Genomic DNA, 57671 nt, shown 5'->3' with positions numbered 1-57671 from the left:
ATTGAATGCCCAGCCACAGTTGCGGCATTGGTATTTTTATAAATGGTAAATTCGCGGTTTTGGAGGGCGAAAATATTTGCGATTCGGTTTTCACTTGGGTGTTTTTGCGGCTGGATTCTTTGGCGATGACTGCTATTATTAAAAATGGAAGTATCGGCAATGAATATTGATAGGCTAAGCTGCGTTGAAATGACAATTCAGAGAGGATATTGATAATTAGGGTAGGGATGGCAGGAATTAGGGCTGTTAAATATTTGAGGTTGTTTGGGCGGGGAAATGGCAGTAGCAGCCAAATCACGGGTAATATCAGGATGAATAAGTATTTTATTGTATCGATGGAAAGGATTCTTCCTAAGATTAATTGTGGTTTTAATAAAAGGTTGATGATTATTTCTATTACGGATTTGCCTAAATAGCTGTAGCGCCCGACTCCGGCGACTTCACTACCGCTAAAGTAGGGGATAATTTTCTGGGAAGCAATCAAAAACCATGCTACGCCTAGCAAAAGTGCGATCGCCCCCAACCGCTGCTTTCTTTCGCAAAAAAACAGCCACAATCCCATAGCAGCAACGGTTAGGGACAAAACTGCTTTGCAGCTCAAAACTAACAAAATTGTGGTACAAAACCACAGGATTTTATTTAAACGCGCTGCCAAAATTGCTGCTAAAATTGCAGGTAAAGCGATTACTTCCGGGTGAAAATCAAATAAATTGATGTTAAATACGACTGGGTAGAGCAAATAAATAATTGCGATCGCCCTAGATTGTTCTTGATTTAAACCGCCTAAACGCGCTAAACTCCAGCTAGGCAAAGCTCCCAAGGATAAAGCAACTGCTTGTACCAACAGCAGCCAATGCACGTCTGGGTAAATTTTGTAGAGCAAAGCTAGGGGATAATAGATTACCGCTGCGTGATCTCCCAAAATGTGCATCTCCATTAAAGAAGAAAAAGGTGTTTGGTTTTGGGAGATGGAGTAAATTGCTTGGTCAAAAATTCCTAAATCGAAAGCTGTTGATTGGAATAAAGCGTGCCGCAAACTGCTACAAAAAAAGAAAATTGCCGCAGCGGTGGCGATCGCCCAAACCAGACTCGACGGTGGCTGCGATCGACCTTCTTCTATATTTTCGGCGATCGAGACACTGATGTCCTCACTGTCATCAACAAAATTTTCCCTATTCTCCATGAAATCTGGCACTAGCTGATCGGTCAAAATATAATGTCATCGAATGTGCTTGCCACGCAATAGTTAACCGCTAATTTTAGTTCCCGCAATCGTAATATTAGAATAATCCACAAAACCTTAAAAAATTGTGAAAGCAATAACTCTTCTCGGCTCCACAGGCTCCATCGGCACTCAGACTCTGGATATTGTAGCTCAATACCCCGAACAATTTCGGATTGTCGGGTTAACAGCAGGACGAAATGTCAAGTTGCTGGCGCAGCAAATTCGCCAGTTTAAACCAGAAATTGTCGCGATTTGTGACGAAGATAAATTACAGGAATTGCAGGAGGCGATCGCAGATATCGACCCTCAACCTATTTTACTTGCTGGGGAGTCAGGCGTTGTCGAAGTTGCCAAATACGGCGACGCTGAAGCCGTAGTCACCGGCATAGTTGGCTGTGCGGGTTTGCTGCCAACAATTGCGGCTATAGAAGCAGGCAAAGATATCGCCTTAGCAAATAAAGAAACCTTAATCGCCGGCGGCCCCGTTGTCAACCCCTTAATCGAAAAATATGGTGTTAAAGTATTGCCGGCTGATTCGGAACATTCGGCAATTTTTCAGTGCTTGCAAGGCTTGCCGGCGGGAGGGTTGCGCCGGATTATTCTTACAGCTTCCGGCGGTTCTTTTCGAGATTTGCCGATCGACTTCTTAGCAGAAGTAACAGTCGCCGATGCCTTGAAACATCCGAATTGGTCGATGGGGCAGAAAATCACCATTGATTCTGCTACTTTGATGAACAAAGGATTAGAAGTAATTGAAGCTCATTACTTGTTCGGCATGGATTATGACGACATTGATATTGTCATCCATCCCCAGAGCATAATTCACTCGTTAATTGAACTGCAAGATACGTCGGTTTTGGCGCAATTAGGCTGGCCGGATATGCGGTTGCCGCTGCTTTACGCTTTGTCTTGGCCGGAGCGAATTCCTACAGATTGGCCGCGGCTGGATTTGGTAAAATCCGGGGATTTAACTTTCCGAGAACCCGACCACAAAAAGTATCCTTGTATGCAGTTAGCCTATGCAGCGGGACGTGCGGGCGGCTCCATGCCTGCGGTGCTGAATGCGGCTAACGAACAGGCGGTAGCGCTATTTTTGGACGAAAAGATTACATTTTTGGATATTCCGAAGTTGATTGAGCAGGTGTGCGACAAACACCAAGCTGATAACTGTGAAAGTCCTGGTTTAGAGGATATTTTGGCAGCGGATCAGTGGGCGCGGCTGGAAGTTTTGGCTGGAAGCGTCGAATTGGGCGATCGGATTCTTTCATTTCGCTAATTGTATCGGGCCGCTTGCAATTACCCACAACTCTGCCGGGAATTTATTCCCCGTCTCGTAGCTAAAGTAGGTTGAAGTTGAGATATTGCACCATTTTCAAGAACAGCCATCTTGCCCGTTTCACAAAGAGTGAATTTTATTGTGGGCAGTTGCTCCTAGCCCGCCCATAAAAGGCTTATTGATAATGGTGCAATATCTCAGTTGAAACACACTGCCAAACCTTAATAAATATTCAGTTTTGATTGAGAGGAGTTTAGCTGTGATACAGGGGTTTCCACCCCTGACTGACTATGCCAAAAAGTGCAAAACATCGGCAAAACCATAGGAAGTTTTGACCGGATTTTAGCCTTTGATATCGTTTCCGGTTGCATCGGAATAATAAAATCGAGCCGCCCGTCAACAGTCAACCATTCAGTTTTTAGAGCCGCCCGTCAACAGTCAACAGTCATGTTTGAGTGCAACCGGAATTGATATGACAGCCTAACTCCCAACTTTCGTCGCAAAATCAGCCGCACTCATTTTTTCGTACATTTCAAAAGGTTGATGAATCCAAGGATTGTCAGCCAAATAATCTACATAATAATCCGGCTTCGCCACAGAACAAGCCTTGTACCAAAGTACAGCAGTCCGAATTTCCTGAATATCTTCGCCGTAGCGGTTTTGCAGCCAAAGGATACCTCGATCTAAACTAATTCCCGAATCCACCAAATCGTCAACTAACAGGATGCGGCTGCCCAAATTATCGCCCACCATTGTCAAATTAGCCGCAAACTCGATCGCCCGCCGGACTTTTCCCTCCGCCCCACCGTAGGACGAGGCCGCTAAAATCGCCAGAGGTTTGTCGAAAATCCGCGACAGAATATCGCCCACCCGCAGCCCCCCCCTCGCGAGACACACAATGCGATCGAATTTCCACTGAGATTCATCAATTTTTACAGCCAAATCCTCAATTGTCCGATGATACTCAGACCAAGAAATGTAAAGGTCGCTCATGCCTAATATGATTGAAATATCAAAGATATTATTAAATATTTTGGGGGAAATGACATGAATGCAGACGAACTTCTCAGACGGTATGCAGCCGGAGAACGGGTTTTTCACAAAATAGACCTGAGCGGGGCGAATATGTCAAGGACAAATTTGCGCGATATTGACTTGAGTCAAGCTAATTTAAAAGGTATAAATGCGATCGGCATCATCCTTTACAGAGCCAATCTGTATCAAGCAAATATCAGCCAAGCAAATATCAGCCAAGCCAACCTCATGTCGGCTAATTTCGGCGAATGCGAGGCGGTGGGAGCCAACTTAAGCGGAGCCATCTTGCGGAGTGCGGTGCTAGGCGGGGCAGATTTAACCGGGGCGAGTCTCAGAGGTGCAGACATGAGAGAGGCCAACCTTCAGCGGGCAATCTTGATGCAAGTTTATGCAGTTAACGTTAACTTGCAAGGTGCCAACTTGACAGAAGTAAAACTTTGCCACATCAACCTCAGCAAAGCAAATTTAACCGACACCAACTTTACACAAGCTGATCTCAGCCATGCTAAGCTGACTCAAGCAAATTTGAGTTGGGCAAATTTGACCGAAGCCAATCTCGAAAAAGCGGATTTGAAGGGAGCTAATTTGAACGGAGCAAACTTGAGCTGTGCGAATCTTCATCTAGCTGATTTGAGCGGAGTTTCCCTTAAGGGAGCAAATCTCCGGGGAGCAAACCTGCATCAAGCTTGTTTGCGCGGGACAAATTTAAACGAGGCGAATCTGAGAGAAGCGATGATGCCTGATGGCAAAATTTCTGAGTAATTGACACTCCCCGACCTTAAGGTACGGGGATTCTTAAGACATTTCGATCTTAATATCCCGCGCAAGTGTGCGGGTTCTTGGGCGCAATCCTTTTGCCTAAAAAGGTGGGCTGCTATCCTTGTCTTGCAACAAGCTCCTCAAGCGTTTGGGGATTAAAAAAAATCCCTGGTTTCGCGGAGTCCCCGCGTACCATTTTTAAAGCTCTATCTCTGATTGTTTTTGCAGCACCTATATCGGCGTGTTCGTAATAGCCGCATTCAGTACAGATGAATTTTTCTCCATCTCTGCTAGACTTGTCAATATGACCGCACTTCCTGCATTCAATGCTCGAATATTTAGGATTAACTTTAATTACGACTTTTCCTTGCTTCGCAGCTAAATACTCAATCTTTAAAGTTAATTCAGACCAGCCTGCATCAGAAATCGAACGATTTAAACTTTTCTTTCTGGATTGTCCGTTTTTGAGAAATCTTCCCGTTTTTTTATCGATTTTTACGCGACATCGGCGCATCATTCCTGAAATATTCAAATTTTCTAAGGCAATTGCATCAATATTTCGATCGACTATTTCCCGAGCGATTTTCCATTGATATGCTTGACGCTTATCGCTAATCTTTTGATGAAACAGTCCGACTTTTTTAGCCGCTTTTTTGCGATTTTTACTACCTTTGACTTTACGACTAACCCGTCTCTGTCTAATCTTCAGGGTACGTTTAGCTTTTTTATTGGTCGCAATTTTAGGATTCTTAATCTGATGTCCGTCAGACAAATGAACTAATTTGGTAATCCCTAGGTCACAGCCAATTATTTTCACAACATCCACCAGAGATTTTGTCAGGTAGTCGGGAATAGACTTGTCCTCAATTCGGATAGATACATACCAGCCATTTTGCCGTTTTCTTACCGCACAAGCCTTAATGGTAAAACCATCGGGGATTGACCGCGAGTTGTAAAACCGCATCCAACCTAGTTTTGGTAAGTAAATTTTATTACCTTGTATTTTGACTCCCATTACGAAGGTGAAAGAAGTAAAGTTACTCCGATTTTTGAATTTCGGAAATCCTTTACCTTTAAAGAAGTTTTTGTAGGCAATGTCTAAGCGTTTAACATTCTGTTGTAAAACTGTTGAGTCAATGCCAATATACCAAGGTCTAGCTGTTTTTAAGTCAGGTAATGCTGTTATTTGAATGTCGCCGGCACTGCGACGGGGGTTCTTAGTCTTACCTGAAGCATCGGTTTTTGAGTCTTTCCAAGGATTTCCGGTTGCACCATTTTTACTGACATAGCAGGTTAATGGGGAAACTTCGCTTTGAGTTCTAATCTCGCAGTAATTTCCTTGGATGAATTGTTGGTGGTAGTGAGTAATTCTGTCGTTGAGACACCAATTGTAGTGGCTTCTTAACATATCTACCCAGCCAGACATTTTTGAGTCTTGTGTTTGATTTGGACGCAGTTTGTAAACGTAGTTTGCGAGCAAGATTGAGTTACCTCTTATTTGAAGAGTGAACTGATTTTATTCTAGTCTCAAAACTTACGTGAAGAAAGGGTTGTCCCAAGGATTGTCGCAATTCTGTATTTTTCAACAATTTAAATATTGACGCATTTACTTGACTTAAAGCCGTCCTAAAAGTACGGGGTTTTCAACCCATTTTTCTGATAAACGGGCAAAATAGAACTTTAAACCGCGGGGTGCTGGTGGCGCACCCTACCTTTAGTTTAAATCCTAATTGTATTGAGGGGATTTAATTCTGTTTTTAGGTGAATGCGTTTTTCAACTGATACCGTACCGCGTACCATCCTGACTGGAGAGGCAAAAATTTTAGATTACTGTTCAATCTCCAGATTCATCTGTTGACTAAATCTTAAATCTAAAATCTACTAAAATCGATTGACTGTGCATTTCCACAGAATCTGCAAAAAATTTTGTACTTGAGTTTAGTCTACGACTTTCAGCCAGCCCCGCCGAACGGCGTGGAGCAAGCGGTTGATGGCTGTTTGATCTTCTTCGGTAAGACGGTCATTTAACAGCGCTGTTTGGAGCTGGCGTCGGTGAGTGGGAGTCAACAAACCCGAGTGATATACCTGAAAGACTAGCTCTGCAATACTAAATTGAGGTAAAAGCGTTTGGGTCATCATTGTGTTTTTTTTGAACTGGCTTTTAGTAGTATTGACTAATTTTCCAAAGTTTTATGTGATTCAAATACGCGAGTTAATGTGATCCATTCGGCCTTGATTTGTGATTTGTGTCAGCCCAACTTGGGGATCGGTTCTTTCCTCATTGAGAGGGAAACTCGAAACACCAACCCCGTCTCGACCCCTCGCTTTTGGCAACTCCCAAATCTGTATTTTTCCTTAAGAGAGTGCGACAAATAAATTAATATTTATCTCATAATATTTTTTTTCAGTTAAATGAGATACACCAGATCGCGGTAATATGCCATAGGCCTAGGGCATAAGGCCTAGGGTATAGGGCACTACCAATTACCAATTACCAATTACCAATTACCAATTACCAATTACCAATTACCAATTACCAATTACATTTTTTCCGCTCGTACCTTATGTTGCCCCGAATTGCTATAAATAAATCGATCGACTTAATTAAAGGTAAAAGTTTTAAGGTGTTCAGAAACCAGGTTTTGGCTGCATTTACCGGGTGTCGCGGTGTGTTTTTTTTGTGGATGTACTGAATAAATGCTAACTGTTGACTGCTGACTGCAGATTCCTGACTGATTCACATCAAAAATCCCGGCTTGTTCAAGAAACCGGGTTCGATCGTTTCGATCGCAGCACATTTATTTTTTTTGAGACGGTTAATGAAGTGACCTGTTGGCGGAAATTTTGCTGCCAAAGTTTTACAGGAGACAAAGTAGAAGTGCCGAGCTCGACTTGCTGTCTGAAGAAACTAATCGGAAATCCCGATCCATCCGCGGCGGATGGCGTAAAGCAGGCGGTTGACTGCATCTCGGTCATCTTGGTTCAGAGCGCTTTGGCAGAACGAAAGCAGTTTGTGGCTTTGAGTGCGAGTCAGATTGCCTGAATAGGTTACTTGATAGAATAGTTCAGCGATCGCCCGATCGGATTGTAAAGTCAGAGCTTGCATGAAATTTCGTTTATCTTGACTGTTCTAATATGCAGTGTTTGAGATGACAGTAGGGTGATTGCCGTCAGCTAAGCTGTGCGATCGTTCTGAACTATACTTGCGATCGAAGTCTGGGAGTATAGGTGAGTTAAATCACCGAAGAACGAGATAGTCGATCGCCTTTGGGGTCATTTCCGGGCTGCTCTCAAAGTGTGACGAAACGTCAAAAACTCATGAGAGCAAGGCTTTGAGCGCCGCTGGCTGTCGCCAAAGTGCGTGTTGAAGGCGACATCTTGGGGCGTGGAGTCTGATATCTGTGAAAGTTTGGGCGATCGACAGTTGCAGGGTCGGGGAAAATTGGCGATCGGCAAACCGCACCCTGAGATATAATAATGATCAATAATTCGAGCCCATCTTATAGACTAAGAGGTAAAACAATGATCGTTATTGGCTACTTTGCGATTGCCTTAATCGTTTTTATTGTTTGGTTCAAAAGTTTTTGGAACGATAGTGCGACATCAAAAACTGACTTAATCTCTTGGATAGCCTTAGTAATCGGCCCTCTGATTTGGCCTGTTGTGCTGCCCCTATCCCTTTTGCAAATTACCAGCAAAAAGTCTGTCGTTGCAGTTAAATCCGAGTAATTGTTCTAATAAGTTGTAGAAGTAACTGACTCAAACGCTGTCGGGTGTTTCGTCATAACTTATCCCCCCTACATCGCTCGTGGCAGCGATCGCATCTTCATCATGTTTTTCCATAACCATGTGCATCTACAAGGTCAATATTTTTTGACCGCTCTCAAATTCTGCATTCTACTATTTTAATCTTGCTTTTTTGTCACCAGATTACTCTGACAAGCCTCATGCTGTCATGGCTGAGGTTCCTGACAGTATCAGGGAGCATCTCTGTCCGAATCCAAAAAGTATTTTTTACGACTTGCGAGCTGTAGCGCGATCGCACGGGCTTGGTTTATAGATGTGTAGGGAGGTAGCGTCTTCCCTCGCACGGGAGCGAGCGCGACAGCACTTAAACAAAAAAATGCTGTTTACTATAAAGCCGGAAATACTCAAGCTTGATATGCAATGTAACACGGTCTGTTGCTGGTCTGAGTATAACTTAAGACATATTTATTTGAGCGATCGCTCACTAACTGCATAGTTTTTCTGGCTTTCGGCCGCCGCACGCCATTGGTGGAATCTTGAAAAATTCGCGCAGGACAAAAACCGCTACAGTCTTTGCGCTGCAAGCTTTAGCAGCTATTTTTTTTTAAATGTAGCAGCTTTTCAGAGACAATTGTAGAGTTCTAGAACGCCCAAATCGTCGAAGTCTTACCGCAGTTAGATAGACAATGCAAGGGGGAGAGTGCAATATGAAATAGCAATAAAAACTGTTTGCCCAATAGGCAAAATTTGTTGTAGGCGATCGGACATCAGGATTTGAGTAGGCCAGCGTTCTGATTTTAGATCGGGTGCTGTATTGGCGGGAACTTCTCAAAAAAACGTGCCGTCACTGTAGCCAACTTTGCTATTTACACAAACCATAGGACTTAAAATGAAAGAAATGTCTGAAAAGCCAGTTTATCGAATTCTTAATCTAGTGTCGCTGCTAGCCCTGAGCTACTATGCAGCTACTTCGATAGGTTATATTTTAGAGAGCGACCCTCACATTTACAGCTACGACAACCAGAGCTATTCTAACGGCTCAACTCAGCAACTAGAAGCACACAAATCGTCTCAATAGTACAGCTTGTCTATGAATGCTCAATCAAATTCCCTCGAAATTTCTAATTGCGGGCGTACTCCTCGAAGTTAACAATTAGCCAGAATTTTATTACTTAATAATTAATTTGATTAATTTAAATTGTTAAATATAATTATCAGAAAAACTTATCTATCAATTGTCAACTGTCAACTGAATGCAGGAGGCTGAGGGTGTAGTTTCACTTTTAACAGTCCCATACTCCCCCTTTGCAGATAAATCTGTTTGGCATTGTGTCGCCAACCGAAGACAACTAATCCCATTGGCGATCGGCGATTGGTGGTGACTTCCTGTGCCAGCGGGTTGGGAACCTAGGCTCGATCGGTTGCATTTTTTGAGTGAAACTAATGTTAAGCTCGGCAGCAGATTATTCTCACCTTTGACTAAACGTCTTAACTCTAGTGTGCGGCCCTTAATCGCAACTCGATTGCCGAAATCACCGATTTTATTAGATAAAAACTGGGGTGATGAGCCACAAAAGTCCCTCAAGGACTGTGTTGGGGCGCAATTTTGACCAAAAGCGACCCCAAGCTTGGGCTGCCTGGGAATACTCGCTAAAAATTTTTTTGATTTTTTGGGAACTATTGGGGGAACTCAAAAGTCAGGTCAACGAGAGTATACTAAAACATTGCAACTCCTGTTCTGCCCGAACGGGCCCGAACAGGAGTTGCAGGGCGATCGACAGTTGCCAAGGACTGCGGTGCAAATTCTCAATCTTGAGAGCATACTCCCATTAAAAATGGTCAGCGTGTATTTGCAGACTAATGTTTTAAAAATGACTAGCCGCACCCGAGCTAGGTATGGTAAACTCACAAACGTTTAAGTGGAATATTTTCGTGTTAGAGGAGGGAGTTGTGGAGTGGAGAGTCCAAAGCAGGAAAAAACCGATATTTGCTGCTATACGAATAAAGGATTGTACTCGCGCTCCGGGGCTCCCTGCTGACAAATTAAATTACATGACAGCTTATAGCAGCCGGGTCAATTAGGGTCTCAACCGATGTCCGGTTTCATTTATTGAATCCCTTTGGAGGGAAAAGTGTATTGTAGAAAAATGATTCATCTTTTAGGAGGAGTGTAAATGACACAGGTAACTAATCCAACAACGCCAGTAACTTCTAACCCGACAAGTGGTGGTGGTTCTAACATTATCGGCGCTCAAACCGATAACAGGTTGAACGGCACCCCACAAGCCGATATCATTCTGACTTTTGGCGGCAATGATGTCGTTGCTGGTGGCGGTGGTGACGACATCATTATTTCCGGTGGCGGCAATGACAGTATCGGCGGCGGCAGTGGCAACGACGCTATCTTTACAGGCACCGGTAACGATGCGGTCGATGGCGGCACTGGCGACGACCGGATCTTTGGCGGTAAAGGAAATGACGCCGTTACCGGTGGCGACGGCAATGACTTGGTTTCTGGCGACCAAGGCAACGACACCGTACTCGGCGGAAGTGGCAACGATACAGTCTTTGGCGGCCAGGGCAGCGATATCGTTAGCGGTGGCGACGGCAGCGACAGCCTCTACGGCGGTAAAGGCAACGATACAGTAGATGGCGGTGCTGGGAATGACTTTATCTCTGGCGACAGAGGTAGCGATGTCTTGACTGGCGGTGCCGGCAGCGACACCTTCTACTTCGCTGGTTTTGGCGGCGACTTCGGCGTAGACACGATCACTGACTTTATTCCAGCCGAAGATAAGATCGTATTGAAGTCAGGCGGTGTGTTGGGTGCTTTGGGCACAGGCTTGGATTCCAGCGAGTTTATCGTGGTTTCTAACTTCAACGCCAACAGCCCTGGAACTGCGAACAAGTTGGTTTACGACCCGCAAAACGGTATGTTGTACTTCAACGGTACCGGTGGAGTGCTAAATATTGCTCAGTTGCAACCTGGTCTGACAATTACCTCGAACAACTTAGAACTGTTCTAAAACAACTGGCAGTTGTGGGGCAGCACTGGATAACATCTGGGGCTGTTCTTACAACTGCCGATCGTGTTTTAAAGGATTTTAACCTCACTCTGCTACCAGCGGGGTGAGGTTTCAATTCGGGCATTGAAGTAGGGACTGTTAAAAAAAATCGATCGCCAGTTATTGATGAAATTAATCGATCGCCCGATCGCCTAAAATATATACAAACTTTCAAATCATAATTTATAAGTTTTCCTGAAGCGGGGAAAAACCGCAACTGCCCAGAAGCAATGAGCACTGAAGCATACATCCGTCAAGCCCAAGTTTATTTGAAGCAGGGGAAGTTAACTGAGGCGATCGATATTTGCCATCAGGCGATCGAACTACAGCCATTTTCTGCGCTAGCTTACACCACTTTAGGCGAAATTCTCGAAGCGAGCGGAGACCCGACGGCGGCAAGAGATGCTTTTGTGCAAGCTTTGGAAATTTCGCCCCAGTTTGTTCTGGCTCATGCTTATTTGGGTCAACTTTACAACGAGTATTGCTGGTTGGATGAGGCGGCTTTTCATTACCGCAAAACTCTGGAGTTGAAGCCAGATTGGGCGGAAGTTCATTATAACTTGGGAAATATTTTTCACAAGCAGGGTAATTTGTTGGGCGCGATCGACTGTTACCGAAAGGCGATCGCCCTTCAACCCAATTATCTACTTGCTTACTACAATCTGGCTGTGGTTTTAGATGAAAATAATCAGATCGCTGCGGCCATTGATACCTACCGTCAGACGATTGCCAAACAGCCGGATTATGTGGAAGCTTACAGCAATTTGGGCGTGATTTTGCTGAAGGACGATCGCCCTGCTGAGGCGATCGAGATTTATCAACAAGCGATGCAGATTAAGCCGGATTGGGCGACGCTGCACAATAATTTGGGTCAAGCGTTGCAGGGCAAAAATCCCGATCGGGCGATCGCATCTTACCTCAAAGCTATTGAGTTGGAACCCGACATGGTTTTAGCCCACTACAATCTGGGGAAAGCTTGGCAATTGCAGGGGGAACATTCGGCGGCGGTTGCTTGTTTCGATCGGGTAATCGAACTAAATCCCCAACATATTTCGGGCTGTACGGATGCCGGATTTTCTTTGATGGTTTTGGGTAAAATTGCCGAAGCCATGCCTTATTTTCGGCAGGCGATAGCTCTGAAGCCTGATTTTGTTGAGGCTTACTGCCGTTTGGGAGAAATCCGGCAAACTGCTGCTGCAGAGGATGATGAGTTGTCAAGGGCGATCGCTGCGTGCGATCGATTTCTCGCAGCATTGATGGGAAGGAAGAAGGAAGAAGTCCGAGGGAAGAAGGAAGAAGTCCGAGGGAAGAAGGAAGAAGGAAGATTAATTACCGATTCCCGATTACCGATTCCCGATTCCCAATTACCAATTGCTGAAATTTGCGATAATTTAGCAGCAATTTACCTGCATTTGGGCAACGCTTTAACAGAGTACGGCGGCGCTGAATCTGCCGCCACTTATTATCAAAAAGCTTTGCAAATTAATCCGAAAAATCCAGAACTTTACTGGCGGCTGGGCAATTGCTTGGTACAGCAAAAACGGCTGAATGCGGCCATTGCAGTTTACCACATGGCTTTGACGGTTCAACCAGCTCTACCGCAGGTTTATGTAGAGTTGGCAAAAGTCCTGGAAAAACAGGGGCGATGGCAACGGGCGATCGACTATTATCAAAAAGTTTTAGAATTGCAAAGCTGCGGGTATACGCAACTATCGCAAACAGGGAACTCTCTGGCAATAGCAACAAATGCGATCGCACTTCCTCAAGGAATTTATCTATCGACTTGGGATTGGTTGGTTAATGCCAAATTGGATGCTGGGAATTATGTAGAAATAGTTTGGGAAGCCCAGACAGCAAACGCCGAAGATCTGGCTAATTCCCAATTACCAATTGTTCATTCCCAATTAGCAAATTCCGATTGTGGCGGTTTGACTTGCGGGCTGTGTCTGCAGCGAATTTCTAAGTGGTTCGATCCGGTGCATCTCGGTTGGGGAGTTTGCCGTTTGTCTAACTCGAAACCGATACCTGTAGATGCGCCAAAAACTTTTGTGGCACAGATTCCCCACGGGCGAGTTTGGATTGTGCCCCAGCAAAATTATTGGCTGATTTCCAAGGCGATCGCTGTCATTACTCCCGATAATTATTTGTTGGCTGATGTGTCGAGAGATTATCCTGATTTGTTGCCGGGATGCGACAAGCATGATGTTAGAAAACACAGCGTTTTTGACTTAGAATCTTTTCCGCATTTAAAACAAATCGATGGCAGCGTAGCGGTGCTTTCTGGTTTGTCAGGAAATGTCTATTTTCACTGGATGGTGGACGTTTTGCCGCGAATTGAATTGCTGCGGCAAAGCGGTAGGGATTTGGCAGAGATTGATTGGTTTTTGGTGAACAGTTGCCAGCACCAATTTCAGCGGGAAAGTCTCGAAATTCTGGGCATTCCCGAGGAAAAGGTTTTGGAGAGCGATCGCCTGCCTCACATTCAAGCAACAGAGTTAATTGTACCTTCTTTTGCGGGATATTTGGGTTGGCCTTCTGGGTGGGCAATGGATTTTTTGAGGCGGGAGTTTCTCACGAAAATTATCCCAGGTTCGAGTTATCCAAAACGCATTTATATCAGCCGCCACAAAGCAAGGTATCGCCGAGTTTTGAACGAGGAAAATGTGGTTGAGATTTTGGAACAATATGGCTTTGTTTCTATCTTCCCTGAATCGATGTCTTTGGTAGAACAAATTGCTCATTTTGAGGCTGCTGATGTGATAGTTGCCGCCCACGGTAGCGGCTTAACTAATACGATTTTTTGTCGGCAGGGAACTAAAGTAATTGAGTTGGTGTCGCCTCACTATATCAGCCATTATTACTGGGGAATTAGTCAACATTTGAAGTTAAATCATTATTACTTGGCTGGCGAGGCTTTTGAATGCTATCCTATTAGACAGTTAATGTATCAAAATTCGCTGACTGAAGATATTTTGGTGAACTTGAGTTCGCTCAAAAAGATGGTTGAAGTGGTTGGTTTGGGTTAGCTGGCATTTGGAGTAAGTTTAATTATGCCCTCGATTGAGAAGATGGAAAAAGCAGCGGTTGATTTGAATCGGCAAGCAGAAATTCATTTAGCTGAAGGAAGATTGAATGAGGCGATTGCTGCTTGCGAGTCGGCGCTGAAAATTGAACCGAATTTGGCTGTTGCTTGTCAAACGCTGGGAAAGGTGATGCAGGTGCGAGGTGAAATTGAACAAGCTAAGCAGTGGTATGAATCGGCGCTGGATCGCAATCCAAATTTGCCGGAAGTTTACGCTAATTTAGGCATTTTGTATTCTCAACAAAAACAGTGGCAAAAGGCGATCGCCAGTTGTGAAAAAGCGATCGCCCTAGCGCCCAATTTTGCTGCTGCTTACCGACAGTTGGCGAAAGTTTGGACGCAGTTGGAGAAGCGAGAAAAGGCGACTGAGTGTTGGTATCAAGCTTTTAAAATCGAGCCGAATTGGGCAACTGCTGACGAGTACGTCACCCTGGGAAATAGTTTAGTTGAATTGGGCAATTTTCCACAAGCGATCGAAAGTTATTCGCGGGCAATTGAGTTAAACCCGCAACTGGCAACAGCTTATCACAATTTGGGGGAAATGCTGGTAGGTCAGAAGCGGTGGGATGAGGCGATCGCCAATTACCGACAAGCCATTGCCATCAATCCAGATTCTTTTGAATCTTACCACAGTTTGGGTAAAACTTGGGCAGAGCGAGGAGAATGCGATCGGGCGATCGCCTGTTACCGCAAAAGCCTCGAAATCAATCCGAATTACGCCCGTGCTTACCTTGGTTTGGGCAATGTTTGGGCGCAGAAACGCGAGTTTGATGAAGCAATTAAATGTTACCGTCAGACTCTGGAAATTAATGATAATTTCTATTGGGCGCACAATTCTTTAGGCGAAGCTTTGGCTCAAAAACAACAGTGGGAAGAAGCTATTAGTTGTTACCGCCAAGCGATTGCTATCAATCCAGATATTCCTTGGTTTTACTGCAATTTGGGAATTGCTTTAACCTGCAAAAAATCCTGGGATGAAGCTGTTAGCGCTTACCTCCACGCCATTCAAATCGAACCCAATTTGACGGGAATTAATCAGAGATTGGGATATGTTTTGCGGCAGCGCAGCGAATCGGGTTTAGATAGCACAATCGCAGTTTACTGTCAAGATATTGAACAACTTGCTAGCGGGAAAATTTACCACAGATTGCTGGGAATTGAGTTAGATGGAGCGGAATTTTTTATAAATTTAGGCAACAGTTTAGCGAAACAGAAGCAGTTGGAAGGTGCGATCGTATTTTATAGCATGGCCATCAAAATCGATCCCAATGCTGCGGAAGTTGTCGCCAAACTTCAGGAAGTGCGGGCGAAACAACAGGAATTATACGCAGAAATCGCTGCTTACCGCCACCAAATCGCAATCGATCCGAGCAACTCTAAGGCTTACAATGATTTAGGCAATATTCTACCACAATTAGGGGAATTGGCCGAAGCAATTATTTGCCACCAAAAAGCCAGTGAATTGAGAGGTTGGCCGGAATGTGCGGCGAAAAATTATCAATTTACCCAAGATTGGTTTACCCACAATATTCCTATTTGGAAACGGCATTTGCAGCAATTTACCGGAATTGCAGATTTTCAAGTTGTGGAAATCGGCAGTTTTCAGGGAATGTCGGCTTGCTGGCTGCTGGATAATATTTTAACTGATCCGACGGCAAAAATTACTTGTATTGATTTGTATTTTCAGCAACATTTTAAGGGTAATATTGCTCAAACAGGAGTTGCCGAGAAAGTAATTGAATTAGAAGGTTACTCTCAAGATCTGTTAATTAATTTAACTTCGGAATTTTACGATATTGCTTATGTTGACGGCTGTCACAAACCCACCAGCGCTTTGCAAGATGCGATTTTATCTTGGAGGTTAGTGAAAGTTGGCGGATTGATGATTTTTGACGATTACGAGTTTACTTTTCCCGATAGCCCGGAGCAAGATACTAAAATTGGAATCGATGTTTTTTTGGAGATGTTTGCAACTCAGTTAGAAGTAGTACACAAAGGCTATCAACTGATGGTCAAAAAAACTGACAATCAAAAATTGGGCGAAGAGCAAACTCTGTTGTCTCTGGGTTGGGAAAAGTTGGGGGATATGGCGGCAAATGCGGGTTATTTGGATGAGGCGATCGCCCGCTATCAAACAGCTATCAAAATTAAGTCTGAGAATTACTTGACTCACCACAAGTTGGGTAAAGCTTTGCAAGCAAAAGATTTGTTTGAGGAAGCTGGGGCCGCTTACCGAAGGGCGATCGCGCTTAACCCTAATTTTACTTGGGCTTACCACTTTCTGGGGGAAACTTTACAGGCGATCGAGCAATACAGCGAAGCCGCTGCTGCTTACCACAAAGCGATTGAATTAAATCCCGATTTTTGTTGGAGTTACAATAATTTAGGCGATGCGCTGATGGAGCTTTCTGAGTGGGAAGACGCGGCGGCGGCTTACCACAAGTTAGTTGAACTGAATCCCGATTTTTGTTGGTCTTACGAGAGATTAGGTAAGGCTTTGGTGGCGCTGGAAAATTGGGAAGAGGCGACGGCGGCTTACCGCAAAGCTATTGAATTAAATCCCGATGATTGTTGGCTGTACAATAGTTTGGGCGAAGTTCTAGAAAAACAAGAAAATTGGCCGGAAGCAGCGGTGGCTTTTGGCCGTGCTGCTGAGCTAGAACCCAATGAGAGTTGGCTGTACAAAAAGTTGGGCGATGCGCTGCGGAATCAAGGGGAATTGGAAAGGGCGATCGCCATTTACGAAAAAGGCATAAATCTCGATCCAAAATCCTGTTGGTGTTACGAAGGATTGGGTTTGAGTTTAATGGCCAAACAGCAGTGGGAACCTGCAATCACTAATTTAGTTCAAGCCCTGCAAATTCAACCCGATTTGTTTGAAGCTTACGATAATATAGGGTATGCTCTGGAACAACAAGGAGAAGTCGATGAGAGCGATCGGGCAAAATGCAGGCATCAAATCTTACCATTAACTGTTCTGCAAAAATACTGTAATTTTACAGAGGATTTGATAGTCGCCGCAGAGTCAAATCCGAACATCACCTGCATTGACATCTATCCAGCCGCTCAAATCAATTTATCAGCTTCCAAAACAACCCACAATAATCACATATTCTCGCCCAATAAATTTTATATCAAAAAAGCTTTCGTTGCCATACTGCCAAACGGACGAGCTTGGGCCGATGTCATTAATAGTGTGGCAATTACTTCAGATAATAAACTTGTTGTCGATGTTTCAACTGGTTCTCCTGAATTAATAGTAACTTCCGACAAATTACCTCCTGCGGAACATATAGATGGAACTGTTGCTTTTTTGTCGGCTCGCTGGGGAGGAGCCGCTTATTTTCATTGGATGTTTGATGTCATTACCCGGTTTGAGCTTTTGCAGCGGAGCGGGTTAATAGAGAGTGTAGATAAATTTGTTGTGAATGCTGGCGATTATACTTATAAAACAGAAACTCTAAATACTTTAGGAATCCCTCAAGATAAAATTATAGAAAGTCACTGTTCCTTTCATGTAACAGCCGATAAGTTAATAGTTCCGTCAATTTGTGAAGATGGATCTGGAACCTCAAAATGGAAGTGTGAATATCTCAAACAGTCATTTTTAAACCCAAAAGTACCGCTAAAAACCGAATATTCAGAACGAATTTATATCAGTCGCGAACAAGCATCCTATCGACGAATTGTCAACGAAGAAGAAGTAGTTAATTACTTACAAAAATTGGGGTTTCGCAGTGTCAAGCTGGAAACGATGTCGGTAGCCGAACAAGCATCGTGTCTGGCTGCTGCTAAAGTAGTTGTCGCACCTCACGGAGCAGGATTGACTAATCTAGTTTTCTGCTCTCCGGGAACTAAGGTAATTGAGATATTTTCTCCAATTTATGTGCCAACTTGTTATTGGACTATTAGCAATTTGTGCGAGTTGGAACATTACTATTTAATTGGGGATTTGTTTGATGATGGAATAACTAAAAATCCCATACATCAAAATATGCAGTTGGATTTGAAATCGCTGGAAAAGTTAATGAATTTTGCAGGAGTTTTGCATGAATAATGAGTACCATAATTTGGGTAATTCCCTGCAAGAAAGCGGTCGGTTTGATGAGGCTGTTGCTGCTTACAAAAAAGCTGTTGAGTTAAATCCTGATTTTTCTTGGTCTTATCACAGTTTGGGCGATGTTTTGCTGAAACTCGAACAGTGGGATGATGCTGTCTGCGCGTACAAAAAAGCTGTTGAGTTAAATCCTGATTTTTCTTGGTCTTATCACAATCTGGGCGATGCTTTGCTGAAACTTCGGGAATGGGAAGAGGCTGCTGCGGCTTACCGCTGCGAGATTGCTCTCAACTCGGATTTTGCTTGGTCTTTTTGCAATTTAGGCGATGCTTTAACTCAACTCAAACAGTGGGATGAAGCTATTGCTGCGTATTTAAAAGCTGTGGAAATTGACGGAAGTTTGCCGGGAATTTATGATAAATTGGGGTATGTTCTCGGACAAACCAAGTCTGATTTAAAGTTAGTATTAGAACAGTGTCAATTGCAAATTACACCGGAAAATTGGAAGTTTTATTTGCAGTTAGGAAAAAATTTAGGAAAGTACGATCGCCCAAAAAGCGCAATTATTTTTTACCAACTTCTCTTGACATACGCTCCGAGTTGTGCAGAACTGTCAGTGGCATTAGAGGAGTTGTTACAGCAGCAAGAAAAGTACGTTAGCACTTTAGCCTCCGCCCGCGCCACAGTCGCCCAAAAACCCGATGATTGCTGGTCATATTACAATTTAGGTGCGGTTTTGAGCCAGCAAAAATATGGGGAGGAAGCGGCGGCGGCATTTTTGCAAGCAATCCAAATAAATCCCGATAATCCTTGGTGGTTTTATTACAATTTATGGGAAGTTTTGGTTGAGCAAAACAAGCTGGATGAAGTTGAGAACTTTTACCGTGAAGTTGTGGAAGCTCAACCGGAGGCTTTTTGGCCTTATTTGAATTTGGGGGAAGTTTTGACGAGACAAGACAAAATTGCTGAGGCGATTGATTGTTATCAAACTGCTAGTTACAAACAAACTTTGGCATCTGCTCTACTTAAAAATACAGGCAATTTGCCTCTTACAAAAACAACAGATAAAGTTAAATTTCCTAATTTTATAATTATAGGTTCTCAGCGGTGCGGCACGACTTCTCTGTACACTTATTTAGCTGAACACCCGCAAATTCTGACTCCGATTAAAAAGGAGATGGATTTTTTCTCGTGGCATTTTCACAGGGGAATTGATTGGTATTTGGCTCATTTCCCGCCCATGCCGGAGGGAGGCGAGTTTGTGACGGGTGAGGCTAGTCCAAGTTATTTTGACTGTCGGGAAGCGCCGAAACGTCTCTACAGCGCGTTTCCAGAGGCTAAGCTGATTGTGCTGTTGCGAAATCCGGTCGATCGCGCGATTTCTCATTTCTACCGCTTAAAGGGCTTGAATTGGGAAGGGCGATCGCTCGATCGGGCAATTAAGGATGAAATTGAACGGTTGAATCAAAATCCAGAATACATCATCGGCGAAGAACCGGGGAATTATTTAGCTCGCGGTAGGTATATAGAATTTATTAAAAATTGGCTGGCTTGCTTTCCCAAACAACAGTTATTAATTTTGAAAAGTGAAGATTTTTATGTAGGTGCGGCGGCGACTGTCAAACAAGTTTTAGAATTCTTAGAGTTGCCGGAATATCAATTACCTGAATATCAAAATGCTAATCCTGGTTTTTATCCGCGAGTAAATGAGTCGGTTCGCTGCTGCTTGAGCGATTATTTTAAACCTTACAATCAGGAATTAGAGGAGTATTTGGGGAGAAAGTTTGATTGGGAATAAGATAACACGGCGGTTGAAACCGCGTGGATACGAACAAAACCTGCCGACGCCGGTTGAATAAAAGGTGATTAAAGTTCGGTTATTCTCTTTACACTGCGTCCGGCTCACGAAAGTTTGTGTAAACCTGGTTTCAACCGCCGTCTGCTAAAATTAGAACAACTTGTAATGAGGTAATACTAATGCTGACAATCGAGCTAGATACATTACTTAAAGAACAAGCACTCCAACGCCAAGATCCCGAAGAGCGCTACATCACGGATACGGTGAACTGGGAAGAATACGAGACACTGGTAAATCGGATTGGAGATGCTGCGGGATATCGAGTTACTTATTTAGATGGAGTTTTAGAAATTATGTCACCTTCTCGCCGCCATGAAAATGGTAAAACTCGCATTGGAAATCTGCTGGAAATTTATTTTGTAGAAGCTGATATTGAATATTTCCCTTTTGGCTCTACAACTCTGCGGCAAGAGGAAAAAAGTGGCGGTACGGAACCGGATGAAGCTTACTGTATTGGCACAGATAAAGAATTTCCCGACTTGGTAATTGAAGTGATTGTTACCAGTGGCAGCATCAATAAACTAGAACTCTATAGAAGGTTGAATGTGCGAGAGGTTTGGTTCTGGCGAAATGAGAGATTTTCGATCTACCATTTGCGAGAAGAGATTCCGGTTGAGTTTGTGTCAAACTGCGGTTATGAATTAATCACAAACAGCGAATTGCTACCGGAACTTGATATCGAGCTGTTGACAGAATGTGTCAAAAATCCTCATCCGCTAGCAGCAGCAAAGGCATGGAGACAGAATTTGCGTTAGCGAAGCTTGCAGCTATGGGATCGCCCTAAACAGCAAGTTTTAAATCTGCTCGATCGCCAAGCTGTCGCAAAGACGAGCAACTGACTCGCGCTCCGCAGTCCCAAGAAAAAACCCGCCCCCATTGACAAGTCATACTCGTTATGAGTACGCTATGATGAACGAAGCAATTTAACCCAAATACCCAAGGATTCAAAATTATGCTGCCTAACAAAGAAGGTCAAAGAGTACCCAAAGTCACCTTTCGCACTCGCAAAGACAACGAATGGGTGGATGTCACCACCGATGACTTGTTTGCAGGCAAAACCGTAGCGGTGTTCTCGCTACCGGGAGCATTTACTCCCACTTGTTCCTCAACGCACCTCCCCGGTTACAACGAATTGGCGAAGGTTTTCAAAGAAAATGGCGTAGATGAAATCGTTTGTATGTCCGTCAATGACACCTTTGTGATGAACGAATGGGCAAAAGACCAAGAAGCAAACAATGTGACGTTAATTCCCGACGGTAACGGTGAGTTTACTGAAGGCATGGGAATGCTGGTAGATAAAACAGATTTAGGCTTTGGAAAGCGGTCTTGGCGCTATTCGATGCTGGTCAAAGATGGTTTGGTTGAGAAAATGTTTATTGAACCGGAGGAACCGGGCGATCCTTTCAAGGTGTCCGATGCTGAGACGATGCTCAAGTACATCAACTCTTCAGCAACCAAGCCGAAGGTGGTTTCGGTGTTTACAAAAGTAGGCTGTCCCTTCTGCGCTAAGGCTAAGGCCATGCTGACTGAAAAGGGCTTGGATTATGAAGAAATCGTCCTGGGCCAGGACATCACAACCCGATCGCTCCGGGCCGTAACTGGTGCCACAACAGTGCCGCAAGTATTTATCGACGGCAAGTTGATCGGCGATTCCGAAGCCCTAGAATCTTACTTGGCAGTGGCTTAGTGAGTTAAAAAACAACGGCTGCGGGTGTGTGCTGCATACCCTACAACGGCTGCGGGTGTCTACTGCACACCCGCAGCCGTATTTAGTCCGATCGAGCTTTCGGAGTCAAAGGTTCGATCGCGCCATCGATCGCTTCTCGTGCAACAATTATGGGTGAAACAATATTAAAAAAATCAAAAATGGGAGTTAACGATCGTGGATTTGAGTCTAGTAGCGTCAAATATCTTAAATCCACCAGTTTTAGCTTTTTTCATGGGAATGGCAGCAATTTTTCTCAAATCCGATTTAGAAATTCCCGCCCCCATCCCCAAACTGTTTTCCCTGTATCTGCTGTTTGCGATCGGATTTAAAGGCGGCGTCGAACTGTCCAAAAGCGGCATTGACCAGCAAGTCGCCCTGACAATTTTGGCAGCAATGTTGATGTCTGCCCTCGTACCAGTTTATACTTTCTTTATACTGAGAATTAAACTCGACTCCTACAATGCTGCGGCGATCGCAGCCACCTACGGTTCCATCAGCGCCGTCACCTTTATCACCGCAACCTCTTTCCTCACAGCACAGGGCATCGACTTTGACGGTTACATGGTAGCAGCGCTAGCATTAATGGAATCCCCAGCAATTATCGTCGGTCTAATTCTCGTCAGCGTATTCGGCGGACAAGAAGAAAAACGCGATATAGTTTGGTCAGAAGTGCTCAAAGAAGCCTTCCTAAACAGTTCAGTATTTCTGCTAATTGGCAGCCTCATCATGGGGATACTGACAGGAGAACACGGCTGGGAAGTTTTAAGTCCCTTTACTCAAGATTTGTTTTATGGCGTTCTGACTTTTTTCTTGCTAGACATGGGCCTGGTTGCTGCTAGCAGAATTCAAGATTTGCAAGATGCAGGAATTTTTCTGATCGGCTTTGCAATCCTCATTCCCATAGTTAACGCAGCCATTGGTTTAGTGATAGCCAAAATAATCGGAATGCCGGAAGGAGATAGCCTGCTGTTTGCCGTATTGTGCGCGAGTGCTTCTTACATCGCAGTACCGGCAGCAATGCGGCTGACGGTTCCCGAAGCTAACCCGAGCCTTTACATTTCAACAGCCTTAGCAGTGACGTTTCCGTTTAACATCATTGTAGGCATTCCCACGTATCTATACGCAATCAATATATTTTGGAGGTGAACCGATGGAGACAGTTAAAAGGATAGAAATTATTGCGAACTCGGTAGAACTTCCAAAGATTTTAGACGGTTTAGAAAAAGCTGGTGTCCCCGGTTATTCAGTGATTCGCGGTGTCGCAGGCAAAAGCACCAGGGGTACTCGATCGCGCGATTTAGCAATGACAATGCTGGATAATATTTACGTACTGGCTTTTTGCGAACCCGATCGAATATCGGCAGTTGCAGAACATATTAGACCCGTGCTAAATAAGTTTGGAGGGTCGTGTTTTATTTCGGATGCGGTGGAATTGCTAACCACTAAGTGCGTTGGGTAGCGATTAGTCATTATAGCCTTTCTCTAAAAGGTGAGGTACCAGTTTTGCCATAAAAAGCTTGACACTGTATGGTTTGCAGCATACCTCGGCATACCTCATCTTTCGCTTGAAAGGCTATAGTCATGATAGATTTTAGAGACATCAGATACACTGCACACTAAAATTATCTTTCGGTCATTATTAGGATCAATCATTCTGTAGCTGTCTCTGAAATCACGAACAATCTACAGGCAAAACCCGCCCGCACCCAACTATCAAATATTCTGCGACTTACAAAAAAAACTCACGCAACATACAATTTCTGTACTCTGTTAAGATCGCTCAATATCTTGACAAACCGCCCGATCCATGCAAACTTTCAAAAAATCAACCAGACCTTTCAACTCTCAAGATACATATCCCTGTCCCGTCTGTCGCACCGGTGAAATTGCTACGATGCCGATGATGGAAGCCCTAGCTTGCAACTTCTGCCAGCACATTTTTACCGCCAGCGAAGAAAGGCAATCGCTCCAAATGGCCGATCGCCAGCCGCCCGTAATTTGGCACTGGAACGGCAAAAAATGGATAGGAGCACACCTCGAAGGCGTAGAATTCGGATGGCCTTATTTTGCCGCAGCGATCGGTCTCATCTTCCTTCCCACCACCTTGCTCGGACTTTCAGCTTACTACTTTCCCCCGGTTCCCGGCAGCCGCTTGTCGTGGCTGCCCGCAGCTTGGACTGGTTTAGCCTTTTTGTCCCATTTAGGCATAGTGCTGTGGTTGGTAGGCGAATTTTATCAATTCCCCGCGGCCACTTACTTGAGAGCTTGGGGGCGCAGGATTCGCAGGCGCTAGCTGGCTGGTGTCAGACGGTTGAGGGCCGCGCACCGAGATTTATTTCGGTAAAATTTAAGTAAAATTGGAGGCGATCGCAAAAGTCAATTCCAAATCAGCACCACTAAAGCTATAATCATTAGCTATTCTAAATACTCAGATACGAGCGCATAGCGATTTGTAAGGAGAGCGATGAACATACTTGGAATCTCGGCGTACTACCATGACAGCGCCGCAGCCTTAATTTGCGATGGAGAAATTATCGCCGCAGCGCAGGAAGAAAGATTTTCCCGCAAAAAGCACGACGCCAGATTTCCCAAGAATGCGATCGCCTATTGCCTAAAAGAAGCGAACATAGAATTACGGGAAGTCGATCGCATAGTCTTTTACGACAAACCATTAGTCAAATTCGAGCGCCTTCTCGAAACCTACTTAGCCTACGCACCCCAAGGTTTTCGCTCTTTCCTAACCGCCATGCCCATATGGCTGAAAGAAAAGCTTTACCTCAAAACCATGCTCAAAAGAGATCTCGCAGAAATAGGCAACTGCAAAACCAATAAACTGCCATCTCTGCTATTTACCGAGCACCACCAATCCCACGCAGCCTCAGCATTTTTCCCCAGCCCGTTTCAAAAAGCCGCCGTTTTGTGCCTCGACGGCGTAGGCGAGTGGGCAACAACCTCGGTTTGGTTGGGAGACGGCAACCAACTAACACCTCAGTGGGAAATCGATTTTCCCCACTCCCTAGGTTTGCTTTATTCAGCTTTCACCTACTACACAGGCTTTAAAGTAAACTCTGGCGAATACAAACTCATGGGTTTAGCGCCCTACGGCGAACCCAAGTATGTAGACAAAATTCTCACCCATTTGATGGATCTCAAAGATGACGGAACTTTCCGTTTAAACATGGATTATTTCAACTACACAGTTGGCTTAACCATGACAAATAAGAAGTTTGACGAACTGTTTGAAGGACCGCCGCGTCAAGGTGAAGGACAACTGACTCAGCGGGAAATGGACATTGCAGCTTCCATTCAAGTTGTTACCGAAGAAGTTGTTTTGCGGCTTTGCAGAACAGTTAAAAAAGAATTGGATGTCGATTATCTTTGTCTCGCGGGCGGCGTTGCTCTCAACTGCGTTGCTAACGGCAGACTTTTGCGGGAAAATATTTTCAAAGATATTTGGATTCAACCAGCAGCGGGAGATGCTGGCGGTGCTTTAGGCGCGGCTTTGGCGATTTGGTATCAGTATTGCGAACAAACTCGTACTGTGGGCGACGAGTTACTCGCAGTAAATAATAATATTAAGCCGGAGAGGACTGAAGTCTTTACTAACAGTGGGGAGGAGAGGACTGAAGTCCTCACTACAAGCCAAGCTGTCGCAACAGTGGCGAAGTCGGTGGCTCATTTAACTTGTCACGACAAAATGCGCGGTTCCTATTTGGGGCCAAGGTTTACTGACGCAGAAATTCTTGAATATTTAGATGCTGTCAAAGCTAGTTATCACCGATTGGACGATGCCGAATTGATGCCGCAGTTGGCGGAAATTTTGGCACAGGGAAATGTCGTTGGATGGTTCCAGGGGCGGATGGAATTTGGGCCGCGAGCTCTGGGCGGGCGATCGATTATTGGCGATCCGCGCAATGCTAAAATGCAGTCTGTGATGAACCTGAAAATTAAATATCGGGAATCATTTCGACCTTTTGCACCATCAATTTTAGCCGAAAGAGTTGCGGATTATTTCGAGATTGACCACTCTAGCCCTTATATGCTATTAGTAGCACCGGTCAAAGCCAGTCTCCGCATTCCCATGACTCCCGAACAAGAGCAGTTGTTTGGCATTGAAAAGCTCAACATTCCGCGATCGGAAATTCCGTCTGTTACCCACGTCGATTACTCGGCTCGCATCCAAACAGTTCACAAAGAAACCAATCCTCGGTACTATGACTTAATCAGTCATTTTGAAGAGCGATCGGGCTGTTCGATTCTGGTAAATACTTCCTTCAACGTCCGAGGCGAACCCATTGTTTGCACCCCCGAAGATGCTTACCGCTGTTTCATGCGAACCGAAATGGACTATCTGGTTTTAGAGAATTACTTGATTCCTAAATCAGAACAAATTCCTTGGAAACAAGATGATGCTTGGAAAAATGAATTTGAACTAGATTAGTCAGTTAACAGTTGGCAGTTGACAGTTGACAGTTGACAGTTTAACTGGTTCCCCGGCTCTGCCTGGGAACCGATATCACTCTTGCTCTGCCTCGCTTGCTTACGGAGTCAAATTCGAGGCAGAGCCTCCGGATCTGCGTTACCAGGCTCTGCCTGGTAACGAGCATTCTTCCATCTTCCATCTTCCTGATGACGTTGTACGGAAAGCTCGGAGGCGACAGCAAAACATGACGTTGGACTAATGACTTCTTCTCTCTTCCCTCTTCCCTCTTCCTTCTTCCCTCTTCCTTCTTCCTTCAACATGAGCGACGAAATTAAAAAACTCGACAAAAAAGGCCTGCGCGATTTCGGGCTGCTAATTGGCGGCTTAATTGCCCTGCTGTTCGGTTTAGCAGTACCTTTACTGCGGCGGCATTCTATACCTTGGTGGCCCTGGGCTGTCGGTGCAGTGCTAGTCGCGCTAGCATTGGTTGCACCAAAATCCCTGAATCCCGTTTATCACGCATGGATGCGGTTTGGACTGCTCCTCAACAAGATCGAAACGCCGATCGTCCTAGGGATAGTTTTTTACCTGATAGTTTGGCCGATGGGAGTGATCAAAAACCTGTTTGGCGAAGATGCAATGCGGCGCAAACTAAATCCGAAAATGGATACCTACCGCATCCCAAGTAAAGCAAGAACCAAAGTTAGTATGGAGCGTCCTTTCTAAGTGTTTGAAGCAACTTTAGACTTTCTCAAAGATTTGTGGGCGTTTATGAGAGAACGCCAAAAATATTGGCTGATACCCTTAATTGTGACTTTAGTATTTTTGGGAGCTTTGATTGTATTGAGTCATGGTTCTGTGATTGCTCCGTTTATTTACACGCTGTTTTGAAAGAATGAGCAAAGTGAAAAATTTGGGTGTCAACTTAGGTTTGATACTCGGTAGTTTATTCATGGGGGTGGTAATTGGTGAAGTTGGATTGCGAGTTGCGGGAGTTGAGGGCTACCCCAAAATTGGAGCTTTCGTAGACTCCGCGCCAACTCGTTTCCACACTGCCGATCCCGATTTGGGCTGGAAGCTCAAACCCGGTGTATCCGGGGAGTGGAAGGGCGAAGGTGAGAGTTTTGTGCAGGTGAATAGTGAGGGTTTGCGCGATCGCGAACACACAAAAGCCAAACCTCCCAATACCCTCAGAATCGCAGTTTTGGGCGATTCTTTCACCGAAGCAATTCACGTACCAGTCGAACAAACTTTCTGGTCGAAATTGGAACGAAAGCTAGGCAACTGCGAGGCTGTTAAGGGACGCAAAAATGTTGAAGTTATCAATTTCGGCGTGCAGGGTTACGGTAATGCTCAAGAATTGATAATGCTGCGAAAAAAAGTGTGGGATTACAATCCTGATATTGTAATTCTTGCATTTTTTATTGGCAACGATGTAATTAACAATTCCCCCAAACTAGAATACGACCAATATCGACCATTTTTTGCGTATAATGCTAGCGGCAAGTTAGTACCGGATATGTCTTTTCGCAATTTAGCACCGATAGACCGCAACGCAAGAGCAATTTCATTCGTAGACAAATTGCCCAGTTTTCTGGTCAACAATTCGCGCATTTTGCAAGTCATCAAAAAAATTGATTTAGACCAGAAAAAGCTGCAGTTATCGGCAGATTTTTCCGGTTTGAGTACCAAAAACTTCCTTCCACCTCAAGATGCAGCTTGGCAAGATGCCTGGAAGGTAACAGAAGGTTTGATTGTGGAGATTCGCAATGAAGTCGTGCAGAAAAATGCTGATTTCTTACTTGTGACAATCGGCGATCCGATACAAGTTGAACGGGATGCCCAGAGGCGAAAAAATTTTATGAGAAAAAACAAAATTCAGGATTTGTTTTATCCCGATAAGCGGCTAAAAAAATTGGGCGCGCGCGAAGGTTTTCGGGTACTGAATTTATCCGAACAGTTTCAAGGTTATACTGAAAAATTTCAAGTGTGCGCCCACGGTTTTGAGAATTCTGTACCCTGTGGGGGTCACTGGAATGAACTCGGGCACAGGCTTGCTAGTATTTTGATTGCTCGCAATTTGTGCGAAAACTTGAAGCAGTCTCAAGCCCCCAAACAACAACCGTAATCAGTCAAATTACATGAAAGACTCAACTTCGTTCAAAAAAGGCAAAAATATATTAACTTTAATCGCTGTTAATTTGGCGATCGCTTTTATTTGTCTGGAAGCTTTGTCGCTAGCTTTTTATTTTGTCAATCAAAAACAGTTTTTTTATACCAGAACCAAAGGCAAAGAAAAAGTAGCAGAAGACATTGAAAGGCTCGGAATTAGACTAGATGAATCTATCGTAGAAAGACTGCACCCGTTTTTTGGCTACGTGCTCAAACAAGGTGCTTTTCCCAATGAAAAATTAAAATTAAAAGTCAACAAAGAAGGCTTTTATTCCCTCTACGAATATCCGTTTATTAAAACTAATAAAAATCAATTGATTGTAGGAATTTTCGGCGGTTCTGTTGCTAACAACTTTGCCGTAGATGAATACGTCACCAAAAGATTTTCTCAAAAGTTAAAGAGTTATCCAGAATTCGCCAACAAAGAAATTGTCATTTTGAATTTCTGTAACGGTGGCTACAAACAACCCCAACAATTATTGATTTTAAATTACTTTCTGGCCTTGGGTCAAGATTTAGATTTAGTCATCAATATTGACGGTTTTAACGAAGTAGCACTGTCAAATTTAAACAACAAAGCCGGATTAGAAATAGGAATGCCCAGCGTTCAACACGTCAAGCCGCTGACGAGTTTAGCCAACAACAACTTGTCGCCGGAAGCGATGAGTTCGATCGTGCAAATTAGCGAAACTAAAAAACAGTTGAAAGCAGGTATTGACAACTTGCAAACTTGTCAGATTGCTTTGTGTCACGCTATTACCTCGCTGAGAGTGAAACAATTAGTCAACAATTACCAGAAAGCCCTTGTCAAGTATGACCGGCAAGTCAAACAATCCAACCAAAACACGGAAAATAGCGGTATAGTATACCTTCCCAAAGCTGACTTTGTTTTGCCGGATGCTGCTGCTTTTAATGAAGTAGCATCGATTTGGTACGAATCGTCGATCGCGATGAATCAAATTTTGTCAAGTAGAAAAATTAAGTATTTTCACTTTATTCAGCCCAACCAATATTATCAAACTAAACGAATCTTTACCGCCAAGGAGGACGAAATTGCGATCGACAAGAATAGTCCTTACATTGAAGGGGTGAAAAAAGGTTATCCCGTACTGTTGTCTAAAGTCGATGATTTGCAAAAAGCTGGGGTTAATGTTTTTAACGCCGTGAATATTTTGGACAATACCAAAGAAACAGTTTACAAAGATGGCTGCTGCCACTACAATTCAGTAGGAGAGGAAGTATTGGCAGACTATGTTTCCAGCTCAATAATTAAAGTAGTAAGAGAGTCAAAATAGATATTTATGAAAAATTTTAAGTCGATTAAAAAAATCCCAGAAATTCTCAAAATTGCTGCGATTAACTTGGCGTTTTTACTTGTTTTCGTGGAACTCGGTTCGCTGGGATGGTATTTTCTCAAGCACAAGCAATTTTTCTATACTAGATCGAATGTGCAAGATAAGTCGGCTTTAGGAATCAATTTAGAAGGAGTGCGGCTGAATCAGTCTATTATAGTCAGGCTGCATCCTTTTTTTGGATTTATTGAAAAACCTGGCCCCGATTTTCGCCCCGGTTTTAAAGTTAACAATTACGGGTTTATGTCTCCCTACGATTATCCGTTCAAAAAAACCAAGCCCAATCAATTTATCATTGGAGTTTTTGGCGGTTCTGTGGCTTCTAATTATGGAATATTTGAAGTTCAAAATAAAATTTTACCTCAATACCTCAAGCAACTTCCTGGTTTAAAGGATAAAGAATTTGTCATTTTGTCTTTTGCTACTGGAGGCTACAAACAGCCACAACAGTTATTGATTTTAAACTATTTTTTATCCTTAGGTCAAGAATTAGATATGGTGGTCAATATAGATGGTTTTAATGAAGTAGCACTTTCTAATCTCAACAATAAAAATAAAATAGATTTGGCGATGCCAAGCATTCAGCATATTCTGCCGCTGACTAATTTAGCGAATAATAGCCTTTCTTTAAAAGCTATGAAAGCAAGTGTCAGAATTCAAGAAACTAAAACTAAGATTAATGAGGGGCTGGAAACTTTGCAGCACTGCTCTTTCGCGGCGTGCGATGCTTTGACTTCTGTTTACGTTCAAAATTTAGTTAACAATTATCGTAAAGATGTGATTGCGTTTGACAAAAAACAAACTCAACCACAAAAAAATGGTGATAACGTTATTTATATCAATAAAAATAATTCTGTTTTAAGCGATTCAGTAGCTTTTGAAGAAATTGCATCGCAGTGGGTAAAAAGTTCAATTTTTATGCACAAAGTGCTGTCGGCTAGCAATGTGCCGTATTTTCAGGTTCTCCAGCCCAATCAATATTATCAGACAAAAAGGGTGTTTGGTGAAGCTGAAAAGCAGATTGCTTTTAACAAGGATACTCCTTATGCTAAGGCTGTGGAAATTGGCTATCCGGTTCTTTTGAGTAAGTTTCCTAATTTACAAAAAAATAATATCACTATTTTCAATGGGGTCAAGGTGTTCGACAAGACTAAAGATGTTGTTTATGTAGATAGCTGCTGTCATTACAATCAAGCTGGACAGGCGATATTTAGCAATTATGTGGGCCGTTCTATTCTGGAATATTTGCAGAAAAATGAGGCTAGGAGTAAGAAGAAGTAGGTTGACAAAATTATATCAAATCCGGCTTACATAGATAGCCCGATAATTTACATTATGTATCGCAAAATAACCCTGATGAGGTTTGTAGTGAGGACTTGAGTCCTCAGAAATTGATCGGGACTAAAGTCCTCACTACGAACCTATTTTACCGCCGATCGCAAATTTTAGGTATTTGCTTCGGTTTTAGATCGATCGCCCACAGAGTCGATCGGCATTACCAATATCTTATCAACTCGGTTGCCGTCCATATCCACCACTTCGACGCGCAAACCGTTCCACTCAAAATGCTCCGCTGCTGTCGGAATTTTCCCCAAATTTGTAATCACAAAACCGCCCATTGTGTGGTAGCTACCCCTATTTTCTGACGATATTTCATCAATTCCAAATAATTCAAAGAAATCTTCAACCGGGAGCATTCCGTCTAACAGCCAAGAACCGTCCTCGCGCTGAACTGCTTGGGGTTCGTCGGCATCTTCTATTGAAGGAAAGTCGCCAACGAGTTCGACTAAAATGTCGTTAACTGTCACCAATCCTTGAATGACTCCGTATTCGTCAACCACCAAGGCAATTTGATTGCTAGATTGCTTAAAAAGCTCTAATACTTTTAAACCGCGCGTGCTTTCAGGCACAAATAAAGGCCTGCGTAAAGAAGCACTTAAATCGAGGGGTTGACCGGTCAAAGTGCGAGACAGCATATCGGTAACGTGTACTAAACCGACAACATTATCGAGTCCGCCCTGACAAACAGGAAACCGAGAATGACCGCTGCCGAGCATTTTTTGGCGGTTTTCTTCTACTGAGTCGTCGAGGTCGAGCCAAGTAAGATCGGGCCGCGGAGTCATTAAGGCGCTGACTCGCCGATCGCCCAAACGAAAGACTCTTTCTACCATGTCTTGTTCGGCTTCTTCAAAAGTTCCGGCCTCGGTGCCTTGCTCTATTAAAACTTTAATTTCTTCCTCTGTAACTTGCGGTTCTGTGGAAGGCACAATCCCCATAATCCGCAAGATTAAGTCAGTGGAATAACTTAAAACATAAACGGCGGGAGCGCCAATTTTGGACAGCATTCGCATCGGAATAGCGACACTGGAGGCGATCGGCTCGGGGTTGTTGAGGGCGAGGCGCTTCGGCACGAGTTCGCCAATAATTATGGTGAGATAAGTTATGGTTAAAATTGCGATGACTGAGGCGATCGCCCCTGAGTAGGGTTCCAAAGCCGGAATCAAGCGCAACAGAGGCTCTACTCTTTTAGCAATCGTCGTTTCTCCGAAAGCGCCGGACAGGATAGCCAGCAGCGTAATCCCGATTTGAACAGTCGGCAAGAACTGATTGGGGGCATTAGCCAGATCCAGCGCTACACGGGCATTGAGCGAACCCTGGTTTGCCATCTGTTGCAGTCTCACCTTCCGTACTGAGATGATGGCCATCTCTGACATCACAAACACGCCATTGAGGAAAACCAGCAGGAGAACAATCAGAAGGTCGGTACTTGGGGACATTTCTCAAATTATCGGTGGTAAAGGCGAAGCGCACTGCCGGGTTAGTCGATTTTAGATTTTAGATTGAATTGAATCCACAATCTGGGATCTGTGTCAATCTAGATCGACAATCTCGATTTGGCGATCGACCTGTCCCTAGATTAACGGAACTGGCTGGCTGCGATCGCAAGTTCGAGATTTTTATAGAAAGCCTCTAGCAGAAATCTACCTGTAGTTGAGTGGCACTGCCAACAGCCGATCGCCACAATGATAGATGTTTGTCGTACAATCGAACTTACTTAGCAGGCCGCGGGGAAGAGCCTTCGCCCATCGGGGATTAAAACTAACAGCCCATGACTTTCTCTTCAATAATTCGTACTTTGGGGCGATCGCCCCTAGCAATAGAACTTCTCAACAAGCTCAAACGGCATCACTGCTTGCAATTGGCAGGTCTAGCCCGCTTACCTAAAGGTTTGGTAGCTTCCGCCCTCGCCCAGGAAGAAGAGCGAAACCTATTAGTCGTGACAGCAACTCTGGAAGAAGCAGGGCGCTGGGTAGCCTCTCTAGAAGCGATGGGCTGGCAAACCGTACATTTTTACCCGACTTCCGAAGCTTCGCCCTACGAGCTATCCTACTCCGACGAGAACGAAATGACTTGGGGACAAATGCAGGTGCTGGCGGATTTGGTGGACAAGCAAGAAAAAACCGCCAATCAGTCCAAGCCGATCGCCATTGTCGCCACAGAAAGATCCCTGCAGCCTCATTTGCCACCTCGAAGTGCTTTTGAGCCTTACTGTCTGACGCTGAAGCGAGGCGAAGTTCAAGACTCCAAGATACTTGACCGCCAACTGGCGTCGATGGGATACGATCGCGTGAATTTGGTAGAAACTGAGGGCCAGTGGAGCCGCCGGGGCGATATTGTCGATGTGTTTCCGGTGGCGGCGGAGTTGCCGGTGCGGCTCGAATGGTTCGGGGATAATTTGGAACAAATGCGCGAGTTCGATCCGTCTTCGCAGCGATCGCTCGATAAGGTCGATCGATTAGTTTTAACTCCTACTAATTTTAACACAATTATTAAAGCAGTTTTAGTCGAAACCGGGAATTTAAAAACGAACCGCGAAGACGCGAAGGGCGCTAAGGAAGAGAAAGAGGAAGGGGAAGATAAGGTTATTAGGCGGTTGTTGGGTTTGGCCTTCGAGAAACCCGCATCTTTGTTGGATTATTTGCCGGAAAATACTTTAGTTGTGGTTGACGAACCTGCCGGGTGCGAAGCTCACAGCGACCGCTGGTTCGAGAACGCACAGGAACAGTGGGAAAGTTGCAACCGGGAATCAGAAGCAGTAAGTGATGAAACGGAAAGATTGCCAATTGCTAGTTTGAAAGTTCCCAAAATTCACCGCAGTTTTGCTGAATTGATGGCGGATGTAGCTGTTTTTTACAGGTTAGAAGTTTCTGAATTGGCAGAAGATTCTGCTACTCGAAAAATTAAAATTTCTGCAGGGGGCGAGCAGCTATCGCCTCCGATTAATTTGGCCAGCAGGCCTGTGCCGGTGATGCCTCACCAATTTGCTAAACTCTCTCAAATGCTCCGGGAAGAGCGCGATCGGGGTTTTACGGTGTTTATGGTTTCGGCTCAACCGAGCCGCTCTGTTGCTCTGCTGTCGGAACACGACTGTCCGGCTCAGTTTGTGGTGAATCCGCGCGACTTTTTGGCGATCGACAAATTGCAGTTGCAGCACGTTCCCGTAGCTTTGAAATACAACGGGCTGGCTGAATTGGAAGGGTTTATCCTGCCGACTTTTCGGATTGTTTTAATTACCGATCGCGAATTCTACGGCCAGCATTCTTTGGCAACTTTTAGCTATGTCCGCAAGCGCCGCCGCGCTGCTTCTAAAAAGGTTGACCCGCACAAGCTGAGTCCGGGGGATTTTGTGGTGCACCGCCAGCACGGAGTTGGCAAGTTTCTCAAGTTGGAACGTTTGACGATCGATCGCGAAACTCGCGAATATTTGGTGCTGCAATACGCTGACGGTACTCTCAGAGTCGCTGCAGACCAGTTGGGCGCGCTGTCGAGGTTTCGGACTGTAGGCGATAAAGTACCGGATCTCAACAAGCTGACAGGTCAAACTTGGGAAAAAACTAAGACAAAAGTTCGCAAAGCTGTTAAGAAATTGGCAGTGGATTTGCTGAATCTTTACGCTAAAAGAGCTAAACAACAAGGTTATGCTTTTCCTCCCGATATGCCTTGGCAGCAAGAGTTGGAGGATTCTTTTCCGTACCAGCCAACGCCGGATCAGTTGAAGGCTACTTTTGATGTGAAACGTGACATGGAGGGCGATCGACCGATGGATCGCCTGGTCTGCGGCGATGTCGGTTTTGGCAAGACGGAAGTCGCTCTCAGAGCTATTTTTAAGGCGGTTACAGCGGGCAAGCAGGTGGCTTTGCTCGCACCGACGACGATTTTGACCCAACAGCACTATCACACCCTCTCAGAGCGTTTTTCGCCTTATCCGATCCAAGTTGGTTTGCTCAATCGCTTTCGCACAGAAACCGAGCGCCGGGAGATTCACAAGCGCTTGGCCACTGGGGAGTTAGACGTGATTGTTGGCACTCAAGCTGTTTTGAGCAAGGCGATTAAATTTCGCGATTTGGGCCTGTTGGTGGTGGACGAAGAACAGCGGTTTGGGGTGAAGCAAAAGGAAGCGATTAAAGCCCTCAAAACAGAAGTTGATGTGCTGACTCTGACTGCGACTCCGATTCCCCGGACTTTGTATATGTCGCTGTCGGGGATTCGGGAGATGAGTTTGATTGCGACTCCGCCACCAAGCCGCCGCCCGATTCAAACTCATTTAGCGCCCTACGATTTGGAAGTTGTGCGGACTGCTATTCGTCAAGAGTTGGACAGGGGCGGTCAGGTTTTTTATGTTGTACCCCGGATTGAGGGGATTGATGAGTTGGCGGATACGTTGCAAACAATGGTTCCGGGGGCGAGAATTGCGATCGCCCACGGTCAAATGGATGCTTCGGAACTAGAATCTATCATGCTGACTTTTAGTGCCGCTCAGTTCGATATTTTGGTGTGCACGACGATTATTGAGTCTGGTTTGGATATTCCCCGCGTCAATACTATTTTGATTGAAGACGCGCAGCGGTTTGGTTTGGGTCAGCTTTACCAGTTGCGGGGACGGGTGGGGCGCGCGGGGATTCAAGCTCATGCTTGGCTATTTTATCCGAAGCAGAATAAGCTTTCGGATGCTGCAAGGCAGAGGTTGCGGGCTATTCAAGAGTTCGCGCAGTTGGGTTCTGGCTATCAGTTGGCTGTCCGAGATATGGAAATTCGGGGCTCTGGTGATGTTTTGGGTACCGAACAGTCCGGTCAAATGGAGGCGATCGGTTTTGATTTGTATGCTGAAATGTTAGAGGAGGCCATTCGCGAAATTAAAGGTCAGGAAATTCCGAAGGTTGAGGATACACAAATAGACCTCAGTTTGACGGCGTTTATTCCTGCTGATTATATTGGGGATTTGGATCAAAAGATGAGCGCTTACCGCTCTGTGGCTTCTGCTAATAATTCAGCAGATTTGCAGCAAATTCGGGCCGATTGGTGCGATCGTTACGGGCCCATTCCTCTGCCGGCCCAGCAACTGATCCGCATTGTCGAACTCAAACAAATCGCCAAGCAAATCGGTTTTTCTCGGATTAAACCGGAGAACAAGCAGCACATTGTTTTGGAAACGCCGATGGAGGAGCCTGCTTGGAATTTGCTAAAAGCTAATTTGCCGGAACATTTGCGCTCTCGTTTTGTCTACAGCAAGGGGAAGGTTACTATTCGAGGTATGGCGGTTTTGACTGCCCAAAAGCAGTTGGATAATTTGATTGATTGGTTGGGTAAAATGCAGGGCGCTTTGCCGGAAGCAATTTTTTGATTTTTAAGTGGTGTTAAGCGAACACTTGAATTTTCTCTCTGCCCTCTTTTGTCTTAATTCGGCTACGCTACTTCGACGGTGCCGTACAAGTCAGTACGAGTCAGGACGAATCTTCCCTGCATCCATTAAATCCCTGGAGCGAATCTGTTGTCGAACTTCGTTCAGTCGTAGCACAAAGGATTAAAATAGTGAAAACGTTAGTGTGTGTTTTTTTTGCGATCGCGCTAGCGCAAGGAGTGCCAACGGTGGTTCAAGCTCAACAAAGTATTGACCCGATCGATCGGGTTGTTAGTGCTGGATTGATGAATAAAGATCCTAGCGGCAATTTTAATGCTGAGGGTCTTGTCAGCCGCGCTGATTTGGCGGTTATTTTAGTAAAAACCTTTGGTTTGGAACGGCGGAAAACAGCTCAGAAACCGGATATGGAATTGCCGGACGTAGCTAAGAGTTACTGGGCTTACAGTGCGATTCAAACTGCTTTGAAAACGGGAACAATGAGCGGATATCGCGACGGAATGTTTTTCCCTAATCAAAGGGTGACTCGTGCTGAAGCTTTGGCAATTTTTGCTCAAGCCTACGGTGTTTTTCAGTTTCCCGACGCGACTGTTGGCGAGATTTTAAGTAAGTATCCAGATGCAGGGGAAATCCCTAGTTGGGCTAGAAAGTCTATGGCTACTGCACTTTATGAAGGGTTTGTGAATGTTGATATTGGAACCAATAAAATTAATCCTTTGAAGCCGATGACTCGCGGGGATATCGCTTACGCTTTGAGCAAGTATTTGGAACGACAGGTAAGGCCAACTTCTTTACCAGTCCGTGACGAGGGGCCTCCGAATCGCGGCATGGGAAGGTAATATTTGTTCTGGATTAAAATTTAATTTTTGGGGATGCCAAAATGCCCGTGCCATCCCAGAGAAGTCCTAGGGTGCGATCGATTACCATAACAAAAACGGATCGCGCGTGCGGAATGCGAGTCCGTCAAAAGGAGCGGATTGAAGTCCGCACGCGCGAACTCATCTTACTGCAGCTAATCTTTCTTTCCTCTGCAAAAACTCGTGATATCAAATCCGGTAGCATCCCAATTATAAAATCGAGTCAGATCAAATCCGCGCTTCATCGTTCTGTATTCATCTCTCTCTTGTCTTCCTCTGTGTTCTCTGCGCCCTCTGCGGTTAAATCATTCCGATGCTACCGGAAACGATATGAAGCTTGACACTCCCCTGCTATCGAGGCGAGGGGATTCTTGGATCAGCCAGTCGAACTTATCTCTGTTTTGTCGCCACCAGCGAGTAGAGATCGTTCTGTCCCCCAGCGTGAATTCCGGTGTGCCCCACCGTATTTAAATGGATTCCTGCACGGGCTTTCAAACCCTTTGCTAAAATATTTCTTCCAGCGTTGTGGTCGCGATCTAGTATCGTTCCGCAACCGCAAATATGCGTTCGGGTTGATAAAGTTTTCTTAACAATATCGCCACAGTTTGAACATTTCTGAGATGTGTATTGTGGTGGAACAGCAATAACTGTTTTGCTGTACACCTTCCCAAAATACTCCAACCATTCAGCAAATTGTGACCACGCAGCATCACTAATTGATTTAGCAAGTTTATGGTTTTTAACCATATTACGCACTTGAAGGTCTTCGCAGGCTACAAAATCGTTATACTTTACTACGCACAATGCCGTCTTAATGGCGAAGTCTTTGCGCTGCCGACTAACCTTTAGGTGCTTTCTTCCTAACTTGTTGATTGCTTTTTTCCGGCTTTTGGAGCCTTTCTTTTTCCGACAAACTCGCTTCTGCAATCTCTTCACAGCTTTTTCGCTTTGGCGGAGATACCGAGGATTAGGAACTGTTTCACCGTCGCTGTCAGTATAGAAGTGGTTTAATCCCACATCTATGCCAATAGTTTTACCAGTAGAAACGGGTTCCTCTTTTCGTTCGATGTTGATGCAGAATTGGGCATAATAGCCGTCGGCACGACGCACTACCCTAATTCGCTTAATCTCCGTAGGTGCCGAGAAATGCAAGTCCCGACTACCGAGCAATCTAAAGGTTCCAGCGGCAAAGCCATCGGTGAAAGTCAGGCATCTTTTGTCGGCAGAAAGCTTCCATCCCGATGTCTTGTACTCTACAGAGCGACTGTGCTTTTTGAATTGTGGATATCCTTTTTTCCCTGGCTTTTTGGTCTGACAATTGGCGAAGAAACGTTGAATAGCAAAAATGGCACGTTGGGCCATCGCTTGACGCGCCATTGAGTTAAGCTTGCCTGCCCCTTCAAATTCTTTCGCCATGATGGCGCATTGTTTGTACAGGTCTACTAACTTGACTCCCTGATTGTCTACCCAATGTCTAAGAGCCTTGTTTCGGACAAATTGAGCCGTCCGAATCATGTCATCGATGATTCGATATTGCTCCGCTTTGCCTTTCAACTTAAACTCTAAAACTATCATTGGAATAGTTTATCACTTTTGCTCAAATTTTTACCTATAAGTCTGTATACTTAACAAGTCTCCACACTTCTCGTAATTAAAGCCGTCCTATAAGGACGGGGTTTTAGACCCAACTTTTTGGTAACTATCCTGTAGGAAATCGCCCGCAATGCAAAATCCTGGAGCTTTGGTGACTGTGAAACGAGCCATCAAACCCCCAGGATTTTAATTTTTCCTCTTAAACGAGGTTCAAAATTATCGTCTGCAGACCTTAACTTACTCAGCAGTAGCCAATTCGGTATTGCCGCCGCCGCGCTTCCGCGTTAGGGTATTGAACAGCATCTGACCGACTGCTTTAATCAAATTGCCTTCTAATTCCATAAACATTTTCATGTTCATGCCAAAAGCTGCATTAGCTTCATCAACAATTCGCTCTGCTGTAGCTTCGTCAATCGGCAGTTCGTTCATTGCCTGACGGTAGTTATTCTTAAACTCTTTTTCATCAGGAATATCCTGGAATTCATAAAAAGCAGTGCCTTCTCCCTCGGAAAGATTCATCCCCCGCTGGGCAATTCCCTTCAGGATTTGTCCGCCGGACAAATCGCCCAGGTAGCGAGTGTAAGAATGAGCGACTAACAGTTCCGGTGCTGTGGCAGAGATTTCGTGAATCCGCTGCACATAAGCTTTCGCTGCGGCTGACGGAGCTACTTGTTCGCGCCAATTGGCACCGTAGTAGTAGAACAAATCTTGCTCTAAGCTTTGTTTGCGATTCAACTCAGAAAAGTAAATTTTTGAAATAACCGGATGCTGCTTTTGGCGTTCCATTTCCTCTTCGATTGCCGAGTAGACAAAGTAGAGGTTTCCTACTAACTTCCGGTAAGAAGTTTTTTCTACAACGCCTTTTAAAAAACACTTGACAAAACCAACGTTTTCTGCCATAGTGTGGGACTTTTTGGTTCCCTCACGCAATTTGGTCGCTAAATTGATGCTCATGCTATATTGTCCAACCTTCTATTTTTGTGGTAGCTGATGGATGGGTCAAAAATCTAAAAATTACCTAAGTATTTACCTTATATCGATTTGATGAGAGATTGTATTAATTTTTATAACAAAATCTAGAGCGATCGAACGGCCGTGATGCCCGATCGCCCCAAACGGCAGAAGGCATCACGCGGGCAAAAAAAGTTTAGTCATCAGTCGCCAGTCATTGGCTGTTAGCTAATAACTAATGACTGATGACTAATGACTAATGACTAATGACTAATTTAAATGTCCAAGTCGAGCATATTGAGTTTGGGGCCGTAGGTTTCGATAAATTCGCGGCGGGGGGCGACTCGATCGCCCATTAAGATCGTAAAGATGCGATCGGCCTCAGCGGCGTCTTCAATTTCCACCCTTTTCAGCGTCCGAGTTTCCGGGTTCATCGTGGTATCCCACAACTGTGTCGGCATCATTTCGCCCAAACCTTTGAACCGCTGGATGGTGTAGTTAGCATTCGCCGGAAATTCGTTGCGGATGAGATTGTTCATTTCGCGATCGCTGTAACAATAATAATGATTCCGGCCCCGTTCCACTTTATAGAGAGGAGGACAAGCAATATAGATGTAACCTTGTTCTACAAGTGCCCGCTGATAGCGGTAGAAGAAAGTCAGCAACAGCGTGCGGATGTGAGCACCATCTACGTCAGCGTCAGTCATAATTACGATGTGGTGATACCGCAATTGACCCGGATCGAATTCTTCACCTTTGATGCCCAAACCTAGGGCTGTAATTAACGATTGAATTTCGTTATTTTTGTAGATTTTGGCATCGTCGGTTTTCTCAATGTTGAGAATTTTACCGCGCAAAGGCAGGATTGCTTGGAATTGGCGATCGCGCCCTTGTTTCGCACTGTTGTGGACAAAAACTCCCGCAGCTAATGCAAAGTTGTGACTGTTAGGCACTTCGATGTCGTAAACATCGTACCGTTCCTCCAAATGTTCGATCGACACAACGCGGTGGTTGTAATTGCGAACAGCTTGGCGAGCCAGCAATTGATCTCCGCCAAAGTAGCGATCGCAAAAAGTTTGGTACTTCAACAAACACTTATCCTTTTTCGTCCGGCGGCAAGCATCGTAATAATCTACATTAATACAGCCTTTTTGCAACTCCACATACTTCAACATTTCCAGAGTTTTCCGGTAGTAAGTTTCGTTCAAAGCAGCTTTGCGTTGGCGGCGAAACTCCGGTGTCCACTGTTCCTTAGTTTTTTCACGGCGCCAGTCCAACAATTCCGGATCTTTCCACTGCTCCTTGGCAAATTGCGAATTAGCCTCCCGCGCTTCAGGATTGTTAGCAAAATGATTGCGAACCCGTTCCGACTGAGCCAAACGGTTTTCTTCGGAGCTCCAATACTCTTGCTGCGCTTGGTTGAGCAGTTCATTATTTTGCTCGCGATAAGCTTCATTCGTCTCGTAAAACTCACGCCACTTGCTCGTCATGTAAGCTTTATACTCTTCATCTTCCCACTGAGCTTTTGCCTGTTCAGACAGAATTTGTCTGGTTTCAGGATGCTGCATCCGCTCTTTCATCATCGCCCGAAATTCATCAGTCATGTGAGCTTGACGGCTCTTTTCAATGACATCTGGCCTGTGCAATGTTTTCTCAAGATTGGCGCGGTGTAAAGCCAAGTGAGCCTGAGCGGACATCCGATGAATATTGGTCGGATTGTTGTTGAGTTTGTTGAAATCAACATGGTGGCGGTGATTGCCGTCAGATGCTTGATAAACCTGATGTTTCAGGTTGTAGAAATCCGATAGCAAATGACTGTAAATCCACTTGTCACTGTTGGGGTTCCAAACCATTTCGTAACCGTTAAGTCCCTGCCCATTTTGGTTCTTTTTAGACAACTGGCGGTTGAGGGGCATTAAGGAATCGTCCGGTGTCAGCATGGCTGCTGCTCTGTAGGTACCATCCCGCAACATGAACGGATGATCGGGAGTACAAGTGATTGTCTCGCCATTGTCTAATGTCAGTTTGACAACTTCAGCATTTGCTTTAGTCATGCGAGCGTTAGTTATCCGCTCAAACCCTATGTTTCCACTTTCGCGAATGGTGTAGCAAAAGTGTTCTTTGCCTTCTGCTTGTTCGTCAACTATCTCTTTGATAGTTTTTGTAGTGCCGTCAGCTAATATTATTTGCTGAGATGAAAAAAAACAGCCCCCGGCTGAATCGCCTTCGACCAGGTATATCTCAGACAGGGCGGGGTCTCTGGAGCTACAGTCCGCTAATTTTCCGGGCAAAGGAGACGATTCTAAGACGGATTTGCGGCGGACTAAATCGCGGGCGCGGCGGGCTGCTTCTGCGGCTTTAAATGCCTGAATTGCTTTTTCCAAAATAGCGTCGGCTACTTGGGGGCGAAATTCTAAATATTCGGTCAATACTTCGCCTACCAAGGAATCGACAATTCCCCGAACTTCTGTATTGCCTAGTTTTGTTTTTGTTTGGCCTTCAAATTCTGGATCGGGAACTTTGACGGAAATTACTGCTGTCAAACCTTCACGGACGTTTTCGCCGGCGAGGTTGGGTTCGTTTTCTTTGATTTTGTTGCGCTTGCGGGCGATCGAATTCATCGTCCGCGTCAAAACGGCCTTCAAACCTTCTAAGTGCGTACCGCCGTCGATCGTCCGAATGTTGTTAGCAAAACCGAGAACGTTGTCACTAAAAGCATCGACGCACCACTGCAAAGATACTTCTACGTGCACGTTGTTGCGTTCTCCTTGCACGTAGATCACCTCTTCGTGCAGGGGTTGCTTGTCGCGGTTCATGTAGGCGATGTATTCCTTGATGCCGCCTTCGTAACAATAGGTTTCGATGCGCGGTTCGCTACTTTTGAGCAATTCCAAACGGCGATCGCTAAACGTAATTCTCACGCCCGCATTCAAATAAGCCAATTCTCGCAAGCGTCCGGAAACCGTAGCGTAATCGAACTCAATGCCAGTGCTGAATATCTGAGTGTCTGGCAGGAAACAAACTGAAGTACCGGTGCGATTTCCTTTGCTGGGCTTTGCGTCAAGTTCGGTGACTGGAAAGCCTCTTTCGTAGCGCTGCAAATGTTCTTTTTGGTCGCGCCAAACTGTAACCTTTACCCACTCCGAAAGCGCGTTTACAACCGAAATACCTACACCGTGCAATCCTCCAGAAACCTTGTAACCGCCGCCGCCAAATTTACCGCCGGCGTGCAGTACAGTCATTACTGTTTCTATTCCCGATTTGCCAGTCTTGGCAACGATGCCGGTGGGAATACCGCGGCCGTCATCTGTGACACTGACTGAACCATCGGCGTTGAAGTCAACCTCGATGTGAGTGCAGTGGCCAGCCAGCGCCTCATCGATGGAATTGTCCACAACCTCGTAAACTAGATGGTGGAGTCCTCGCGGGCCGGTTGTACCGATGTACATCCCGGGTCGTTTGCGGACTGCTTCGAGACCTTCGAGAACTTGAATCTGGTCGGCGCTGTAGCTGCTGGTCATACAAAATAGCTCCAATAATGAGGTCTAAAGCCCCAAAAGCTTCTAAAATGGAAAAACTCCTAAAATTATAGCACAAAACGGTTAATGGCGATGCTAGGGCTTTCTGAAGGGAAATTTATTAGGGTGAGGGAGGCGAATAGTAGTTTTACTTGGGGAGCTATTAACATTTGGTGGCGGGGCTGTTAACCGGAAGGTTGAGAAGTGCGATCGCCCGCGGCAGTCTACTGCAAATCATTAATATTTTTGTAATTCTTGCTTTCGGCGCAATGCCCGCGCTTTGCGTGCTTCTGCTTCTGCGTCGCGGGCCTCGATCGCCCGTTGGACGATCGCCCCTGCAACTTCTGGGCGGGCTGTCAAATATTCCATCAACTCTTTTTCTACCAAAGATTTAACGATTTCTTGTACTTCCGGGTTGGCTAACCGAGTTCTCGTCGGGCCTTCAAATTCGGGATTCGGTACTTTCAGGGCAATGACGGCGGTGAAGCCACACTCTAAAACCTCATTCCCCATTAAAACTGGGTCTGTATCTTTGAGCTTGCCCAGTTGGCGGGCGATCGCACTTACCACCCCCCTCACTGCCAATTGAAAGGTGTTAATGTAAGTGCCACCATCGATATTCCGAACGCAGTTAGTAAAACCAAACAGTCGGCTGTAGGAATTATTTTGATTCAGAAGGTGCCACTGACAGGCTATTTCTACTTGTACGCCGTCTCGATCGCCCTGAATGTAAATAATATCTTCGTGCAGCGGTTCGACATCAGAGTTCAGGTAGGCGACATATTCCCGGATGCCGTCGGGGTAACAATAAGTTTCAATTGAGGGAGAACTACTGCCAAGCATTTCCAAGCGATTGTCAGTCAAAATAATTGTCAAACCCGGATTGAGATAAGCAAGCTCCCGCAGATGAAGGGCAAGAGTAGCGCGATCGAACTCGATGCCAATCTTAAAAATCTCCGCATCTGGCTTGAAACAAATCGACGTACCCGTGCGGTTTTCTGGACTCGGTTTCACAGTCAGTTGCGTAACTGCCATGCCTTTCTCAAAACGCTGGCTGTAAATTTGCTCCTGGCGCCAAACAGTTACCTGCAACCATTGAGACAAAGCATTGACAACTGCTATCCCAACTCCGTGGAGACCTCCAGCAACCTTGTAGCTGGCGCTAGCCCTGTAACCCGCACAAAGAACCGTTAAAACTTCTTCCAAAAACGATTTGCCAGTTTTGGAATTAATTTTGGTGGGAATTCCCCGGCCGTTATCTGTCACGGTAATGGAACCGTCAGCGTTGAGGTCAACTTCGATGCGAGTGCAGTAACCGGCCAACGCTTCATTAATCGAGTTGTCAACAACCTCGTAAACTAGATGGTGGAGCCCTCGCGGCCCGGTGTTACCGATGTACATCCCCGGTCGTTTGCGGACTGCTTCGAGACCTTCGAGAACTTGAATCTGGTCGGCGCTGTAGCTGTTGGTCATACAACAATAGCTCCAATAATGAGGTCTAAAGCCCCAAAAGCTTCTAAAATGGGAAAACTTCTAAAATTATAGCACAAAACCGTTAAACGCGATGCTAGGGCTTTCTGAATGGAAATTTATCGGGGGTAGGGAGGCGAATAGTTTTGAGATTACTTCGGGATTTCCGAGGCGTAGGGCCGTCATTCAGTGGAGGGAGAGAGGGGAAAGCATGGAGACGAGAGGATTTGAGAGTTTTTATAGGGAAATGTGCGACAGCTTATGTCTAGATTGATTACGATTTGCGGGGCGACGGCGACGGGGAAGTCGGGAGTGGCTTTGGCTTTGGCTTCACGACTGCGATCGGCAATTTTGAGTGCGGACTCCCGTCAAGTGTACCGCGAATTTGACATCGGGACTGCAAAACCTACAAAAACCGATCGCGCTTTGGTACCGCATCACTTAATTGATATCTGCGATCCGACAGAAACTTTAACACTGGCGGAGTACCAGCAGCAAGCTCAAAAAATAATTGCTGATATCGATGTTCCGGTTTCTCCCCCGCTGTTGTTGGTGGGAGGGACTGGTTTATATATTAAATCGATTGTCAGGGGTTTGAAAATTCCGAGGGTTGCACCGATGCCCCAATTGCGATCGCAACTTGCGGAACTAGGACAATCTCAATGTTACGCGATCTTGCAGCAGGTCGATCGCTCTGCAGCGGAGAAAATTCACCTGAATGATTCCTTCAGAACCTTAAGGGCGCTGGAAGTATTTTATGTCACCGGGCGCTCGATTTCGGAACAGCAGGGCGAAATTCCTCCGAATTATCCTATTTTACAAATAGGGTTGGATTGTGATATTGATATTTTGGGCGATCGCATCAAACAGCGCACCGAACAAATGTTAGAACGCGGTTGGGTGAGTGAAGTAGAATTTTTGTCTAAAAAATACGGCTGCGAATTGCCTTTATTGAACACGCTGGGCTATCAGGAAATTAAACAATATTTGGCTGGCGAGATTACTCTGAATCAAGCTAAGGAATTAACAATTTTGCACACGAGGCAATTTGCCAAGAGACAGCGAACTTGGTTTCGAGCTTATCCTGAAATTGAATGGTTTGATGTTAGCGCGCCAGATTTGCTGGAGCGAGTTTGGCAGAGAATGCACGAGTTTCTCAATCAAGATTTCGGCGATTGGCAATAATCCGAATCTGTTCGGAAAAACTTTTTGTCACCCTCAATAGTTGAGGATGTTTTTTGGGCTGATATCGTTTCCGGTTGAATCGGAATTATTTAACCGCAGAGGGCGCAGAGAACACAGAGGAAGAGAAGAGAGAGATGAAACATCCACTTGTTGAGGCACTGTCTGTTATTTTTCGCTGACATACAGCGTATTCCGGGTTTGTGAAATACACACTCCTAATCTGGTTTTTTTACAGTTAGATAACTGTCAACTGATGGTTGTTAGAGAAACCAGGTTTCTGGGGTATAGCGGTTCTCAAGCGTGGTGAGGATAGCCCGATGCCCTATGCCCGATGCCCTATGCCCACTCCTAGCAGCTCATCTTTCTAAGAAAGGATACAACTTCGTCTTTCCCATCCTGACATCTTGAGGAATGTCGAATTTTTTAACCGAACTTGGTATGATTATTTTACGGCAATTTTTTGAATACTTCTGCCAGTTTAGTCACCATTTGGGATACCGCTTTATCAACTGCCGCGCTCAAAAGTCCGTCTTCATTGCTACTGCCGGAATTACCACCAATACCTCGGACAGAAAAATTGGAATCGCTTTGATCCGCTTCTCCTACTAATTTAGCTGTAGCAAGAATGTCCCCGGAAGCTGTACCGATTAATCGCACATCTATTTGATAGGGCATAGGGCATAGGGCATCTTGCCCGCTCGCTAAGTCGAAGGGTGGGCCTAGGGCATACCTCACTTTTTTGATAACCGCTATATGTGTTTATAAAAAATTAGGAGCTCTAAAAAGATAAGTAGAAATAAAGTTAAAAAAAAGGGGGAAGCTAACAATTCAATGTGATGAAATGTGGTGATTTGTAGGTAATAAGCAGTGGATTTTGCTGGCAATTGATGTATCTACCAAAGAAATTGTAGGAGTATATATTGGCAAAAGAGATCAAGCTGGCGCTCAAGGATTATGGGATTATTTGCCACGAGCTTATAGTCAATGTGCCGTAAGTTATACAGACTTTTGGAGTACCTATAGAACAGTTTTTCCTCAAAAAAGATACAAGACAGTAGGAAAGGATACTAATCTGACAAACTATATAGAAAGATTTAATAATACGCTGAGACAAAGAATATCTCGATTGGTGAGAAAAACTATTTCATTCTCTAAAAAAATCTCCATCATATTGGCAGCTATTTGGTATTTTATTCATGAGTATAACGCCAGTTTATGTATCAATTAAAATCCTTAACTTTCCTTACTATGCAGGACTACCATTTCTAGGTCTGACATGGCACTTTCCTTTGTAAAACAACAATCCCGAACTCAAACACACTCATTAAGTTGTTTCATATCCTCTGGCGGCTGGACTTGCTTTTGCAAACTAATTTTGTCGCCCACTTCATAGCCAGAATTAAAGCCAGCCTCGCTGCTGACTTGAGAATCTGTTCTCGTTTTAACTTTAACCCCTCGGCCTTTTAAATAATCGGCGATCGCCTGTTGATTCTTCTCAAACATCGATCGCACTACAATCGCAGGAGTCGCCACCGTATCAGCCGTACCCGGAATCCCAGACTCCTCCATCTCCCGCTTTTGTTCCAGCAATCGCTGTCTCAGCCTTGTGGCGCATCCCACCCGAAAAGCATTCAGATACGCCAATCCCCGGCCGCTTCCCTTGCGGTATTTCGCCCGTTTCTCGATCGCAGAACTCAAATACTCGTAAAGGTGCTTGCAAACAATCAGATTTGTAGAGCTTCCCACCAAAAACATATTACCAGTATAAGTGTTCCGCATACCAGTACAACCGTTAGCTTCAGCAATTCCCGACAGCAGCATCATTTTCCAAGTCACAAATTTGGAGGTGGTTTCAACTCCGCTTTCGCCCATTTCTTCTTGGTGATTCGGGCCTAAATCAGCGAGGCTGAGATTATACTGCGCCAGTAAAACCGAAGCTTTTTCGGCCGCCGCCGTCGATTCATTTTCATTGGATGAGGTGGCGAGGGCTAACAGCTTTTTAATTTTTTCAACAATACTTGTATCTGCCATTGTTCGATCGGTTTTGGGGTGAGAGTACGCCGTGGTAGCGATTTGGGGATAGTTATATTTTACTATAGCGTGGAATGTGCGATATTTTTCAACCGTCTTAGCGGGCAGTCAAAAACCGAATTTTTTAACAACAAGATGCGTCTTCACGCAAGATTCGCTGAACAAGTCAGTTTCTTTGGTAACAGTGCGATGTTTTTTGAAGATAATTTGATTCATCTAAATAGTCTACACCAAAAAACTGCATTTTTGCCTAAGACGGTTTACTTAAAAGTTGTTATAGTTGGAGATTTCATCCCATACCCCCTAGTCCCCAAGCCATCGAGATAGTAGGGCGTATCGGAGGAATTTTTGGAAGGGATAAGCAGTTTTAACCCAAGCGTATTAAAATAGAAAATGAGCCGATCGATACTTGACAAATAGCAGGCTGGATAAAGAAATGAATGAAAGTTTGCCGCCGATTTATTTTTACATTCCTAAAAGCCAGTGGCCTGCAGGAAAAATGCCAGAAATTCCTCAAGAATACTGGCAGTGGATGAGTTCTTGGGGTAGCAGGTACGGCCGGGGCAAGTATGATTGGACTCTGCAAACTTATCTTTATTTGAAAGCGGACGGGTTGCCATGTCAATTAATAGATTTTATGCCGGATGAAGGCATCGTGCTGTCCCATCGAGATTTTTTATCCGATAATTTACAACCGCTGCCAAAGTTGCTGGTTGTTTGTATTAAAGTGGATAGAGAACCTCACCCTTACGCTCAGTTACAAGTGGTGCAGAACGATCGCGATCCGCTATTTAGTCGATCGCCATTTTTATGGCAGTGTCATCCGCTCAAATTTTGGCTGCAACCAGGGTTGATTCCCCGCGATGCGGGCCGGGGCGAAATCTTTAAAAATGCAGCCTTCTTCGGCGTTTTAGACAGTCTAGCACCGGAATTGCAAGCACCATCCTGGGGCGAAAAACTCGGCGTTTTGGGTTTGGATTGGCAAGTCGTGGGGTGCGATCGCTGGCACGATTACAGTAAAGTTGATGTGATTGTGGCTGTTCGCAGTTTTGAGGGCGAACTCACTTTTGACTCGAAACCTCCCTCGAAATTGATTAACGCTTGGCACGCGGGCATTCCGGCGGTTCTGGGACGCGAATCTGCATACCGCAGGGAACGCAAAAGCGAACTTGATTACATAGAAGTAGCTTCGCCGGAGGAAGCGATTGCTGCTGTTGAAATGCTGCGGGGCGATCGTAATTTGCGCGCGGCAACGATCGAAAATGGTAGAATCAGAGCGCAGGAAACGGCAAATTCCCAGATTATTTCGCAGTGGCGCAATTTTTTGACAAACGTAGCCGTTCCTGCTTATTATCGTTGGTGTACCGCATCTATTTGGCAGCAGCAAATATTTTTAACCCGCCGCCATCTAATTATGAAAGCAAACCGCCTCCAAAGCCGCCTCAATCAATTTATCTCTAAGAAATAGCCGTGAAAATTTGCTATTTTATCCAAACCCATCAAAATCCCCAACAAATTTATCGCCTGGTTCGCGCTATAAAAAAATCGACTCCTCACGCTCAAATCCTCATCAATCACAACTTTAATAGATGCGATTTAGACTTGACTCCGCTGCAAGAATTGTCAGATATTCATTTGTTGACCAATCAAGAATATTTGATCCGCGCTGATTTTTCTTGTCAAGTTCAACCCTATTTAAATGCAATTGATTGGTTATTTGCCAATAATTCTGATTTTGACTGGCTGATTAATTTAACCGGCCAAGATTATCCCACTCAACCGCTGTCAAAAACTGAGGAGTTTCTCGCGAAAACAGACTCGGATGGTTTTATTCGGTATTGGGATGTTTTGGCTGAGGGAATACCTTGGGACAAACAGAAAGGATTCAAGCGGTATTATTGCCGTTACTGGCGAATTCCCGGCCGCTGGAGTTACAATTTTTTGAAAGAATTTCAGCAGTTGTCGGCGGTGCAAAAATTGACTCCGCTGCAATTTTACCTGAGTTACGGTCCGCTGGTGGGGATACCGCGCCGATCGACCTTATTTAGCGATCGGTTTATCTGCTACGGCGGCTGGGCGTGGTACACTCTCTCTAGAAAGTGCGTTGAATACATCAAAGATTTTGTTAATACTCGCCCGGATTTTGTGGACTATTATCAAAAAACAGTAGTCCCAGAAGAGTCTTTCATCCAGACTATCTTAGTCAACAATAAAAACTTAAATCTCGTGAATGACGACAAACGCTATATTGATTATACCAATGCGATAGCAGGTTCGCCAAGAACGCTGACAGTGCAAGATTATGCGACAATTACTAACGGCAACTTTCACTTTGCGCGCAAGTTTGACATCAAACAAGATGCGGAAATTATTGACAAATTAGATTCCTTAATTTTCACTTAAAAAACTCGGTTCGTAGTGAGGCTTTCAGTCCGCCTCAAAACCTGAACGCCAAAGTCCACAAAACTAAAGTAGTTAATTTTTTAATGACAGTAGAAACCAAGGGATTTATCACTATTTTAACAGGTCTTTACTCATTCCAAGATTGCATTCATTTTTTGGCTTCAATCAGGAAATTTCACCAGGAACCAATTATTATTTTAATAGATAGAGTGCCTCAAATTTTATATCCTTTACTTCAGGTATTTGGAAAAGTCATATTGAAACCTGCACCATCTCACGAAAATCCTGTTTTAGCCTCGCGCCAAGCTAAACTGGCTTTGTACCGAGAATCTTCGTTTGACAAAACTATTTATATGGACTGCGATATTTGTTTGTTGTCGCCAATAGATGAAGTTTTCGACTATCTTGACGAAGTGGATTTGTTGGTGACAGAAGATGTGCAGCCAGCAATTGCTAAAGCTGCAAATTTATTAAGAATTAAGCAGGACATCCTGTCAACTTTGCAATCGGTCGGATTGCCACTAAATGAAAATAGCATTCAATACAACGGCGGGTTTATCGCTTTTACGAAAAGCAGTAAAAATTGCGAAGTTTTCCAAAGTTTTAAGAAATATTTCGAGATAGTAGTGGTCAACCAAAATGTGCTATTATTGAAAGACCAAGGTGCTTTTGCGGCGGCTGTGGAATTTGTCCAACCGAAAATGACAACATTGTCGCCTGTTTACAACTACTTGGATAAGTGGAAAGATGCTTATGCGATCGACAAACCGATTAAAGTTATGCACTGCACCTATCCCTACCGCCCGCAGTACGCAAAGAACGTCACGCGATCGCTCTTGACTCGAATAGTCGATCGCACTGCTAAAATATTTTTACCAAATCAACTCAACAATCCCTGGCGTTTAAAATAATTGAAATTGGCTGCGAAACAGCATCAAAAGTAACAAAATTCTGGCAATAAATTTAAACAATAGCGTCAATACATCCGAGAATTTACCTAGAACAAGCAAGAGCAAGAGGGCGGGTTGAGCCCATTTTTCAGTCATTTGTATCATAGATCATTAGCTAAATTCCCCCCTACTAATGACTGATGACTGATGACTGATGGCCAAGGACCAATGACTTACTTAGCAAGTGAGCTTTCCCTCGGTTAAAAACTCCATTTCTTTTGTCTGAAAACCCAAGTTTCGATCGCCTTGACAAAAGGTCAGTTAAGCAGGAAAATTAAGTAAATGTTAAAAAAAATGCTCAGTGAAAGTTTCATTAGTGGTGAGCGATTTATCGGGAGCAAGCGCAATTCGTGCCTTTCTCTTAGCTCAAGTCCTGATCGAGCTTAACTACGAGGTAGAAGTTGTTGGATTTAAGTTTGGTCAAGAATTGTACGCGATTCCTCCTGCAAACATCCCAGTCTGTGCGATACCAGGGACAAACTATCCCACGTTTTTGATGGATGCTCAAAAAATTTTGAAAAAAATAGATGGAGATATTATTTATGCAGTCAAACCTAAACCCACAAGCTTTGGTTTATCGCTGCTAAAAAAACTGGAGACTCTGCGCCCTGTGATTTTAGATATTGATGACTGGGAACTAAGCTGGTGCGATCCAGATGAATGGAAATATCGTCCTTCTTTTAAACAACTTTATCGAGATATTTTAAAACAAAACGGTCAATTGAGAAAACCCGATCACCCGCTATATATCAAGTGGATGGAAAGTTTAATCCACCGTGCTAATGCAGTCACCGTTCATACTAAATTTTTACAACAGCGTTTTGGTGGTGTATATTTGCCGAACGGTAAGGATACTAAAATTTTCGATCCTGCTAAATACAATCCTGAATTGAGCAGAGAGCGTTATGGCTTGTCTGGGTATAGAATATTAATGTTTCCGGGTGCGCCTCGACCTCACAAAGGTGTTGAGGATGTTTTGATGGCCCTCGAACAGTTAAACGAGCCGGATTTAAAATTAGCGATCGTCGGCGGAAGTCCTTATGACGATTATGATGATAGACTTATGCAACAATGGGGACGTTGGATTGTTAAACTGCCAAGATTTCCAGTCGAGACGATGCCTGAAGTTGTGGCGGCGGCTCACGTTGTCGTTGTTCCTCAGCGAGAGACTCTGACAGCGGTGGCTCAGTTTCCGCTCAAGCTGACAGATGGAATGGCAATGGCTAAGCCTGTTTTGTCTACACGGGTGGGGGATATTCCGGCAATTTTAGGAGGAACTGGTTATTTAGTCGAGCCAAGTTCTCCCGCTCAAATTTCCCAAAAAATTCAATGGATATTTCAAAATTTGACCGTCGCGAATTTGCAAGGAATGAAAGCTCGGGAAAGATGCGTAAAAAAATATAGCATTCAAGCAATGGCACTGATACTTTCAGAAATAATTTTAGGTAGTGTCGGTGATATTTAAGCGACTGAATGGAGGAAGAATAACTGGGTGCAATTAAAGAATATTTTGAAATGCCATACTGTTTAGCTGGGAACGCTTCATGTCTGCGAATAAGCTACTCCTAAAATTTGCCAGACGATATCCCGGCAGGATTTTATTAACTGTGATCCTGGGCTTTTCTGGGGCTTTATTCAGCGGTATCAGCACTACTCTGATTGTACCGGTGCTTTTAAATTTTTTGGATGAAGCGGTGGAGCTGCGCGGCGCTCCAACTCTCATTAAAACTTTGATGTATCCCTTTGAAGGAATGCCCGAAAATCAGCGTTTAATGTTGATGACAGCGGCGATTTTTGTGGCAATCTTTTTGAAAAATATTGCGAGTTATATCAATACTTTAGTGGCTACTTCTCTGACGCGCTCTCTGACTTTTGATTTGCGAGAAGCAGGTTTGCGGTTGTTGTTAGAAGTAGATTTGGATTTTTACTCCAAAACTAAAGTCGGGGATTTAATTAATAGATTGGGCGGAGAGATTGGCAGGACGGCTAGTGCAGTTGGTACGGCGATCGGAATGTTTACTACTTCAATTACTGTTTTGGTGTTTGTGGGTTTGCTGCTTTCTATCTCGTGGAAACTGACGGTGACAGCTACAGTTTTGCTGGCGTTAGTTGCTTGGACAAATCAATATATTATTCACCGTTCTAAGCATTTTGGCATGGTGCTTTCTGAAATGTCGAAGGATTATTCGGTTAGGGTGTTGGAAACTATAACTGGGATTCGGCTGGTCAAGTCAACGGGGAACGAGGAAAGGGAGTATCAGCGGATCAAGCATTTAATTCAAAGGCGAGAACACGCAGATTTTCAAGCTCAGGTAAATTATGCGGCGATCGCCCCAATTAACGAAGTTGTTAATTTAATAGTTATTCTTTTGATTGTATTTATAGGTCGCACAATATTTGCAAATGAAATAGAGTCGATTTCAACGGTTTTATTGACCTATTTATTGGTACTTTTTCGGTTAATTCCTTTGATTTCTCAGTTGAATAGCGGGCGCAGCCAATTTGCGAATACGTCGGCTAGTGTAGAGGTGGTTAATGATTTTTTGAGCTGCGATGACAAGCCGTTTATGCTGAACGGTTCTGTGCCGTACACTCATTTGCGATCGGGAATTAGTTTTAATAAAGTATCTTTTAGTTATCCGAATCACAAGAATTTAGTTCTTCAAAAAATTGATTTATTTCTCCCTCACGGCACTACTTTGGCTTTGGTAGGAACTTCGGGTTCTGGTAAGTCAACTTTGGCAGATTTACTGCCGCGATTTTACGATCCTACTGAAGGTAATATTTCGATAGATGGGACGGATTTGCGGGAATTTGAGCTAAAAAGTCTCAGAAAAGCGATGGGTATTGTTAGCCAAGATACGTTTTTGTTTAATGCTTCGGTGCGCGACAACATTGCTTACGCTAGGCCCCAAGCGAGTGAGGCAGAAATTGTCGAAGCGGCGCGGGGAGCGAATGCTTATGAGTTTATCGAACTGTTGCCGGAGGGGTTGAATACTCAAATTGGCGATCGGGGTGTAATATTATCGGGAGGGCAGCGTCAGAGAATTTCCATTGCTAGAGCTTTGCTGCAAAACCCGGAAATTTTAATTTTAGACGAGGCTACGAGTTCCCTGGATACGGTTTCCGAAAGATATGTGCAATCGGCGATCGAGAAATTGAGTTGCGATCGCACAACCTTAGTAATCGCCCACCGCCTCTCCACAGTCCAAAAAGCCCACAAAATCGCCGTAATCGATCGCGGACAAGTAGTAGAAATAGGTTCCCACGAAGAATTGCTAGCAAAAGGAGGTTACTACACTCGCTTGTATTCAGTGCAATTTGCCGAAGAAACCGCTCGTGATGAAGCATTAATTAGAGGTTCTTACGAAATTCGCACTCGCCTGACTCCCATGATAGCTTACCTCAAATTGCTAGTAGATGAAATGGTAGATTCTCCCGAAGAAAAAGACGAGTTAATTAGAGAATCATTTCACTCGGCTGCTAATATTTTTAAAACCTTAGAATTTATAGAAAATACTATCAAACGTCAGACTGTTAAAAAGTAGGTAGTTGTTATTGGTTATTGGTTATTGGTTATTGGTTATTGGTTATTAGTTATTAGTTATTAGTTGTTAGTTGTTAGTTGTTAGTTGCTCGTTACCAGGCAGAGCCTGGTAATGCAGATCCGGAGGCTCTGCCTCCTTCGATCTTGCAACTTACAAGAGAAAGAACTGTAGGAGGTGTTTAAGTTATTAAGTTTTCGATCCTTAATAGTCAACAGTCAACAGTCAACAATCAACAGTCAACAATCAACAATTCCTATGTCTAAATATTATGTATTTTTTACCAGAAATGTCTTGCCGCAACCCAATGTAGCGAGCTTAGTTCAAGTTGCACACTCTGCAAATGCCGCAGCAAATCTCGGTTATCCAGCAGTTTTGGTATACCTTCGCAAAGGCTGGAGTGCTTTAAATCCGGTTGATTTACTTTTTCCTTTTCAACCGAGAAAACCCGCTGACAAACTTGCCAAAATCTACAATCTTGAGGAAAAATTAAAAGTAGCAGATTTGCCAGTGCCTCACCTCGATTTTTGGGACAACAAGTGGACGAATGCGAGTACCATAGTTTGTAAATATTATTTACCAATTCACCTGCTAAAATCAACTAAAATCGTCCACAGCCGCGACTGGAACTTTGTCAAAGCTGCTATTAAAAACGGAATTCCCGCTATCTACGAACAGCACCACCATGAAGACAAGAAATTTGCACCAGAAATTGTGAGTAATCCTCTATTTCAAATTGCTGTAACTGTTGCAGATACTGTTCGAGAGAGTATGATTGAGAATGGGATGCCGCCAGATAAAGTAATTACGCTGCACAACGGTTTTAATCATTTGTTTCTCGCGAGACAAGCAGCAGCAGCCGAGAATTGGCGACAGCAATTATTAGCAGGTGACAGGCAGCATTTAGCAGTTTATGCGGGGGGACTTTACCCGTTTAAAGGTGTCGATATGCTGGTGGATGTGGCCGAGGAATTGCCGGAAGTTCAATTTGCGATCGCCGGTGGGGATTCATCCCAAGTTACAGCATACCGGAAATTAGCTAAAGAGAAGCAAGTTAACAACATTAATTTTCTCGGATACCTGCCTCAAAATCAACTGGCTAGCTTGCTGCAAGCTGCGGATGTTTTGACTCACCCTCACTGTTTGACAGAGGCCGCGACGTTCACGTCTCCTTTGAAGTTCTTTGATTATATGGCGTCGGGAACTCCAATTGTGGCGACGGAGATTGCATCTTTAAGGGAATTTAAATCGGGAAATATAGCAGCAACTTGGTGCGAACCGGATAACCCGCAGCAGTTTGCACAAAGCATTCGAGATTGTTTAACCAAGTATCCGAGGAAAATCGAAGGTTATGCAGAAACATTAAATTTTGTCAAGCAATTTTCATGGGAAAATCGGATTGAGAGGATTTTGAGTTATGTGGATGAGTCATTGGTAGGGTGCGTCAGTCCGCAGGCGACAGACAATTGATAAAATTATCAAAACAGACGCACCATTAACTGTGCGGTGCGTCAGCTTTTAAATTATCAATTATGGCGAAAATCACCCAAGCTGACGCACCCTACATACTACTAATTATGAACCCACAAATTCTCGGCACAATCACCACCTATCCAGGCATCAACCAAAGCGACTGGCTGTGGCAACAAACCCCCCAAAACTTCGGCAAATGGGGCAACATTCAAATGCTAGCAAATCACCCCAAACCTGATTTTTTACTGATGTATCAATTCGACTTTCCCCGATCGCCAAAACAGCAATCCTGGCTCGACAAAATCCGCCGTCCAAGCCCTCAAAATCCAGAAAATGACATTCGAGACAAATTGCGCGGTGTCCCCAAGGAACGCATAATTTACCTGATCCGCGAGCCACCCTTACCAGAAGTTATTGAGATTACTAAAACCAACTACGAACAAGCAAAACTTTATTGCGGCTACATTTCCGGGCCCGACGACTTCGCACCAAAACCCGATTATATGCCCGCGATTTGGTATCACTCTAACTCGTTTCGAGAACTCGATGAAATGCCTGCGCCGCCGAAAACTAAATCCTGTTCTTGGATTACTTCAGGTGTTAGCCGCACCGCCAACCACCGACAGCGATTATATTTTATCAAATTGCTGCAACAACAAAAATTAGACTTTGACCTTTACGGGCGAAACTTGCCAACTTGGGCACAGGGAAACGGTACTGTAAACAATAAATGGCACGCCGTCGCACCATACTATTACAACTTAGCTATTGAAAATTATGCAGAAAACGATTTGTATGTCAGCGAGAAGCTTTGGGATGCTTTGTTAGGTTGGTGTTTGCCAATTTATTACGGTGGTTCGGCGGCGGATAAATTGTTGCCGGCGGGGAGTTTTCTGCGGCTGCCGAGTTTGGATGAAAAAGGGGTACAATTTATTCAAGAGGTTGTGGCTAATGCGGATTATTGGCATGAAGCGAGGGAGAAAATTGCGGAAGCGAGGCAAATCATTCTCCATGAATTAAACTTGCTCAATTGGCTGTCCAATTTTGTATCTTAAGAAATAGTACAATGACAGAAAATCAAAATCAACCAAGAGAATACGATGCCGTACTCGGCGGTCAAAATCCACCCCCCCCTCGGTGCTGCTGTCTTAGGCGGGATTCCCGGTGTTAAGAGTCGTTTAGCTTCACCGATTGTCGAGGTGAAAATTGCTGCACTGTATGAAGCGCTGAAATATCGAG

General features: G+C 44.5%; 42 protein-coding genes and 1 pseudogene (2 of these 43 cut by a window edge). 30 read left to right on the top strand and 13 right to left on the bottom strand.

Translation table 11 applies throughout. The features are described 5' to 3' along the window. Positions 1 to 1183, bottom strand: the 5' portion of a protein-coding gene (locus tag QUA97_RS05065) for a DUF2079 domain-containing protein (RefSeq protein ID WP_333193605.1). It extends 383 nt beyond the left edge of the window; only the first 1183 of its 1566 coding nucleotides appear in the window; the start codon lies at positions 1181 to 1183; the stop codon falls past the left edge of the window. A gap of 127 nt (positions 1184 to 1310) precedes the next feature. Here QUA97_RS05065 and dxr point away from each other — a divergent pair, with 127 nt between their 5' ends. After that, on the top strand, positions 1311 to 2501 hold the full coding sequence (dxr, locus tag QUA97_RS05060) for a 1-deoxy-D-xylulose-5-phosphate reductoisomerase (protein WP_333193584.1): 1191 nt from the start codon (positions 1311 to 1313) through the stop codon (positions 2499 to 2501). 480 nt (positions 2502 to 2981) lie between these two features. Here the strand turns inward: dxr and QUA97_RS05055 are convergent, their stop codons facing one another. Next, positions 2982 to 3494 carry a phosphoribosyltransferase gene (locus QUA97_RS05055; RefSeq protein WP_333193580.1) on the bottom strand — a complete coding sequence of 171 codons (513 nt, stop codon included), beginning with the start codon at positions 3492 to 3494 and terminating at the stop codon, positions 2982 to 2984. 54 nt (positions 3495 to 3548) lie between these two features. Here QUA97_RS05055 and QUA97_RS05050 point away from each other — a divergent pair, with 54 nt between their 5' ends. Then, a complete protein-coding gene (locus QUA97_RS05050; RefSeq protein ID WP_333193577.1) occupies positions 3549 to 4298 on the top strand; it encodes a pentapeptide repeat-containing protein in 750 nt (249 codons plus the stop codon). Between the two features lie 112 nt (positions 4299 to 4410). Here the strand turns inward: QUA97_RS05050 and QUA97_RS05045 are convergent, their stop codons facing one another. The 3 genes from QUA97_RS05045 to QUA97_RS05035 form a co-directional block, all read right to left on the bottom strand. Then, positions 4411 to 5775 (bottom strand): RNA-guided endonuclease InsQ/TnpB family protein, encoded by a 1365-nt coding sequence (locus QUA97_RS05045; protein ID WP_194071113.1) that lies wholly within the window; start codon positions 5773 to 5775, stop codon positions 4411 to 4413. A 458-nt stretch (positions 5776 to 6233) separates the two neighbouring features. Beyond that, complete coding sequence (locus QUA97_RS05040) at positions 6234 to 6434, bottom strand: hypothetical protein (protein ID WP_194071114.1); 201 nt, start codon at positions 6432 to 6434, stop codon at positions 6234 to 6236. 769 nt (positions 6435 to 7203) lie between these two features. Continuing rightward, positions 7204 to 7401 carry a hypothetical protein gene (locus QUA97_RS05035; RefSeq protein WP_333089770.1) on the bottom strand — a complete coding sequence of 66 codons (198 nt, stop codon included), beginning with the start codon at positions 7399 to 7401 and terminating at the stop codon, positions 7204 to 7206. A gap of 1530 nt (positions 7402 to 8931) precedes the next feature. Here QUA97_RS05035 and QUA97_RS05030 point away from each other — a divergent pair. The 7 genes from QUA97_RS05030 to QUA97_RS05000 all read left to right on the top strand — a co-directional run bounded on the left by QUA97_RS05030 (position 8932) and on the right by QUA97_RS05000 (position 21791). After that, positions 8932 to 9120, top strand: a complete 189-nt coding sequence (locus QUA97_RS05030) for a hypothetical protein (RefSeq protein WP_194071117.1) — start codon at positions 8932 to 8934, stop codon at positions 9118 to 9120. A 1096-nt stretch (positions 9121 to 10216) separates the two neighbouring features. Beyond that, positions 10217 to 11068, top strand: a complete 852-nt coding sequence (locus tag QUA97_RS05025; RefSeq protein ID WP_333193573.1) for a calcium-binding protein — start codon at positions 10217 to 10219, stop codon at positions 11066 to 11068. A gap of 269 nt (positions 11069 to 11337) precedes the next feature. Next, entirely contained in the window at positions 11338 to 14133 is a 2796-nt protein-coding gene (locus tag QUA97_RS05020; RefSeq protein WP_333193570.1) for a tetratricopeptide repeat protein, read from the top strand. Positions 14134 to 14157: 24 nt separating this feature from the next. Beyond that, entirely contained in the window at positions 14158 to 18246 is a 4089-nt protein-coding gene (locus tag QUA97_RS05015) for a tetratricopeptide repeat protein (RefSeq protein WP_333193568.1), read from the top strand. After that, a complete protein-coding gene (locus QUA97_RS05010) occupies positions 18239 to 20044 on the top strand; it encodes a tetratricopeptide repeat protein (RefSeq protein ID WP_333193565.1) in 1806 nt (601 codons plus the stop codon). Before QUA97_RS05015 ends, QUA97_RS05010 begins: the two co-directional genes overlap by 8 nt. Positions 20045 to 20223: 179 nt before the next feature. Then, positions 20224 to 20859 carry a Uma2 family endonuclease gene (locus QUA97_RS05005; protein ID WP_194068973.1) on the top strand — a complete coding sequence of 212 codons (636 nt, stop codon included), beginning with the start codon at positions 20224 to 20226 and terminating at the stop codon, positions 20857 to 20859. A gap of 197 nt (positions 20860 to 21056) precedes the next feature. Beyond that, positions 21057 to 21791 carry a glutathione peroxidase gene (locus QUA97_RS05000; RefSeq protein ID WP_194068975.1) on the top strand — a complete coding sequence of 245 codons (735 nt, stop codon included), beginning with the start codon at positions 21057 to 21059 and terminating at the stop codon, positions 21789 to 21791. A gap of 82 nt (positions 21792 to 21873) precedes the next feature. Here the strand turns inward: QUA97_RS05000 and QUA97_RS04995 are convergent, their stop codons facing one another. After that, complete coding sequence (locus tag QUA97_RS04995) at positions 21874 to 22026, bottom strand: hypothetical protein (protein WP_333193562.1); 153 nt, start codon at positions 22024 to 22026, stop codon at positions 21874 to 21876. Between the two features lie 23 nt (positions 22027 to 22049). Between QUA97_RS04995 and QUA97_RS04990 the strand changes: the two genes are divergently transcribed. From QUA97_RS04990 to QUA97_RS04950, 9 genes are all read left to right on the top strand, one after another. Beyond that, positions 22050 to 22958 (top strand): sodium-dependent bicarbonate transport family permease, encoded by a 909-nt coding sequence (locus tag QUA97_RS04990; RefSeq protein ID WP_333193560.1) that lies wholly within the window; start codon positions 22050 to 22052, stop codon positions 22956 to 22958. Between the two features lie 4 nt (positions 22959 to 22962). Beyond that, positions 22963 to 23271: a P-II family nitrogen regulator gene (locus QUA97_RS04985; protein WP_333089783.1), complete on the top strand. Its 309-nt coding sequence runs from the start codon at positions 22963 to 22965 to the stop codon at positions 23269 to 23271. A 348-nt stretch (positions 23272 to 23619) separates the two neighbouring features. Further along, on the top strand, positions 23620 to 24105 hold the full coding sequence (locus QUA97_RS04980) for a hypothetical protein (protein WP_333193556.1): 486 nt from the start codon (positions 23620 to 23622) through the stop codon (positions 24103 to 24105). A gap of 171 nt (positions 24106 to 24276) precedes the next feature. Further along, on the top strand, positions 24277 to 26253 hold the full coding sequence (locus tag QUA97_RS04975) for a carbamoyltransferase family protein (RefSeq protein WP_333193554.1): 1977 nt from the start codon (positions 24277 to 24279) through the stop codon (positions 26251 to 26253). A 240-nt stretch (positions 26254 to 26493) separates the two neighbouring features. After that, entirely contained in the window at positions 26494 to 26961 is a 468-nt protein-coding gene (locus QUA97_RS04970; RefSeq protein ID WP_333089788.1) for an SxtJ family membrane protein, read from the top strand. After that, positions 26962 to 27126 carry a DUF5989 family protein gene (locus QUA97_RS04965; RefSeq protein WP_194068987.1) on the top strand — a complete coding sequence of 55 codons (165 nt, stop codon included), beginning with the start codon at positions 26962 to 26964 and terminating at the stop codon, positions 27124 to 27126. A 4-nt stretch (positions 27127 to 27130) separates the two neighbouring features. Further along, positions 27131 to 28363, top strand: coding sequence for an SGNH/GDSL hydrolase family protein (locus QUA97_RS04960; protein ID WP_194068989.1), 1233 nt, complete (start codon positions 27131 to 27133; stop codon positions 28361 to 28363). Between the two features lie 13 nt (positions 28364 to 28376). Then, a complete protein-coding gene (locus QUA97_RS04955) occupies positions 28377 to 29702 on the top strand; it encodes a hypothetical protein (RefSeq protein ID WP_333193549.1) in 1326 nt (441 codons plus the stop codon). 6 nt (positions 29703 to 29708) lie between these two features. Then, positions 29709 to 31040, top strand: coding sequence for a hypothetical protein (locus QUA97_RS04950; protein ID WP_333089796.1), 1332 nt, complete (start codon positions 29709 to 29711; stop codon positions 31038 to 31040). A gap of 164 nt (positions 31041 to 31204) precedes the next feature. Here the strand turns inward: QUA97_RS04950 and QUA97_RS04945 are convergent, their stop codons facing one another. Next, positions 31205 to 32536 carry a hemolysin family protein gene (locus QUA97_RS04945; protein WP_333118041.1) on the bottom strand — a complete coding sequence of 444 codons (1332 nt, stop codon included), beginning with the start codon at positions 32534 to 32536 and terminating at the stop codon, positions 31205 to 31207. Between the two features lie 332 nt (positions 32537 to 32868). Between QUA97_RS04945 and mfd the strand changes: the two genes are divergently transcribed. Together mfd and QUA97_RS04935 are read left to right on the top strand one after the other, a co-directional pair. Beyond that, positions 32869 to 36441 (top strand): transcription-repair coupling factor, encoded by a 3573-nt coding sequence (gene mfd / locus QUA97_RS04940; RefSeq protein ID WP_194068999.1) that lies wholly within the window; start codon positions 32869 to 32871, stop codon positions 36439 to 36441. A 188-nt stretch (positions 36442 to 36629) separates the two neighbouring features. Beyond that, complete coding sequence (locus QUA97_RS04935; RefSeq protein ID WP_194069001.1) at positions 36630 to 37295, top strand: S-layer homology domain-containing protein; 666 nt, start codon at positions 36630 to 36632, stop codon at positions 37293 to 37295. Positions 37296 to 37703: 408 nt separating this feature from the next. Here the strand turns inward: QUA97_RS04935 and QUA97_RS04930 are convergent, their stop codons facing one another. The 4 genes from QUA97_RS04930 to QUA97_RS04915 form a co-directional block, all read right to left on the bottom strand. Then, a complete protein-coding gene (locus QUA97_RS04930; protein WP_333193543.1) occupies positions 37704 to 38888 on the bottom strand; it encodes an RNA-guided endonuclease InsQ/TnpB family protein in 1185 nt (394 codons plus the stop codon). A 255-nt stretch (positions 38889 to 39143) separates the two neighbouring features. Beyond that, positions 39144 to 39860 (bottom strand): biliverdin-producing heme oxygenase, encoded by a 717-nt coding sequence (locus QUA97_RS04925; protein WP_194069005.1) that lies wholly within the window; start codon positions 39858 to 39860, stop codon positions 39144 to 39146. A gap of 272 nt (positions 39861 to 40132) precedes the next feature. Continuing rightward, positions 40133 to 43378, bottom strand: coding sequence for a DNA topoisomerase (ATP-hydrolyzing) subunit B (gene gyrB / locus QUA97_RS04920; protein ID WP_333193541.1), 3246 nt, complete (start codon positions 43376 to 43378; stop codon positions 40133 to 40135). 234 nt (positions 43379 to 43612) lie between these two features. Next, positions 43613 to 44848 (bottom strand): ATP-binding protein, encoded by a 1236-nt coding sequence (locus QUA97_RS04915; protein WP_333193538.1) that lies wholly within the window; start codon positions 44846 to 44848, stop codon positions 43613 to 43615. Between the two features lie 258 nt (positions 44849 to 45106). Between QUA97_RS04915 and miaA the strand changes: the two genes are divergently transcribed. After that, on the top strand, positions 45107 to 46030 hold the full coding sequence (miaA, locus tag QUA97_RS04910; RefSeq protein WP_333193535.1) for a tRNA (adenosine(37)-N6)-dimethylallyltransferase MiaA: 924 nt from the start codon (positions 45107 to 45109) through the stop codon (positions 46028 to 46030). Between the two features lie 447 nt (positions 46031 to 46477). On the opposite strand, the gene QUA97_RS04905 is transcribed toward miaA, so the two are convergent. Beyond that, complete coding sequence (locus QUA97_RS04905) at positions 46478 to 46705, bottom strand: CsgG/HfaB family protein (protein WP_333193533.1); 228 nt, start codon at positions 46703 to 46705, stop codon at positions 46478 to 46480. 127 nt (positions 46706 to 46832) lie between these two features. Between QUA97_RS04905 and QUA97_RS04900 the strand changes: the two are divergent. Further along, positions 46833 to 47258, top strand: a pseudogene (locus QUA97_RS04900) (IS1 family transposase); the annotation flags it as partial. A gap of 83 nt (positions 47259 to 47341) precedes the next feature. On the opposite strand, the gene QUA97_RS04895 reads toward QUA97_RS04900, so the two are convergent. Further along, positions 47342 to 48061, bottom strand: a complete 720-nt coding sequence (locus QUA97_RS04895; RefSeq protein WP_194068877.1) for a DUF2786 domain-containing protein — start codon at positions 48059 to 48061, stop codon at positions 47342 to 47344. A 436-nt stretch (positions 48062 to 48497) separates the two neighbouring features. On the opposite strand from QUA97_RS04895, the gene QUA97_RS04890 reads away from it, so the two are divergent. The 8 genes from QUA97_RS04890 to QUA97_RS04855 all read left to right on the top strand — a co-directional run. After that, positions 48498 to 49529, top strand: a complete 1032-nt coding sequence (locus QUA97_RS04890) for a glycosyltransferase (protein ID WP_333193528.1) — start codon at positions 48498 to 48500, stop codon at positions 49527 to 49529. A gap of 2 nt (positions 49530 to 49531) precedes the next feature. Further along, positions 49532 to 50464 (top strand): beta-1,6-N-acetylglucosaminyltransferase, encoded by a 933-nt coding sequence (locus tag QUA97_RS04885; protein ID WP_194068873.1) that lies wholly within the window; start codon positions 49532 to 49534, stop codon positions 50462 to 50464. An 83-nt stretch (positions 50465 to 50547) separates the two neighbouring features. Then, entirely contained in the window at positions 50548 to 51375 is an 828-nt protein-coding gene (locus QUA97_RS04880; RefSeq protein WP_194068871.1) for a hypothetical protein, read from the top strand. 340 nt (positions 51376 to 51715) lie between these two features. Then, a complete protein-coding gene (locus tag QUA97_RS04875; RefSeq protein WP_194068869.1) occupies positions 51716 to 52879 on the top strand; it encodes a glycosyltransferase family 4 protein in 1164 nt (387 codons plus the stop codon). Between the two features lie 79 nt (positions 52880 to 52958). Further along, the gene (locus QUA97_RS04870) at positions 52959 to 54962 is read left to right on the top strand and encodes an ABC transporter ATP-binding protein (RefSeq protein WP_194068868.1); all 2004 of its coding nucleotides are present in this window, start codon (positions 52959 to 52961) and stop codon (positions 54960 to 54962) included. Between the two features lie 255 nt (positions 54963 to 55217). Further along, positions 55218 to 56429: a glycosyltransferase family 4 protein gene (locus QUA97_RS04865; RefSeq protein ID WP_333193521.1), complete on the top strand. Its 1212-nt coding sequence runs from the start codon at positions 55218 to 55220 to the stop codon at positions 56427 to 56429. A gap of 107 nt (positions 56430 to 56536) precedes the next feature. Further along, entirely contained in the window at positions 56537 to 57487 is a 951-nt protein-coding gene (locus QUA97_RS04860; protein WP_194068885.1) for a glycosyltransferase family 10 domain-containing protein, read from the top strand. Between the two features lie 45 nt (positions 57488 to 57532). Next, on the top strand, positions 57533 to 57671 hold the 5' portion of the coding sequence (locus tag QUA97_RS04855) for a formylglycine-generating enzyme family protein (protein ID WP_333193518.1). It continues 941 nt past the right edge of the window; only the first 139 of its 1080 coding nucleotides appear in the window; it begins with the start codon at positions 57533 to 57535; its stop codon lies beyond the right edge, outside the window.

Origin of the sequence: Microcoleus sp. CZ3-B2, assembly GCF_036705055.1 — a bacterium.
Lineage (GTDB): Bacteria > Cyanobacteriota > Cyanobacteriia > Cyanobacteriales > Microcoleaceae > Microcoleus.
The sequence above is the reverse complement of the archived record's forward strand: the minus strand, read 5'-3'. Positions and strand labels throughout refer to the sequence as shown.

What these genes read in the sequence shown, in the direction of transcription:
- QUA97_RS05055 (WP_333193580.1), bottom strand. Translation starts at nt 3,494, where the DNA reads ATGAGCGACCTTTACATTTCTTGGTCTGAGTATCATCGGACAATTGAG.
- QUA97_RS05050 (WP_333193577.1), top strand. Translation starts at nt 3,549, where the DNA reads ATGAATGCAGACGAACTTCTCAGACGGTATGCAGCCGGAGAACGGGTT.
- QUA97_RS05040 (WP_194071114.1), bottom strand. Translation starts at nt 6,434, where the DNA reads ATGATGACCCAAACGCTTTTACCTCAATTTAGTATTGCAGAGCTAGTC.
- QUA97_RS05035 (WP_333089770.1), bottom strand. Translation starts at nt 7,401, where the DNA reads ATGCAAGCTCTGACTTTACAATCCGATCGGGCGATCGCTGAACTATTC.
- QUA97_RS05030 (WP_194071117.1), top strand. Translation starts at nt 8,932, where the DNA reads ATGAAAGAAATGTCTGAAAAGCCAGTTTATCGAATTCTTAATCTAGTG.
- QUA97_RS05025 (WP_333193573.1), top strand. Translation starts at nt 10,217, where the DNA reads ATGACACAGGTAACTAATCCAACAACGCCAGTAACTTCTAACCCGACA.
- QUA97_RS05020 (WP_333193570.1), top strand. Translation starts at nt 11,338, where the DNA reads ATGAGCACTGAAGCATACATCCGTCAAGCCCAAGTTTATTTGAAGCAG.
- QUA97_RS05015 (WP_333193568.1), top strand. Translation starts at nt 14,158, where the DNA reads ATGCCCTCGATTGAGAAGATGGAAAAAGCAGCGGTTGATTTGAATCGG.
- QUA97_RS05010 (WP_333193565.1), top strand. Translation starts at nt 18,239, where the DNA reads ATGAATAATGAGTACCATAATTTGGGTAATTCCCTGCAAGAAAGCGGT.
- QUA97_RS05005 (WP_194068973.1), top strand. Translation starts at nt 20,224, where the DNA reads ATGCTGACAATCGAGCTAGATACATTACTTAAAGAACAAGCACTCCAA.
- QUA97_RS05000 (WP_194068975.1), top strand. Translation starts at nt 21,057, where the DNA reads ATGCTGCCTAACAAAGAAGGTCAAAGAGTACCCAAAGTCACCTTTCGC.
- QUA97_RS04990 (WP_333193560.1), top strand. Translation starts at nt 22,050, where the DNA reads ATGGCAGCAATTTTTCTCAAATCCGATTTAGAAATTCCCGCCCCCATC.
- QUA97_RS04985 (WP_333089783.1), top strand. Translation starts at nt 22,963, where the DNA reads ATGGAGACAGTTAAAAGGATAGAAATTATTGCGAACTCGGTAGAACTT.
- QUA97_RS04980 (WP_333193556.1), top strand. Translation starts at nt 23,620, where the DNA reads ATGCAAACTTTCAAAAAATCAACCAGACCTTTCAACTCTCAAGATACA.
- QUA97_RS04975 (WP_333193554.1), top strand. Translation starts at nt 24,277, where the DNA reads ATGAACATACTTGGAATCTCGGCGTACTACCATGACAGCGCCGCAGCC.
- QUA97_RS04970 (WP_333089788.1), top strand. Translation starts at nt 26,494, where the DNA reads ATGACTTCTTCTCTCTTCCCTCTTCCCTCTTCCTTCTTCCCTCTTCCT.
- QUA97_RS04960 (WP_194068989.1), top strand. Translation starts at nt 27,131, where the DNA reads ATGAGCAAAGTGAAAAATTTGGGTGTCAACTTAGGTTTGATACTCGGT.
- QUA97_RS04955 (WP_333193549.1), top strand. Translation starts at nt 28,377, where the DNA reads ATGAAAGACTCAACTTCGTTCAAAAAAGGCAAAAATATATTAACTTTA.
- QUA97_RS04950 (WP_333089796.1), top strand. Translation starts at nt 29,709, where the DNA reads ATGAAAAATTTTAAGTCGATTAAAAAAATCCCAGAAATTCTCAAAATT.
- QUA97_RS04945 (WP_333118041.1), bottom strand. Translation starts at nt 32,536, where the DNA reads ATGTCCCCAAGTACCGACCTTCTGATTGTTCTCCTGCTGGTTTTCCTC.
- mfd (WP_194068999.1), top strand. Translation starts at nt 32,869, where the DNA reads ATGACTTTCTCTTCAATAATTCGTACTTTGGGGCGATCGCCCCTAGCA.
- QUA97_RS04930 (WP_333193543.1), bottom strand. Translation starts at nt 38,888, where the DNA reads ATGATAGTTTTAGAGTTTAAGTTGAAAGGCAAAGCGGAGCAATATCGA.
- QUA97_RS04925 (WP_194069005.1), bottom strand. Translation starts at nt 39,860, where the DNA reads ATGAGCATCAATTTAGCGACCAAATTGCGTGAGGGAACCAAAAAGTCC.
- gyrB (WP_333193541.1), bottom strand. Translation starts at nt 43,378, where the DNA reads ATGACCAGCAGCTACAGCGCCGACCAGATTCAAGTTCTCGAAGGTCTC.
- QUA97_RS04915 (WP_333193538.1), bottom strand. Translation starts at nt 44,848, where the DNA reads ATGACCAACAGCTACAGCGCCGACCAGATTCAAGTTCTCGAAGGTCTC.
- miaA (WP_333193535.1), top strand. Translation starts at nt 45,107, where the DNA reads ATGTCTAGATTGATTACGATTTGCGGGGCGACGGCGACGGGGAAGTCG.
- QUA97_RS04905 (WP_333193533.1), bottom strand. Translation starts at nt 46,705, where the DNA reads ATGCCCTATCAAATAGATGTGCGATTAATCGGTACAGCTTCCGGGGAC.
- QUA97_RS04895 (WP_194068877.1), bottom strand. Translation starts at nt 48,061, where the DNA reads ATGGCAGATACAAGTATTGTTGAAAAAATTAAAAAGCTGTTAGCCCTC.
- QUA97_RS04890 (WP_333193528.1), top strand. Translation starts at nt 48,498, where the DNA reads ATGAATGAAAGTTTGCCGCCGATTTATTTTTACATTCCTAAAAGCCAG.
- QUA97_RS04880 (WP_194068871.1), top strand. Translation starts at nt 50,548, where the DNA reads ATGACAGTAGAAACCAAGGGATTTATCACTATTTTAACAGGTCTTTAC.
- QUA97_RS04870 (WP_194068868.1), top strand. Translation starts at nt 52,959, where the DNA reads ATGTCTGCGAATAAGCTACTCCTAAAATTTGCCAGACGATATCCCGGC.
- QUA97_RS04865 (WP_333193521.1), top strand. Translation starts at nt 55,218, where the DNA reads ATGTCTAAATATTATGTATTTTTTACCAGAAATGTCTTGCCGCAACCC.
- QUA97_RS04860 (WP_194068885.1), top strand. Translation starts at nt 56,537, where the DNA reads ATGAACCCACAAATTCTCGGCACAATCACCACCTATCCAGGCATCAAC.